The sequence below is a fragment of the Vibrio sp. 1874 genome, from assembly GCF_033344395.1.
GTDB classification, from domain to species: domain Bacteria; phylum Pseudomonadota; class Gammaproteobacteria; order Enterobacterales; family Vibrionaceae; genus Vibrio; species Vibrio alginolyticus.
In genome coordinates this window covers 115,343-173,013 of the sequence record NZ_JAWPOR010000007.1, presented here as the reverse complement: position 1 = coordinate 173,013, position 57,671 = coordinate 115,343, and the positions used below count along the sequence as shown (strand labels likewise).

Genomic DNA, 57,671 nt, shown 5'->3' with positions numbered 1-57,671 from the left:
GTCCCATGTAGTGAGGACCACCCTCGCGGTTCATACCTGTGGTTTCGGTATCGAGAACGACAATGCGGTTATATTCAGAATTGCTGCTGGTATTCATAAGGTTATGTATGTCAGACTATGCTTTATTAAATGTTTCGGCTAATAGTACCAAAAAATATGACCAAACACGTTGAGATTTTCACTGACGGTTCTTGTTTAGGTAACCCAGGACCAGGTGGTTACGGCATAGTATTGCGTTACAAAGACGTAGAAAAGACACTTTCCAAAGGCTATACGTTAACTACCAACAACCGCATGGAAATGTTGGCGGCTGTCGTCGCGCTGCAGACGTTAAAACAACCTTGCAAAGTCACTTTAACGACTGACAGCCAATATGTGCGCCAAGGTATTACTCAGTGGATCCATAACTGGAAGAAGCGTGGTTGGAAAACAGCGGATAAAAAACCCGTGAAGAATGCCGATTTATGGCAAGCTCTAGACAAAGAAACCGCACGCCATCAAGTTGAATGGCATTGGGTAAAAGGCCACGCAGGCCATCGTGAGAACGAAATGTGTGATGAGCTAGCCCGTACTGCTGCAGAAAACCCAACTGAGGAAGATACAGGTTACCAACCCTCTTAGCGAGATTCTTTCCTCATAGTGTTACCCTCTCGATTCATCACCCCAAGTGGTGTGAGCTTTTTCTTCAAGCGCCAATGCGGTTTGATAGGCTTGAGAGGGTATGTCCGTTTCCGCGCGACTATGTAATACAAACTCCCAGCGGGTGATGCCCAATCACCAAGACTATTTTCCAACCATGTCCACATCGTACGGTAACGTTTCATCGGAAACAGCGCATAACGATCACAATGAATCACTTGATAATTAAGTAACCCTAACCAATCTTTGATGCGGTTCGACGTAAACATTCGTCCACTCCAAGGCAAATTATGTTTACGCCATGGAAGCAAACTCGCTAATCCAGTCAAGCTTAATGGGTTGAATCCAGTAATAATTACATAGCCATCATCCATCATCACTCTATCGACTTCACGCAACAAACGGTGTGGATCGCTTGCATAGTCGAGCTGATGAGCGAGTATCACAACATCAAAGCTTTTTTCCAAAAAGGGTAATTCGTAACCATCTGCAATCACATTATGCAACGGGTTCTGGATATCTACGTTGACTTGGTGTTGAATGTTACAATTACAGCTGGTTAGCTCACAGCTCAACCCGCCCAGTTTGAGCATATGGTAGCCGAAGAGTTTCGGGCACCATTCATCAAGTCGGGTCTGGATTGACTCAAGCACCCACGGACCGTTGTTCATTGCTGACCAAGTCGACGGGTGTGGTATAGTTTTGTTGCTGAGTGCTGGTTTCATTAACCACCTGACTAAAATGGGTGACGGAGAACGAATCGTGTTAGAGATCAAAAGCATACCCGCATTTAATGATAATTACATCTGGCTGATACAAAATAGCGATAAGCGCTGCGCAGTCGTTGATCCGGGCGATGCGAAGCCAGTATTAGAATTTCTGCAGGCTAACGAATTAACTTTAGAAGCGATTTTAATTACGCACCACCACAACGATCACATTGGTGGCGTTCCAGACTTAGTGCGTGCATTTCCTAACGTCGCCGTTGTGGGCCCAAAATCAGAGCCAATTCCAACCCTAACGACACCAATGGAAGAAGGCGACAAGCTAGAGTTGTTTGGTGAGATTTTCTTAGTACTTGGGTTACCCGGTCATACTTTGGGCCATATCGGTTACGTTGGGGACGGAAAACTGTTTTGCGGTGATGTGCTCTTTTCTGCTGGCTGCGGTCGTATTTTTGAAGGTACGCCTGAGCAAATGTTTGAATCACTGAGCAAACTAACGTCTCTACCAGAAGAAACTCAAGTCTTCTGCGCACATGAATACACGGCGAGTAACGTGGCGTTTGCTCTAGCGGTTGAACCTGACAATGAGCAACTTCGCCAATATCGCGACGATGTAAACCGACTGCGAGCACTCAACATTCCGACACTTCCAACAACAATACGCAAAGAAAAGTGGATTAATCCGTTCTTGCGAACCTCTAACCCTGACGTGGTTCAATCTGTTGCTAGTCGCATTAAAAATAGCGATCCATGCTCGGTTTTTACTGCTTTACGCGAGTGGAAGAACGAATTTTAACCATTTTCTGCTTGTAAGTTTGCAAGACCCCAGTATTATCAGGGACTGATTTTTCGAGAAGCGCCACTGGCGCTTCTCTTACGTTTGGGGTTGATATAAATCTATTTGAATTTCTCCCCATTGCATAATTAGAAGCTCTTTGCCTCTATAAATTAGTTAGTGTTTAAAAGATGTCTATTATCTTGCGACTGCCACGCACATTACGTTGCGCGACAGGCAGGTGAAGATAAAAAGGCCCTAAATAGGCTGAATCCATGCGTTTGAAGTATACTTGGGCGTTGGCGTTGTTATTATCTGGCTGTCAATTGACTCAGTCAGATTCAACGTCTTCTACACCAGAAACCAATAAATCTGAGCAGACTGCAAAGCAAAATGCAGTAAAAGCTCAACCGGGCAATAAATCGTCACTAGCAAAAAAATCCGCTAACGACGCGCCTAAAGTTCTCTCCCCCCAAGAACAAGAAGATGTGTGGCAACGTATCGCCATGCAGCTGGACATGGATATCCCAAACCACAAGAAAGTGGACTACTACCGTACGTGGTATTTAAAGCACCCAAATCACCTTTACACGGTATCTAAGCGTGCGACTCCTTTTCTATACATGATCACAAAACGTATCGAAGAGCGCGGACTCCCAATGGAGCTTGCATTACTTCCTGTAGTGGAAAGTTCATTCGATGCCTTTGCCTACTCACATGGTAGCGCGGCTGGGTTGTGGCAATTTGTCCCAGGCACCGGAAAAATGATGGGATTAGAGCAAAACTACTGGTATGACGGTCGCAGAGATGTGGCAGCAGCAACGGATGCAGCGCTGGACTACCTAGTACAACTAAACGAGCGTTTTGATGGTAACTGGGAACATGCAATCGCCGCTTATAACAGCGGTGGAGGCCGAGTTTCTAGCGCAATTCGTAAGAATAAAAAGCTCGGTAAACCTATCGATTTCTTCTCATTAGACTTACCAAAAGAGACCAGCAGTTACGTTCCTAAGCTATTGGCCTTGGCTGACGTTATCGCAAACCAAGACAAGTACGGACTTAATATTCCTGCAATTCCAAACAAGCCTGTTCTAACGCTTGTTGATCCAGAAGAGCAGTTAGATCTGGCTATTGCCGCAGATTATGCCGGCATTAGCGTAAAAGAGTTGCAGAGTTACAACCCAGCATACAACCAGTGGTCGACAGCGCCTGAGGGGCCGCACCAACTTTTGATTCCCGTAGAGAAAAAAGAGACTTTTCTCACCAAGGTGGAGAAAAATCGCGGTAAAGGGATGAAGGTCGCTCGCTACAAGGTGAAATCTGGCGACTCTTTAAGCGTGCTAGCTAATAAATACGGCACAACCACGAAAGTCATTCGACGTGCCAACGGCCTATCGAATAACAATATTCGTATTGGTCAATACCTGTTGATTCCGACATCAACAAAAGACGATGCAAAATACGCATTAACGGCACAAAACCGATTAAACAAGACTCAATCTCGTGCTCGTGGTCAACTCAAGCTCACCCATGTCGTTCAGTCTGGAGAAAGTTTGTGGTCAATCGCACGTAACAATAAAGTGTCGTATAAATCGTTAGCTAAATGGAATGGTATGAGCCCTAAAGATCCATTGCGTGTGGGTCAAAAGCTAGTGATATGGAAGGACTCAGACAAAGGTTCTGTGATCCGTACCGTTTTCTACAACGTTCGCTCTGGCGACACCATTAGCGGCATTGCAAGCAAGTTCAAAGTAAAAACAAACGACATCGTGAAATGGAACTCGCTACACAAGAAAAAATACTTACAACCAGGTCAAAAGCTTAAGTTGTACGTTGACGTAACGAAGGTAAGTGTATGAACCCATCAAGCAATCCACTTGTGATGCTGTTGGACATTTTTCGTTCTCCAACATCTTGTTTTCTCGCGCTTTATCAACGCGGTGGATGGGGATGGCAACCGTTCATCTTCCTGATGCTTAGTCCGTTTTTATTCTGGGGTGCTTACTTTTCGAATGTCGATTTCACGTGGCTCAGTGACCAACTTGCTGCGCAATTTCAGCAAATCGACCCGAAGCAGATTGAGCTATTAGAACCAAACACGCTAATGGCAAGCGCGATCATCAATGATGTATTCAACCGCTTTGCCACCTTACTATTGCTCGCGCTTTGGTTCTTTCTTGCAACAAAGGCAAGCAAACAACAATACGGTTACTGGAAATGGTTTGCCGCATCGTGTGCTATCTTATTCCCAGCAGTATTGGGCGATGTAGCAAGCTACGCGAGCTTGCTACTCAAGCATGGTCAGGTAATGACTTACGCTGCCGATTTAAATAGCCTCAATGGTCTATTAAAGCTGCCTCTTACTAACGAATGGTCTCATTTCGCTAGCTCGTTACCTTTGCTTCTGCCTTGGTACATTGTGCTCGGCTACGGCGTTGTACTGACGTGGACGGAGTTTGAACGTGGCCAAGCTTTGGTGATAGCAAGCCTGCCATGGGTATTCTTCTACGTTATTTGGGCACTTTATATTGTGGTAACCTAAGCTAGTTATTTAACGTAAATGACAATAACAATGGGTTATGATCGGAAGCGTCGCTCTGCGGCGCTTTTGCGTACTTAAGCGTCAGACCTCGGTAAAACACATGGTCCAGTGGTAACCCTGTTATAAATTGGACTCGATGATCCGGCAAGAACGTCACCTCTTGTAAGTCCGCAGCCTTTAAGGCCTGCCTCATCGCATTAACGCGAGATTCACTCCAGCTATTGAAGTCTCCAGCAAATAGAATTGGCCCCACATGATGCTTTAAAAGCATTTCAAGCGCCGTTAACTGAGATACATACTCTTTTGTACCCACGGTGAAGTTAATTGCATGTACATTCACCACTGCGAGTTTCTCGCCATTACTCAAGTGATACTGGCTATATAATGCAGACTTAGGTAAGCGAAGCCACGGCTCTTTAGAGGTGTAAGCGCAGGCTTTTTCTGGTTGCCCTTGAGCAATACTAATTACACCGGCACCGCTACCCAGCGCCTTAAAAGCACTCACTTGATTACTAACCCAGCGACCATCCACCAACCACTGTTTAAATGATGGTGTCATGCTGGCTTCTTGCAATAACAGTAACTGCTTATCAGCAGAAAACTCATCGAGTGCACGTTGCCAATTAGCCCGGTTCTGTTTGTAGATATTCCAGACAAGCACATTGATTTTGCCGTCATGATCGAGAGCTTTTGAATCGCTAAATTCGATGCACCTGATATCTTGTGTCAGCTCGGTACCTGTTTGAGTAATAATTTGCGGCTGATCTGGTACGGTGAAAATAACCTGGAAGCCAACCAATACCGCCATTACGAGAAAAGCTAACGCCAGAAAAAAACGCTTAAACATACGACAAACCTGAATGTAGGCACCCGAAATCTAGAACAACAAATCTCGGGTTAAATGATTTCACTAATAAGCAAACAACAAAAAAGGAGCCACTTGGCTCCCTTTTAGCATAATAAATACGAAACAAGTGACAAGAAACCTTAGATCGCGTCTTCGTCTTCTTCACCAGTACGAATACGAACCACACGCTCAATATCAGTGACGAATATTTTACCATCACCAATCTTACCAGTTTGCGCGGTTTCAATGATTGTCTCTACGCATTTATCAGCCACATCTTCCGTTACAACGATTTCGAGCTTCACTTTAGGTAGAAAGTCCACCATGTACTCTGCACCACGGTAAAGCTCGGTGTGACCTTTTTGGCGACCAAAGCCTTTCACTTCAGAGACGGTCATCCCTGTAATGCCAACTTCAGCTAGCGCTTCTCGAACATCATCCAGTTTAAATGGCTTGATAATCGCTTCAATTTTTTTCATGTTCATCCCTTAAGCTTCAATCGATTGCGCTTATTATCGTTTAGCGTTTCGCAACATTCAATGTTTGTCTCTGCTCCACCAGCGAAAATCCAGGCTGAGCAAATTAACATAGCGAATATCGTGAGTTGATAAAACCCAATGAGGACTGCTCAATGCCCAATCGTCCAAGCTTTACTTCAGGCTCACGTTTACTTCAAACTTGCGTAGTAAGCCGCTAGGTTAGCGATGTCTTCATCAGACAACAATGAAGCTTGAGCTTGCATCACAGCAGCAAGTCCACCTGTTCGCTCTTTATTTTTATAAGCTTTAATTGAACTGATAATATATTGCTCATTTTGCCCTTTCAGATTTGGGTAACCCGGAATGACAGCAATACCATCAGCGCCATGACACGCCGCGCATACTCCCGACTTTGCTTGACCTGCTGCAGCATCTCCCGCAGCTAGAGCTTGCCCACTGAACATGGTTAGCGCCACCATTGCGCCCATGATTGTTTTCTTCATTGCTTCACCTAATCAATTATTATTTAAGGATTTTTATATTTTATAATCGACATTGTGGCATGAATTTTCATTACCTGCGCCAAATAAGTTCACAATCTTGACCATTAAACGCCTGATCAACGAACAGATCTGCCACAGCAACGACTCGGTCTTGATACATCAAAATCGGAATTTGACGACGCAGCCAGCTTGGCACATTGTATTCTTGGAACAACTTCTTCAGTTTTCGACTGTGATTACGCGTGGTTGGATGCGCTGATAAGCCTTCCGGATTAAAGGTCACGCGAAGCAATTCTGGCTGACTCGGAAGCGCAATCGTTGCGTTGCTAGAACTCGTCGTTAAGGTCAGCTCCCCTAGCCGCTCTGGCAGCGATAAAACGGTATCGACTTGAATCGTACTTTGCCACTCAGTGACGTCAGCGATTTCCGTTACCCAATAGAGACGATTTCGAAAACGGCGCACTTCACCTTGTTTAAGTTGTAGTTTGGGGTTGGCATCTTGCTGAGCTAATGCCACTTCATTCCAGATAAGATTGAGTTGTACCTGAGTCGGCATACTAGTATTAAGCTTAGCCAGCCACATACGAATCAAGCGCGCACGCGCTAATCCACTGTGCTTAGCCAGTTCTTCAATACTCAAACTTAGATCCGTTTGTAAAGCGCGTTCAAACACCGCGCTCAATAGTTCATCCAATAGCGCTTCTTGTTGAGCACATAAACTTGCACTGCGCTGAACCGCTTGATGGATACTCGGCCAGCGACCAGACAATTCAGGAATAACACAATGACGAAGAAAGTTACGATCATAACGGGTATCTTGATTGCTTTCGTCTTCCACCCACTCCAAGCCTAATTTAGTAGCGGCTTCTTCGATGGTCTTCCGCTTGATAGTAAGCAATGGTCGAACTAGAGATCCGCAAGAAAACGGCATACTCTCCGCCATCGAAGATAACCCTTTAGGCCCGCTGCCGCGCTTAAGCGCAAGGAGAAAAGTCTCTATTTGATCGTCGGCATGTTGACCAGTCAACAGTATATCGCCTTTTTGAATGTACTTAGTTAAGGCTTGGTAGCGAGCTTCACGAGCAAGAAGTTCAATACTTTCACCATTGCTGATGTCTAAGCTCACTCGCTCGATCGAGCACGATATCCCCACTTGTTGTGCCCAAAGTAAGCATTTATCGGCCCAATTATCGGCATTCGAGCTTAAACCATGGTGCACATACACAGCGTGACACTCTACAGAGTGCGCCTGTTGGTAGCGACTGAGTAATTCGAGTAAAAGACGTGAATCCACTCCTCCGCTAAACGCCAAGACAACCTTAGTGCCTAATTGATAGTAGCGGCCGAGAACTTGAGCAAAATGCGGGTAAAGCGATTCCATAAGCGATCCGATAGGTACAAAAAAAGGGCTGGACTCTCATCCAACCCTTTCTATTTTAACTGTTATCACTTGAGATATCAGCTAACGCTTAATAGCAATCACCGAAATTAACAGTAACCGTAGCTCATTAGACGCTGGTAACGACGCTCACGTAGCGTCTCTTCATCCAATTGTTCTAGATCTTTTAGCTGACGAAGTAGTGTCGCTTTCATATTCGCTGCCATTTGAACATGATCGCGATGAGCGCCGCCTAGTGGCTCTTCAATGATTTCGTCGATCAGTTCAAGCTCTTTAAGACGCGGAGCAGTTAGACCCATTGCCTCTGCCGCTTGTGGCGCTTTGTCTGAATCACGCCATAAGATTGAAGCACAACCCTCAGGAGAAATTACTGAGTACGTAGAGTACTGAAGCATGTTCACATAGTCGCCTACACCGATTGCTAGTGCACCACCAGAACCGCCTTCACCAACAACGTTACAGATTACTGGCACTTTAAGACCAGACATCACTTTTAGGTTTTTCGCGATAGCTTCAGATTGACCACGCTCTTCTGCGCCCACACCTGGATACGCGCCAGCCGTGTCGATAAATGTGATGATCGGCATGTTGAAACGCTCTGCCATTTCCATCAAACGTAGCGCTTTACGGTAACCTTCTGGTTTTGGCATACCAAAGTTACGTTTCACTTTCTCTTTGGTTTCACGACCTTTTTGGTGACCAATGATCATCACAGGGCGGCCTTCAAGGCGAGCCATGCCACCCACAATCGCTTTGTCGTCTGCAAACGCGCGGTCACCCGCTAATTCATCAAACTCCTCAAAAGCGTGTTGGATGTAATCCAGCGTGTAAGGACGTAGTGGGTGACGAGCCAGTTGAGCTGTTTCCCATGCGCCTAGGTCGCTGAAGGTTTTTTTCTTCAGCTCTAAGCTTTTCTTCTCAAGCTGTTCGATTTCTTTATCCAGGTCAATCGCAGAATCACCACCGTGACGAGAGACATCACGTAATGCTTCAATTTTCGCTTCTAGTTCTGCAATTGGCTTTTCAAATTCAAGAAAGTTTAGGCTCATCTATGAATCCTTGTTTACTCAGCGTCTAACATATTGCGCTGAATTTTTAGTTAAATTCGAGTTCTACCTGGCTTTTGCCAAGTAACTGTTTTAAATCGTCGAGTAATGTATCACTTGGCGTTACTCGCCACTCGGTGCCCAATGTTAACCGCGCTCTGGCGTCGGCACGCTGGTAGTATACATTGACGGGTACGGTTCCGGCTTTGTGCGGTTCTAAAATACGGCTGAACTGCTCAAAAAACTGATCGTTGATCTGATTTGCATCTATCGATACCGACAAACCACGAGCGTATTTCTCGCGCGCACTGCCGAGATCCATAACTTCACGCGCCGACATTTTAAGGCCACCGTTGAAGTCATCAAAGCTGACCTGTCCAGAAACGACCAAAATTCTGTCTTTTTCGAGAAGTTCAGCGTATCGATCCAACGCATCTGAGAACAACATCACTTCCATGCGACCACTTCGGTCATCCAGTGTCATAATACCAATTCGTGTACCACGCTTGGTCGTCATTACACGAGCGGCAATAACCAGGCCGGCTACCGTGACAGATTGATCGCGGCGAGTGGGCGTTGCGTCTTTTAGTCGACAACTGGTGTATTTGTTTAGTTCCTTTACGTAGGCGTTAATTGGGTGCCCTGTCAAATATAGACCTAGGGTATCACGCTCGCCCTCTAACCACACTTTTTCTGGCCAAGGCGGAACCTGCGTATACTTATGCTCTACTTCTTCAGGCGCATCCGTTAGCACACCAAACATATCCGTTTGACCAAACGCCTCAGCTTGGTGATGTTGACTTGCGGCTTTTACCGCATCATTGAGTGAAGCCATCATCGCAGCGCGGTGTGGGCCAAGTCGATCCAACGCGCCCGCGTAAATCAGCTTCTCTATCACTCGTTTATTGACACGTTTTAGATCAACTCGAGCACAGAAATCAAATAGGTCTTTAAAGTGACCACCTTTATTTCTCGCCTCAAGAATCGCATCGATAGGGCCCTCACCAACCCCTTTTATCGCACCAATACCGTAAACAATTGCGCCATTTTCATCAACATTAAAGCGATATAGGCCAGAGTTGATGTCTGGTGGCAGCACGGTGAGCTTCATACGGAAACACTCATCGACCAAGCCAACGACTTTTTCCGTGTTATCCATATCGGCTGTCATTACCGCAGCCATAAATTCGGCAGGATAATGTGTTTTCAGCCAAAGAGTTTGATAAGAAACCAATGCATAAGCAGCAGAGTGCGATTTGTTAAAACCATAACCGGCGAACTTCTCTACCAAGTCGAAGATTTTCATCGCCAACTCGCCATCGATACCGTTCTTTATCGCACCTTCTTCAAAGATAGCACGTTGTTTTGCCATCTCTTCTGGCTTTTTCTTACCCATTGCACGACGAAGCATATCCGCACCACCTAGCGTGTAACCTGCTAAGATCTGCGCAATCTGCATTACCTGCTCTTGATACAGGATGATGCCGTAGGTTGGATCAAGCGTCTCTTTTAGCGACTCGTGTTGCCACTTTTCATCTGGATAAGAGATCGCTTCTCGACCATGTTTACGGTCGATAAAGTTATCTACCATGCCCGATTGCAAAGGACCCGGACGGAAGAGTGCTACCAATGCGATGATGTCTTCGAAACAGTCTGGCTGAAGTCGTTTGATCAGCTCTTTCATGCCTCGAGATTCAAGCTGGAATACTGCTGTCGTTTCAGAGTTTTGCAACAAACGGAAAGAGGCAGGGTCTTCTAACGGTATGGATTCAATTTGAACCAGCTCCTTACCTTCTCGCTCTAGACGTGGGTTAATCAGCCCTAACGCCCAATCAATAATGGTTAAGGTACGTAGACCCAAGAAGTCAAACTTAACTAGGCCAGCGGTCTCAACATCGTTTTTATCAAATTGAGTAACCGGAAAGTGACCTTCAGCGTCTGCATAAATTGGCGCAAAATCGGTAATTGTTGTAGGTGAAATTACAACACCACCAGCGTGTTTACCGGCGTTTCGCGTACAGCCTTCCAAAATATGACACATGTCGATGAGTTCTTTGACTTCTTCATCGGCCTCATACAATTCAGGTAGTGCAGGTTCCGCTTTAAACGCCTTATCTAGCGTCATGCCCGGATCGGGCGGGATCAGCTTTGAAATACGATCAACAAAACCAAATGGATGACCCAATACGCGGCCAACGTCACGGATTACCGCTTTTGCCGCCATGGTACCAAACGTGATGATCTGAGACACCGCGTCGCGACCGTACATTTCTGCAACGTGGTCAATAACCTGGTCACGTTTATCCATACAGAAATCGACGTCGAAATCGGGCATCGAAACACGTTCTGGGTTCAAGAAACGTTCGAACAGCAAGTCGTATTCTAATGGATCCAGGTCGGTGATTTTTAATGCGTAAGCCACCAAAGAGCCGGCACCGGAACCACGTCCAGGACCTACAGGAATTCCATTATCTTTTGACCACTGGATGAACTCCATTACGATCAAGAAGTAACCAGGGAATCCCATTTGGTTGATAACATCTAGCTCTATCTGAAGACGTTCATCATATTCAGGGCGGCGACGTTTCCTCTCTTCCTCATCTGGAAATAGGAACTCTAAACGCTCTTCCAAGCCCTCTCGGGATTTCATGACTAAGAACTCAGTCTCTTTCATCCCTTCAGTTGGGAAGGCTGGTAGGAAGTACTCCCCTAAGCGTACAGTCACGTTACAACGCTTCGCTATCTCGACACTGTTTTCTAACGCTTCAGGAATATCAGCAAACAGCTCGCACATTTCTTCTTCTGTACGAAGATATTGCTGCGGACTGTAGTTTTTTGGCCTACGCGGATCTTCTAATGTGTAACCATCGTGAATCGCTACGCGTATTTCATGAGCATCAAATAGGTCTGGACTCAGGAATACAACTTCATTGGTCGCCACTACTGGCAAGTCCTGCTGCTCTGCCAATTCAACCGCAAAGTGAAGATAAGTTTCTTCATCTGGACGACCGGTACGAAGTAGCTCAAGATAAAAGCGATCTGGAAAATGCTGTTTATAGAAATCAACACACCCTTGCACTATTTGACGGTTGCCTTTCAAAAGGCCGCGACCAATTTCCCCGCTTTTACCGCCGGATAATACAATCAGGCCTTCAGACATTTCAGCCAACCAGGCTTTGTCAATCACTGGGTGGTGTTGAACATGTCCACGTAAGTACGCTTTTGATATCAATAACGTCAGGTTCTTATAACCTACATTATCCGCCGCAAGCAAAGTCACTTGAGTCAGCTCTTCACCAAACTCGTCCGACTGCATTTTAAAGTCAGCACCAATGATCGGTTTAACACCACTGCCATGTGCTGTACCGTAAAACTTCACCAAACCACATAGGTTGGTAAAGTCGGTCAACGCCATTGCGGGCATACCGAGCTCAGCAACTTTCTTCACGATTGGCGGAACTTTGTTGAGGCCATCCACCATCGAGAAGTCACTATGAACACGCAGGTGGATGAATTTGGGATCTGACATTAACAGGTACCGTGTAACTCTATTTTGTTGGGGATTCTAACCTAAAGAGGTTGGGTTTATAACACCAATTAGATCGTTTGATTATTCTATGCCTAACGCTTTTTTTACTGGCTTGAAACTCTTGCGGTGTTCACTGATCACTCCGTGTTGCTCAATCGCTTCAAAGTGCGCTTTAGTTGGGTAACCTTTGTGCTTCGCGAAGCCAAATTGTGGATGAAGTTTATCCAACTCTTCCATCTCTTGGTCACGCACGACTTTGGCAATAATTGAAGCCGCACTGATTTCGGCAACACGTAGATCGCCTTTTACTACAGCTTGAGCATCCATTGGCAGCTCCGGACAACGGTTACCATCAATCAACACCAAATCAGGTTGAACCTGTAACCCCGCCACTGCACGCTGCATCGCAACCATAGTCGCCTGCAAAATATTCAGTTGATCGATTTCTTCAGGAGAACAACGCCCGACCGCCCACGCCAATGCTTTTTCTTTGATTTCAGGAAGCAACGCCATGCGTTTCTTTTCGGTCAATTTTTTCGAATCGTTCAACCCTTCAATAGGATTGTTAGGATCAAGGATAACCGCAGCGGTGACGACGTCTCCCACCAAAGGGCCACGTCCGACCTCGTCGACTCCGGCCACAAGCTGATAACCTTGCGGATATTCAAACGGAGGGAGTTCAACTTTGGTTTTGGTCGCTTTTGGTTTAACAGCCATGATAAATCTCTATTTTTCAATCAGTTTTAGAACTGCGTTTGCGGCTTGTTGGTCCGCATCTTTACGAATCCAATGATGCATTTCCGTAAACTTATCTAACATCGGTTTATTGTCGCTTTCCAATAAGCGAGAAACCTCAGTAAACAAATTGTCTGGTGTGCACTCATCTTGTAGATATTCTTTGACGAGCTCATCATCCGCCAAGATATTCGGCAATGACACATACTTCGTTTTCAATAGACGTTTAGCTAAGAAAGCAGTAAATGCATTCACACGATAACCCACCACCATTGGACGCTTGAGAAGCATACACTCCAACGCTACGGTACCGGAGGCCAACATCACGGCATCGGATGCGGTGATGACGTTGCGTGCGGTGTCATCAACTAACTTGAAGTCCAACTCTGGCGCTAGCTCTTTCCATGCTTGTTCAAACTGCTCACGGCGTTTTTGATTAACAAGCGCGACAACAAACCCCATTTCTGGAAATTTTTTATGGAGTAACTTGCAGGTTTCAATAAATGGCTCTGAGAGCATTTTTAACTCGCTACCACGACTGCCTGGCAGGACAGCAAGCCACTTTTTATCTTGTTCTAAACCAAGCAACTCACGTGCAGGCGCTTGTTCTGATTCTAGTGGGATGGCATCAGCCAAGGTATGACCAATGAACTCGCAAGGTACATTAAATTTGTCGTAAAACGCTTTCTCAAACGGAAGAAATGCTAGTACCAAGTTCGTTGCCGCTTCTATTTTAAAGATGCGCTTCTGACGCCAAGCCCAAACAGACGGACTCACGTAATGAACGGTTTTAATGCCCGCTTGCTTGAGGTCAAGCTCCAAGCGTAAGTTGAAGTCAGGAGCATCGATCCCGATGAAAACATCAGGCGGATTCTGAGTAAAATACTGAACGAGCTCAGCTTTCACTTTAAGAAGTCTCGGTAAGCGGCCTAAAACCTCGACTAATCCCATCACCGCAAGCTCTTCCATATCAAACAGAGACTCGCAACCTTGGGCTATCATTTTCGGACCACCAATGCCTACGAACTCTGCGTCTGGATATTGTTGCTTTACTGCTTTGATAAAGCCTTCACCTAGCGTATCGCCAGACAATTCTCCGGCAATGATGCCAATACGTAATGGTCTTTCCATATCTACTTCGCTATTTTTCCTGTGCGCTATGGATAACGGTTTGCCTTATCCATAAAACACAAAAAGATCGTAACCTCAAATTTGGTCACGATCTTTTTATTTATTGGTTCATTCGCCAATTAACGAATAATGCCACGTTCCGTCGTTTCCAGAATATCTGAGAAACGCTTCACAGCCGGCCACTCTTGAGCCATTTCAGCCAGAATAGGCTTCACTTCTTCTAGCGTCTTACCTGAACGGTAGATTTCTTTATACGCTTTTTGTAGCGCACGAATCTCTGGTTTCTCAAAGCCATTACGCTTCAAGCCAACAAGGTTCAAGCCGAATGGAGTAGCGTGGTTACCTTGCGCGAGTACATAAGCTGGGACATCTTGCACCACAGCTGAACAGCCGCCAATGTATGCGTAAGCGCCCACTGTACAAAACGGATGAATCGCAGACAGCGCCATCACACCGGCATAGTCATCAACAGTAACGTGACCACCAAGAATCGAGTTATTACCGATATGAGTGTGGTTACCAATAACAACATCATGCGCAACGTGTGCATTCACACACAATAAGTTGTCATCACCAATGATCGTGGTTGCTTTGTCTTGCACTGTGCCGCGGTGAACTTGGACCGCTTCACGAATGACGTTACGGTCACCGATAACCACAGTTGTGTCTTCACCACCGTATTTTTTGTCTTGGTTTTCTTCACCAATGACAGCATGTGGGAAAATACGGTTATCTTTGCCAATAGTTGTGTGACCTTTGATCACAACGTGAGACATCACTTCTGTGCCTTCACCAATTTCAACCGTAGAGGTGATGTACGTAAAAGGACCTACTGTTACGTTAGCACCAATTTTGGCGCCCTCTTCTACCACCGCTGCCGGGTGGATTTTAGCGGTTTCATGAATCATATTAAAACTCTCGACGAGCACACTTCAGTTCTGCAGAACATACCACTTCACCGTCAACTTTTGCTACACCGCTAAATGCAGCAATGCCGCGACGTTCTTTCAGAAATTCTACCTCAATAACCAATTGGTCGCCCGGAGCCACTGGTTTACGGAATTTCGCGCCGTCTACGCTTGCAAAGTAGTACAGTTCATTTTCTGTTGGTGCACCAAATGATTTAAATGCAAGTAAGCCTGTTGCCTGAGCCATTGCTTCTAAAATCAAAACACCTGGGAATACTGGTAGTTGAGGAAAGTGACCTGTGAACTGAGGTTCGTTAACCGACACGTTTTTAATCGCGTGAAGGTACTTCTCTTCTTGGAAGTCTATCACTCGGTCGATCAATAAGAATGGGTAGCGATGAGGTAGTAGCTCTTGAATTTCAGAGATGTTCATCGTTTTCTTTTCAGTAGTCAAAGTCGTCTTCCTATATCAATTTTTTGCCGCCAAGATGGCAAACGTGGCAACAGGTCGTAAAGCCGAATCGCTTTGCAATATACTAGCAAAATACGCACCATCTTGGAGTTAAATCTATTTAGAGCGCGTCATTATAGAAGAAAAAGACCCGCATTTCGCGAGTCTTCTTACAGAATATGGAACTAGAGCTTGTTAGCCTTCATGTTAAATACAGAGCGAAAGATAACTTGTTCTAAATTTCTTCTTTCTGTTCCAGCTGTTTTTCAACCGCTTTTAGGCGCTTATTCATCTCATCAATACGGTGAACTCGAGTCGCGGTCTTACGCCACTCTCTGTTCGTTTGTAGTGGGATACCTGATGAGTAAAGGCCTTTTTCTTCGATACTGCGCATTACCATGCCCATACCTGTAATAGCCACACCATCTGCGATAGTGATATGGCCATTCAGAACAGACGCGCCGCCAATCTGGCAGTACTTACCAATTTTTGTACTGCCCGCGACAATAGTACCACCAGGCATCACGGTACCATATCCGATCTGCACGTTGTGCGCGATTTGAAGTTGGTTATCCAGAATGACATTGTCTTCAATGATAGTATCTTCGAGTGCACCGCGGTCAATCGTAGTACAAGCACCAATCTCAACGCGGTTACCGATACGCACTGAACCAAGCTGAGGAATTTTGATCCACTCGCCTTTGTCATTCGCATAACCGAAGCCATCAGAGCCAATGACGGTACCCGATTGAACGAGACAGTCATCACCCAATGACACTTCATGATAGATAGTGACATTAGCCCAAAGCTTGGTGTTATTCCCTAGCTTGGCGTTCTTACCGATAAAACAACCAGCTCCAACGCTTACGTTATCGCCGAGTTCTACGCCCGTTTCAATCACAGCGTTAGCGCCGATTGTAACGTTCTCACCCATCTTAACGTCAGCGGCAATCACAGCACTTGGTGCAATATCGTTTGCCGGCTTTGGTGTGGTATCCATCGCTTGAACCACACGAGCAAATGCGACATAAGGGTCTGAAACCACTAACGCATTTCCAACGCATTGATCTTTATGCTCAGCCTTTACCATAACAACGGTAGCTTGGCACTCAGAAAGGTGTTTTGCGTATTTTGGGTTAGACAAGAAGGTTACATCACCTTCTTGTGCTTTATCCATTGGGGCAACACGGCTTACAACGAGAGACTCGTCACTAAACAGTTCACCCCCGGTAATTGTCGCCAATTCGGCTAATGTTAATGTCTTCATAACTTCTTATTTTAGAGCTTTAATTACGTCTTCAGAGATATTGTATTCTGGCTTGCCGTACTGCAAAGCAGAGATATCAATCACAAGATCGTAACCATTTTTGTCTGCGACTTTCTTAACTGCATCTTGAATCGTTTTGAAAAGCTTCGCTTTTTCTTCAGCTTCACGACGCGCACTTGCTTTTTCAAGTGCTTGTGCTTTCACTTTGTACTCGCTGTCTAGCTTCGCGATATCGATACGTAGCTTTTCAACTTCGTCTTGACCCAAAAGCTCGCCGTCACGTTGTAGCTTCTCAATCTTTGTTTTAGCTTGTGCTTGGATTGACTTCAGTTCATCAGCTTTGCTTTTGAAGTCTTTCTGCATTTTTTGTAGTACAACTTCACGTTGAGGAAGAGCTTGGAAAACTTGAGCTGTATTTACATAAGCAATTTTTTGTGCAGCTTCTGCCGCATTTGCAAACATTGAAGAGCTCAGTACAAGAAGGCCAATCCCAGCCGCTTTGATCATTTTATTCAAAATATTTTCCTCTTTAGAAAGTTCTACCGATAGTGAATGTGAAGAACTCTTCATCATCGCCATCAAATTTCTTAATTGGTTTCGCTAGTGAGAATACTAGTGGCCCCATTGGAGACATCCACTGCAACGCCGCACCGTAAGAAGAGCGGTAGTTGGTTGGATCTGAGTAATCGTAGTAGTAACGGTCACCATATTCCGCACCTGAATCGCGGTAGTCAAACTCCGTATCCCAAACACTTGCCATATCAAAGAAGATACTGGTACGAATTTGGTTTTGTACTTCTTCTGATGCAAATGGTGTTGGGACAATCAACTCAACACTTGCTAGCGCTACGGCGTTACCACCAACAGAGTCATCTGTTGCTGTATCTGCGCCATTGTTTGAACCAGATGTATCACGGTAAACCGCTTTAGGACCAACAGAGTTTGAGCCAAAGCCACGAAGCGATGTAAAGCCACCTGCGTAGTAGTTTTCGTAGAATGGGAACAAGTTATCGTTGCCATCCGTTTGACCGTAACCATTACCGTAACCTAAGCGGCCACGGAACAAGAGGGTAAACTCGTGCTTTTTAGTCAATGGCACATACTGACGAACATCGTACTGCATTTTGAAGTATTGAACGTCAGAGCCAGGTACGGTCATTTTATAGAATGCACGCTGATGGTTACCTGCCGTAGGGAAGTAGCCACGGTTTAAGTTATTACGTGTCCAAGAGATATTGAAGTCGAAGTCGTTTGTGTTCAACGCTCCACTAGAATCAATGTTGTCTGCTTGTGCTCGTAAGAACTGCTCTACCTGTAAGTAAGGCGATAAGTTACCGATCTTGTTGTGCGTATAACCGACACCGAATTCAAAACGGTTCAACTCATCGAATGGGAAACCCCACGTTAAGCTCGCGCCATAGCTTTCGTTGGTATAGTCAACGATATTGGCTTCTTTCGCTTCAAATTCGTTATAGAAAACCTTACCACCTAAGCTTACACCGTCTAAGTTCCAGTACGGATCACGGTAATCTAGACTGATGTTTTTCTGGTAGTCATTCATCATCGCGTTGATACCAACACGGTTACCACTACCAATGAAGTTATCTTGTTGCAGGCCAACCTGGAAGCTCACACCCGATTCTGTGCCGTAGCCAACACCGAAGTTAACGCTACCAGAGTTCGCTTCTTTGACAGAGTAAACTAGGTCAACTTGATCATCACTACCAGGAACTCGAACCGTCTGTACTTCAACATTTTCAAAGTAGCCCAAACGATTTAGACGAGTTTTACCCGTTTCAATCGATTTCGAGTTCAACCAACTGCCTTCCATCTGACGCATTTCACGACGAAGGACTTCATCTTTGGTTGAGTTATTACCCGTGAAGCGAATATCACGAACATAAATTCGGTTACCCGGGTCTACGTTAACGACCAAAGAAACTTCTTGATTCTCGTCGTCAAACTCAGGAATGGTATTCACTTGAGGATAAGCATAACCGGACTCACCAAGCACACGCTTAATCCCTTCTTCCATTGAAGTAACCAACGAGCCGTTGTATGTCTCATTGTCTTCAAATGGCACAAGTCTTTCGAACGTCGCTTCCTCACCAATCAAATCACCACGGAACTTCACGTCCTTAACGGTGTAAACCTCGCCCTCTTCTAGACCAAGAGTAATGTATACCCCTTTCTTGTCAGGAGAGATTGCAACTTGTGTCGAATCAACGTTAAATTTTAAGTAACCACGATCCAGGTAGAATGATTTGAGTGCTTCAATATCACCTGCAAGGACTTGCTTTTGATACTTTTCATCAGAAAGGAAATTCCACCACGGCACATCAACATTTAAGTTAAAGCGCGAAAGCAGCTCTTCATCACTGAACACTTCATTACCGATAAAGTTGATTTGCTGAATTTTTGCCGACACACCTTCAGTAAAGACAAACTTAAGGTCAGAACGATTACGTGGTAGTGGAGTAACCACCGCTTTTACTGTTGCGTTGTATTTACCTACGCTGTAGTAAAAGTCTTCTAAGCCTTTTTCAATGTTGCTTAGCGTGGTGCGGTCAAGCGCTTCACCTTCACGAACACCAGACGCGTTCAGGTTTTCTTGTAGCTGCTCGTCCTTGATTGCTTTGTTACCTGAAAAAGAGATGCTTGCAATGGTAGGACGTTCTTTGACTTGAACCATCAGAACACCACCGTCACGCAACACTTTCACATCTTCAAAGTTACCAGATGCATACAGGGCGCGGATAATTTCTGCAACATCGCCTTGGCCAATGGTATCACCGACACGTACAGGCATTTTCAACAATGCAGCACCCAGTGCTACACGCTGCAATCCATCGATTTCAATATCTTGAACTACGAAGTTCTCTGCTCCATTTGCAGATACACTGGTCGCCAGTAAACTTGCAAATAGAATTCGCTTAATCGCCATACTTGTTCTAATTATTCCTTGCTACTGCTTTTGTCTCTGAACTATCACAGACGAGTAAAATCATTAAATAGCGCTAACGCCATGAGCGAGAAGATGATCGCACCACCAATTCTAAAGCCCATTTCCTGCACTTTCTCAGGAACAGGGCGTCGAATGACTGCTTCAATTGCAAAAAACAACAAATGACCGCCATCCAACATTGGTAAAGGAACGAGATTAATAATACCTAGGTTAACACTAATTAGAGCGAGAAAACCTAAAAAGTAGACCAAACCATAATCTGCTGTCGCGCCTGCGCCTTTGGCTATTGATATTGGTCCACTCAGATTATTCAGACCAACGTCTCCAACAATCAGCTTCTTAAGCATGCTGATTGTCAAACCAATGACTTGGCCAGTTTTGTCTACTGCTTTACCTATTGACTCGAATACACCAAACTGAAGATCGAAGCGATAACTTTCTGGCCATTCTGCGACTTTAGGTGCAATACCTGCAAAACCAACGACTTCTTTGTTAGCTAGCTCACGGCTACCGGGCGTCAGCGTCAATGTTTGCTCATAACCCTGACGTAACACCGTCAATTCAAGCGGTGTATCAGGATTAGAACGAACCGCTTCAACCACTTGCTTCCATTCGGTCACGCGTTGTTGACCAATTGCGACAACCTCATCACCTGGAAGCACACCGGCTTTTTCCGCCGCTCCACCTTGCGAGACCTGCTCGATAACTCGATACACCTCCGGTGTATACGGAGCAAAACCTAACGACTGCATCGCTGACTGAGTTTCTGGGTCGAACTTCCACTCACGTAAATCGAGCGTTTTCGTTACTTCTGAACCAACTTCATTCGCTGACGTTAGTGTTACCGTCATCAAATCATCGCCAATATGAGAAATCAATCCCATATTTACTGATTCCCAATCCGGAGTTTTGATACCAGATATCGATTTAAGTTCCATTCCAGATTCAATTCCAGCTTCCGCAACAATCGAATTGGGCGTAACTTCACCAATTACAGGCTTAACAGCAGGGATGCCAATTAGAAATACCAGCCAATAGGCAAAAATTGCGAAAAGAAAATTAAAGATGGGGCCAGCCGCAACAATAGAGGTTCGCTTCCATAACGGCTTCTTATCAAACGCTAAGTGCTTCTCATGTTCTGGCACCTCATCGACACGGCTATCAACCATTTTCACATAGCCGCCGAGAGGGATCATTGAGATGCTGTACTCCGTTCCGTCTTTGCCTACTTTACTCCAAATAGACTTGCCGAAACCGATTGAAAACTTTTCAACTTTAACGCCGCAACGGCGAGCAACCCAAAAATGCCCAAATTCGTGCACGGCAACAAGAATGCCCAGTGCGACGATAAAAGAAATGAGATTCCACAATATACCAGTCATCAGCTACGCTCGCGTATGGTTTCTAGGGCAATAGTTCGTGCCATTCTATCTAGCTCGAGCAAGCTTTCCAAGCTATTCGCATTCTCAGCTTTGCAGCTTGCGTTGATTTTATTCAACACAGACTCATTGATGCGAGCAATATCGGTAAAACCTAGTCTGTTATTTAAAAATGCATCAACAGCGACTTCATTAGCTGCATTCAATGCCGTTGTTGCGTGTTGACCTTCATAACAAGCATCAATTGCGAGTTTTAAACATGGGTAACGAGCAAAGTCAGGCTGCAAAAACGTCAGCTCACCAACTTTCGTGAAGTCTAGCGGCTTAACCCCAGCTTCTACTCTTGACGGGTATGACATGGTGAGCGCAATTGGCGTCGCCATATCCGCTTCTCCCATTTGTGCCAAGACCGAACCATCACGATACTGAACCATAGAATGAATCACAGATTGAGGATGAATAACCACCTTCAGTTGTTCGCGAGCAGCATTAAATAGCCACTTAGCTTCGATATACTCAAGGCCTTTGTTCATCATCGTGGCAGAATCAACAGAAATTTTTGGCCCCATCGACCAGTTTGGATGAGCGATCGCCTGAGCGGGTGTCACCTGCTCCAGTTCTGCGATGTCAGTGTAACGGAAAGGACCACCAGATCCAGTCAACAAAATATGAGAAATGCCATGTTCTTGTAAATTGCAACGACCTAGATTGGTTTGTACTTGCTGTGGTAAACATTGGAAAATGGCGTTGTGTTCACTGTCGACGGGAAGTAGCTCTGCGCCAAATTCTTCTACAGCATCAATAAATAGCTGGCCTGACATTACAAGTGCTTCTTTATTTGCCAACAAGACTCGCTTACCTGCTTTCACGGCAGCCATAGTAGGCAATAAGCCGGCTGCTCCTACAATAGCAGCCATTACACTGTCGACCTCGTCCAGCGAAGCAATATGGCATAGCGCATCAACACCACCTAACACTTCGGTACTTGGTGAAACCGAGTGTAGCTCAGCTTGAAGTTGAGATGCCGCAGCTTTATCTGCCATGACCGCATACTTAGGTTGCCACTGACGACATAGACCGATCATCTTTTCAACGTTAGTGCTTGCCGCTAAGGCAACGACAGAAAACAGATCTGGGTTTTGTTCGACCACTTTAAGCGTGCTTGCACCAATTGATCCAGTAGCACCAAGAATCGTTAACTTTTGCATGTTGTAAGACCGTTAGAAAGCTCAGGAGCGACGACGCCGCTCCTGATAAATTAGAATACGTAGTAAAGAAGAGCAAAAACTGGGAATGCTGCGGTTAGGCTGTCGATACGATCTAGCACACCACCGTGCCCTGGGATAATGTTACTGCTGTCTTTAATGCCTGAGACACGTTTGAACATACTTTCAACCAGATCACCAAGCACTGAAATAACGACAGTCACTAGCGTAATCAGCACCATATGGACAGGGCTAGTGAACTGGATGTCGAACCAATCAGCAAATGCCCACGCTACTATTAATGCCGTGATAATGCCACCAATTAGCCCTTCAATGGTTTTATTGGGGCTTACATGAGGAGCCATCTTACGTTTGCCTAAGCTTTTGCCTGCAAAGTAGGCGCCGCTATCTGCAGCCCATACCAAGAAACAAACGTACAATACAAGCTTTGCGCCGTGGTATGGATCTACAGTGATGTCATACGCTCTGAGAATAATCACACTCCAAAGGAATGGGATTAATGTCAGAAAACCAAATACATGACGTAAAACAAAATTACTTTGCCAAGATTTCGTCGTTTTGGGGTAAGTAATCGCCATTAAGCTAGCAATAATCCACCAAACAAAACCAATACCCAAGACGACATAATGAGGTGTCGTTAAGTGATTGAGGCTATATGCATCAGGCGAGATGTATAGAAAACTAAGTCCGGTAATAATGATTGCCGGCACAAGGGCAGCAATGCGAGAGTTGCTTCCTGTAAACTGAGTCCACTCCCAAAAACCTAATAGCGTTATTGCAGTTAAAGCGGCAATAAAGCCCATTAGCGGTAATTTAAAAATGCCTAAAATAACCAGGGGAGCTAAAATTAGTGCTGTTATTATTCTCTGTTTCAAACTAACTAGTCCTTATTGAGCTGCCATCAATGCCTTTATTTGTTCACCTGTACAGCCAAAACGACGTTCTCGGTTGATAAACCAAGTCACAGCTTCTACCAAACTGTCTTCATCGAATTCTGGCCAGTACTCTGGTGTAAAGTACATTTCTGCATAAGCCATTTGCCACAACATAAAGTTGCTGATGCGGCACTCTCCACTGGTGCGAATTAAAAGATCCACTTCCGGTAGGTCTGCCATGGTCAAATGCTCAGTGATTAGCTGCTCATTGATATCCTCTACACGAATTTCACCGTTACGTGCTTTTAGCGCTAACGTTTTAGCAGCTTCTGTGATGTCCCATTTACCGCCATAGTTGGCTGCAATGTTGATCACCATACCCGTGTTATCTGCCGTTAGGTTTTCTGCTTCTACAATTTTCTTTTGTAGACGCTCACTAAATCGACTGGTATCACCGATCACGCGCAACCGTAAGTTATTTTTGTGTAGTTTTTTTACTTCACTAGACAGGACCGTGATAAACAGTTCCATCAAAAGACCCACTTCTTCCTCCGGACGACGCCAGTTTTCACTACTAAAAGCAAACAGCGTCATGGCTCTAATGCCTAGTTTTGAAGCAGCAGCCACGGTCTTACGAACGGCACTAACGCCTTTTTTATGACCAAATACGCGAGGTTTTCCTTTGGACTTAGCCCAACGGCCATTACCGTCCATAATGATGGCAATATGCTTAGGAAGGGAATCAGAGAAGGCTTGAGAATTTTGCATAGGGAGTTAATTGAGTTCCATCAGTTGGATAGACTAACATAAAAAAACGCTGAGCTGTGAGCACAGCGTTTTCCAACAGTGATGTGTGTGGGAGTATTAAACTTCCATCAACTCTTTTTCTTTTGCAGCAAGAACTTCATCGATCTTCTTAACTGCAACGTCAGTTAGCTTTTGAATTTCGTCTTGTGCTTTACGGTCTTCATCTTCAGAGATTTCTTTATCTTTTAGAAGCGCTTTAAGATCGTTGTTTGCGTCACGACGGATGTTACGAACAGCAACACGACCACCTTCAGCTTCACCACGGACGATCTTAACTAGGTCTTTACGACGTTCTTCCGTTAGCGGTGGAAGTGGAACGCGGATGATAGTGCCAGCTGACATAGGGTTTAGACCAAGGTCAGACGTCATGATCGCTTTTTCTACTTTCGGCGTCAGCTCTTTATCAAAAACCGTGATTGCAAGTGTACGTGCATCTTCAGCAATAACGTTTGCTACTTGGTTTAGAGGTGTTGCTGCACCGTAGTATTCTACAGAAATACCAGATAGTAGGCTTGGGTGTGCACGACCTGTACGAATTTTAGAAAGGTTGTTCTTAAGCGCTTCAACGCTTTTATCCATGCGCTCTTGCGCGTCTTTTTTGATTTCGTTAATCACAGTTTCACCTTAAAAATGTCATCTTTCCTGAAGAAAGCCTAAAACGGTTGAGCAAAGCAAGCACCACCCTAACGCTTTGGAGTGGCACCTTAAGCCAAGCTTATTCGTTGATGAGCGTGCCTTCTGCTTCGCCCATAACCACGCGACGTAGTGCGCCTGGCTTGTTCATATTAAATACGCGGATTGGCATTTTGTGGTCACGAGCTAGCGTAAACGCCGCCAAGTCCATAACTTTCAGCTCTTTATCCAGAACTTCCGCATAAGATAGCTTATCATACAGCTCTGCGTCTGGGTTTGCTACAGGGTCAGCAGTAAATACACCATCAACTTTCGTCGCTTTTAGTACGACATCCGCTTCAATTTCGATACCACGTAAACAAGCAGCAGAATCCGTTGTAAAGAACGGGTTACCAGTACCAGCAGAGAAGATGACAACTCGGCCTTGGCGAAGCTCACGGATCGCATCAGCCCAATTATAGTCGTCACATACGCCTTTTAGAGGGATTGCAGACATAACGCGCGCATTTACGTATGCACGGTGAAGAGCATCACGCATCGCTAGGCCATTCATTACTGTAGCAAGCATACCCATGTGGTCACCAACTACGCGGTTCATACCAGCTTCAGCTAGGCCTGCACCACGGAACAAGTTACCGCCACCGATAACTACACCAACCTGAACACCCAGTTCAACCAGTTCTTTAACTTCTTGTGCCATACGATCAAGGACCGCAGGATCAATACCAAAACCGTCTTCACCTTGAAGAGCTTCACCACTCAGTTTTAATAGAATACGTTGATACGCTGGTTTAGGGTTCGTAGTCATGGAGTTTACCTTCCAAAGAGAGTTGTTGATTAACAGTCATGAATAGACACAACTTCAGTTATGGCTATTCATCACGGCTAATCGTTCACTGCTCATAAAAAGACCGCAGCCTTGGCTACGGTCTAATCTTTATACAGTCTCTAAGGATTAACCTTTTTGAGCTGCTGCAACTTCTTCAGCGAAGCTCATTTCTTCTTTCTTCTCGATACCTTCACCTACTTCTAGGCGAACGAACGTAGAAACTGAAGCGCCTTTTTCTTTCAGCATTTCGCCTACAGTTTTCTTAGGCTCCATGATGAAAGCTTGACCTGTTAGAGAGATCTCGCCAGTGAATTTCTTCATGCGGCCAACAACCATCTTCTCAGCGATTTCAGCAGGCTTGCCTTCGTTCATTGCGATTTCAACTTGAACCGCTTTCTCTTTTTCTACTACGTCAGCTGGTACGTCTTCTGGGTTAACGAACTCAGGCTTAGAAGCAGCAACGTGCATTGCAACGTGCTTAAGAGTTTCTGCGTCGCCTTCACCAGCAACAACAACACCGATTTTCTCACCGTGACGGTAAGAAGCGATTGCAGTGCCTTGAACGTATTCTACGCGACGGATAGTGATGTTTTCACCGATTTTAGCTACTAGAGCTACACGTGCGTCTTCGAATTGTGCTTGTAGTTCTTCAACAGAAGCTTTTGAAGCTAGAGCTGCAGCTGCAACTTCTTCTGCGAATGCAGTGAAGTTACCGTCTTTAGCAACGAAGTCAGTTTGGCAGTTAACTTCAAGAAGAACAGCAACGCCGTTTTCTTCTTTGATGATGATTGCGCCTTCAGCTGCAACGTTACCAGCTTTCTTAGCTGCTTTCGCTGCGCCAGATTTACGCATGTTTTCAATTGCTAGTTCGATGTCAGCGTTTGCTTCTACAAGCGCTTTCTTACATTCCATCATGCCAGCGCCAGTACGCTCGCGAAGTTCTTTAACTAGAGCAGCAGTTACAGTTGCCATTCTGTCTTCCTCGTTTGATTCGAAATAAGGTAAAAAACAGGGGCCTAACATTGTCGGCCCCCATTGCTAACTATAACTTAGTTTATGCTACACAAAGGTTTCACATAGACCAAGTGTGACACAGAGCCGCTATTATTCAGCTTCTACGAAACCGTCTTTTTCAGCAACTGCAGCTACGTCTTTGTTACGACCTTCAGATACTGCTGAAGCAGCAGCGTTCAGGTATAGCTGTACAGCGCGGATCGCGTCGTCGTTACCTGGGATTACGTAGTCAACGCCGTCTGGGTTAGAGTTAGTATCTACCACAGCGTATACTGGAATACCTAGGTTGTTAGCTTCTTTAATTGCAATGTGTTCGTGATCAGCGTCGATTACGAATAGAGCGTCTGGTAGGCCGCCCATGTCTTTGATACCACCAAGAGATTTCTCTAGCTTCTCCATTTCGCGAGTACGCATTAGAGCTTCTTTCTTAGTTAGTTTGTCAAAAGTACCGTCTTGAGATTGAGTCTCTAGTTCTTTTAGACGCTTGATAGACTGACGAACTGTTTTGTAGTTTGTAAGCATACCGCCTAACCAGCGGTTGTTTACGTAAAACTGGTTGCTTGCGATTGCAGCTTCTTTAACAGCTTCAGATGCAGCGCGCTTAGTACCTACGAATAGAACCTTACCTTTCTTCTCGCCAACTTTAGCTAGTTCAGCTAGAGCGTCGTTGAACATTGGTACAGTTTTTTCTAGGTTGATGATATGAACTTTGTTACGAGCGCCAAAGATGAATGGCTTCATTTTTGGGTTCCAGTAACGAGTCTGGTGACCGAAGTGAACACCAGCTTTTAGCATATCGCGCATTGATACAGTTGCCATTTTAAAATCCTCTATGGGGTTAGGCCTCCACATTCCCCATAACTCCGACCAAGCTTCTGCTCAGCACCCCGGAATATGTGACGGAATGTGTGTGATTTAAAGATAAAAGGTTATTCGGATGAAGCTTGCTTCGCCGCTTAACTTTGCTAAACGAAGAGAACAGTCCTCTATTCCGGCGCGCTTTATACCATATTTTAGCTCACTGTGGCTAGTAAAAATTATTTCTTCACCGAGCCACTTTCTCCTATTTATAAGCAAAACTTTAAACATATGATCGAATTAAGAATGATGCATATTCCTATCTAACTTGGGTTAACGCCCCGATGTCTGATAGAATGCGGCCATTCGCACGTTTACGTGCTTAGGAATAAGTAGAGAAAGCCAATGTCAATCAAGATTAAAACTGCTGAAGAAATAGAACGCATGCGCATTGCGGGCAAGCTAGCCGCAGAGATTCTAGAAATGATCGAACCACACATCAAAGTTGGTGTGACGACAGAAGAGTTAAACAAAATCTGTCATGAGTACGCTCTAGAAAAAGGCGCATACTCTGCTCCGCTTGATTACCATGGTTTCCCTAAGTCGATCTGTACTTCAATCAACCATATCGTATGCCACGGTATTCCAGCGGAAAAAGACGAAATCGGTAGCAACGGCCAAATGAAGCCGGCGGTACTAAAAGATGGTGACATCTTAAACGTTGATATTACCGTAATCGTTCCAAATGATGAGAATGCCGATCTGAGCGTGCGTCCTCAGGGTTACCATGGTGACACTTCTAAGATGTTCCTAGTCGGTGATGTTTCGCCTGCAAACAAACGTCTGTGCATGGTAGCTCAAGAAGCACTGTACGTTGGTATGCGTACCGTTAAGCCAGGTTCAACGGTTGGTGACATCGGTACAGCTATCGAGAAGTACATCAAAGAGAATAACAAGAACAATCCTCGCAACAAGTTTTCTATTGTGAAAGACTTCTGTGGCCACGGTATCGGCGATGAGTTCCATGAAGAACCACAAGTGGTTCATTACAAGAACAAAGACCGCCGCGTATTAAAAGAAGGCATGTGCTTTACTATTGAGCCGATGATTAACGCAGGTAAATTTGGTTGCTCTGTTGATGCACAAGATGACTGGACTGTTTACACGGGCGACGGCAAGAACTCTGCGCAATGGGAACATACCATTGTTGTAACAAAAGAAGGTTGTGAAGTACTGACGCTTCGTAGCGACGATACGATTCCTCGCCTAATGAAAAACGCGTAAAGCTGACGACCACTCGTTGTTTACTATATCCCTGCTTCGGCGGGGATATTTTTTATCTGCCGCAAATTTGTTAGATTGTTATTAGATTAGCTTGCACGGATGGCAAATATGACACTTCAGTCCCCTCTTACCTTTTCCGATGAACAAATCAATATCGGTGAACTCAAACAAGAATTAGAGAAGTTTAGCTCTAATCAAAACCAAGAGTTTCTCAATCATCATCCGGTAACAAGCTTGGTTTTAGCCAGAGCTGAATATATGGATCTGCTTCTCAATCGTTTGTGGCAACATTTTGGCTTCAAGGATATTTACAACATTTCTCTGGTTGCCGTTGGTGGCTACGGACGCGGCGAGCTGCATCCGCTCTCCGATATCGATATTTTGATTCTGTCGAACAATAAACTGCCAACCGCGTTAGAAGCAAAAATCAGCGAATTCATTACGCTGTTGTGGGATTTAAAACTCGAGGTCGGACACGCTGTTCGCACCGTTACTGAATGTGCTGAAATTGGTAAAGCCGATCTAACGGTCGCGACAAACCTGCAAGAAGCGCGATTGCTGTGTGGAAGCGAGGACACCTTTCAGGCACTGAAGAAAGTCGTGTTATCAGACTCTTTCTGGCCAAGTGAGACGTTTTACCGCGCTAAAATTCAAGAGCAGCGCGAACGCCATGCACGTTACCACGACACGACCTACAACTTAGAACCGGACATTAAATCAACCCCTGGCGGGCTACGCGATATTCATACATTAAGCTGGGTCGCTCGACGTCACTTTGGTGCGACTTCATTGTTAGAAATGAGCCGATACGGATTTTTAACTGACGCAGAATACCGAGAATTGGTTGAATGTCAGGACTTCCTTTGGCGAGTACGTTTCGCTCTGCACATGGAGCTTCGCCGCTATGACAACCGCTTGACCTTTGCCCATCAAGCACAAGTTGCGGAAAATCTAGGCTACGTCGGAGAAGGCAATCGAGGCGTAGAAATGATGATGAAAGAGTTCTACCGCACGCTTCGTCGTGTGGCAGAGCTCAATAAAATGCTACTCAAACTCTTTGACCAAGCGATCATTAATGGTGGGGCGACAGAAAGTGCCGAGATTCTCGATACGGACTTTCAACGTCGCGGTTCTTTAATTGAAGCGCGGAAACCCGCATTGTTCCAAGCTCGCCCAGAAACTATTCTGGATATGTTCTTACATATTGCTAACGACTCAACTATTGAAGGGGTGAGCCCACCAACGCTGCGTCAACTGCGCACCGCTCGCCGTCGGCTCAACAAGTTTTTGCACACCATTCCTGCTGCGCGTGAAAAGTTCATGGCGTTATGTCGTCACCCTAATGCTCTGCACAAAGCATTCAGTCTCATGCACCGATTAGGGGTTATGGCGGCCTATTTACCGCAATGGAGTCAGATTGTTGGTCAAATGCAGTTTGACTTATTCCATGCCTACACAGTTGATGAACACAGTATTCGCTTACTTAAACACATCAACACTTTTAGTGACCCAGAAAATCATGCGAAGCACCCTATTTGCTGTGACGTCTACCCTCGAATGCAAAAGAAAGAGCTGCTGATTATTGCCGCTATTTTCCACGATATCGGGAAAGGTCGTGGCGGCGATCACTCAATTATCGGTGAAGGAGAAGCATACGACTTCTGCATTGAGCATGGCTTATCGAAGCCCGAAGCCAAACTTGTCGCTTGGTTGGTAAGACATCATCTATTAATGTCTGTCACCGCACAGCGCCGAGACATTTATGATCCTGATGTCATTACCGAATTTGCCAAAAAAGTCAGAGACGAAGAATCTCTCGATTATCTTGTATGCCTGACAGTTGCAGATATTTGTGCAACCAACCCAGAACTTTGGAATGCTTGGAAACGAACTTTACTTGCGGAGCTGTATTACTCCACACAACGTGCTTTACGTAGAGGCCTAGAGAACCCTGTCGATGTGCGTGAGCGAATTCGCCACAATCAACAAATGGCCTCCGCAATGCTGCGCAAAGAGGGGTTTGCCGCGCGCGAAATTGAAGTATTGTGGCAACGCTTTAAAGCTGACTACTTCCTTCGTCATACTCATACGCAAATCGCGTGGCACTGTGAACACTTACTTCGCATGGAAGATCCGACTAAGCCTTTGGTATTGATCAGTAAAAAAGCCACTCGTGGCGGCACTGAGGTGTTTGTATATACGAAAGACCAGCCTGCTTTATTTGCGACGGTCGTGGCGGAGTTAGATAGGCGTAATTTTAATGTACACGACGCGCAAATCATGACCAGCAAAGATGGGCACGTGATTGATACCTTTATGGTACTCGATCAACATGGCGAAGCGATCGATGAGTCTCGTCACGCGGCGGTGATTAAACACCTCACCCATGTACTGGAGGCGGGCCGACCAACCAAGATTAAAACGCGCCGTACTCCGAACAAACTTCAGCACTTTAACGTGAAAACAAAAGTCGACTTCTTACCAACCAAAGGTAAAAAACACACTTTAATGGAGTTTGTCGCGCTAGACACACCAGGGCTGTTGGCCAAAGTAGGCCGTACGTTTGCTGATTTAAATATCAACCTTCACGGTGCAAAAATCACCACCATTGGTGAGCGAGCAGAAGACTTGTTTATTTTAACCAGTGATGCTGGGGGGAGGTTAAGTGAAGAACAGCAAGATGAGCTAAGAGAGAGATTGATCGAAAAGTTATCTGATGAGGTCGCAGCTTAGATCAAACCTGCCAACCTTTTCGGTTCAGGGCGAGAGCGATCTTGCCCACAAGTTAAGCATTTTGGCTAAATATCAGCTATCTAGCTCATACATAGGCTGCTACAGTTATATCAATATCAATTCGATGTAATAGAGGTAGCCTATGTATCCCCACCTCACTGGTTTGGGTATTCACGACCCTAAGCAGATTGAACGTTATTCCCTACGCCAAGAAGCACACAAAGACGTACTCAAGATCTATTTCCACAAGCAAAAAGGCGAACTGTTCGCTAAAAGCGTTAAATTCAAATACCCGCGCCAAATCAAAAATGTTCTTGTGGACAGTGGCAGTCACAAATATAAAGAAGTAACGGAAATCAACCGTAACCTCACATTAGTCATTGATGAACTGAATAAAATCACTAAGCCAACGAAACAACCTGAGGTTGATGTAAAAGAGAAAATTCTTTCAGACCTTCGTCATTTAGAAAAAGTCGTTTCGAGCAAGATCGCAGAGATCGAAGCGGATCTTGAAAAACTAAAGTAAAACGTTAAGTCTTAAATATTAAAAAGGGTTAGCATTGATGCTAACCCTTTTTATTTGTACTCAATCATTATCTAGATCTAACTGCGCCGATTATCGGTTCATCCCACTCAAATCGAGTAAACAATTGCTGCCAAGTTTCATCAAGATTGGCCGTCATGACAATCTCTTGATCGGTAAATGGATGGACAAACCGTAACTCTGAAGCATGCAGTAGCAAACGATGAGAATCAAACTCTGTGCGATACAGCTTGTTGTGCTTTCCATCCCCGTGCGTTGTATCACCCACGATCGGATGGCGTAGATGTGCCATATGACGACGAAGTTGGTGCTTACGCCCCGTTTTAGGTTTCATCTCAACTAAGCAATAACGCGTTGTAGGAAATTTACCCGTCGAATAGGGAACCTCCACTTTAGCCAACGGCTTATATTCCGTCACCGCTTCTTGCGCTTCTTTTTCTTGTGAAGCGAACTTATCCGCAATCTTGTCTAACTCGACTTTGAGCGCGTAATCCAAGACGCCCTCTTCCTCAATCCAACCACGTACTATTGCGTGGTATGTCTTTTCCATTTTATGTTCAGCAAACATCGGCATGACTTGTGATGCGACTTCACTCGACAACGCAAACACGAGCACACCAGATGTTGGACGATCCAGACGATGCAATGGGAACACATGCTGACCAATTTGGTCGCGCAAAGTTTGCATGACAAACTGAGTTTCGTGTTTATCTAACCAACTGCGATGCACTAACATGCCTGCAGGCTTGTTGACCGCTACAAAATATTCATCCTGATAAACGATCTCCAGCTCAAGTGGTTCTGAAGATCGCGTTAGTTCTTGTTCTAGCATTCGTTTACTTACACAGTTCGTCAATGGTTCGGATTGTAACGAGCAGCTCTGCGAACTGCGGTTCCTGCTTCCACGCTTCTGAAAAATAGGGCTCGAGAGAAAACCCTCTTGGCAGTGGTTGGTTATTTTTCACTAGTGCGTGCATTCTGGCTATAAAAATCCACTGCAACCATTCATGAGGATGCAACGTATCAATCGCAAATGGCTCCGCACTCTGTAAGGCTTGCTCTGAAGGCATAGTGTATTGCCACAATTTATGCTCTCTAAGCTGCGTTTCAAGTTGGTGAAGTAAGTCGACCAATTGAGTATTTGTTACCATTAATTCTATCTCGAACCTTGAATTAGCCGAGAATGATACCATTTCTTGTGAAAAGAACGTTAGGACGTCGTATTTAATGGAAAACATTCAAACCCTCACTCAACTGTTGAACAACAGCCACTGTGATTATCAAATCTTCGATCTTGGTCGCCGTATCAAAACCATCGCTAAAAAAGAGTTTACCGATGTAGAAAAAGGTCAAGCACCTTACCCATTTCCAATGCAGCGTAAAGCACACCTTGCCATCGCTTATTGGAATGAACAAAAGCAACCTTGGATTTGGTTTCTAAAGTTTGAATTGGACGAGCGTGGTTTGTTAAAGCAAGCGGATATCGGCAATTTCATTAAATACGTTGTAGAGGCTATGGGAACACGCCTCAATGATGATATCACTGAAGAGCAACAACAAAAGCTGTCTAACAACCCATACACTTTCAAACCTTCCGAAGATAAAATGGCCGTGTTTCATAGCCAGGTCCGCGCAAACCTCAATCTTCCTACCAGCCAATATTACGAGCATACCCAGCATTACTTCTCTGGAGGTTTAGGCTGGGATAATTGGCAAACTGTAGGTCTGCAAGGTATCACAGACATAGCCGCTCGCCTGGAAAAAGAGCAAAACGGGGTAATGATACGCAAAGCGTTGAACCACCTACCAAATGAGCCACTTTATGCACTATTAGGTGCGCTTGAGCATGTAGAGCTTCAAGAGCGTTTAGCAGAACGTATCGCGGAAAAGGCACAGCAAGAAATCGCAAGTAGCGAACCTGATCTCTTCCTACTTTCAGCACTTATCCGAGCCCTTGCTGGTGCACCAACAGAAGTCGCCTCTCCAGTATTAGATGCGATATTGCATAGCCCTCGTTTAAGCCATCAGGAGGTATTGATTGGTGTGGCGGGTCGCGCTTGGCACTTACTCGCCAATGAAGAGGTAGCAGAACGGTTTTTGCTGCGTTTAGCTCAAACCGGTAATCAAGCCCTATTTAATCAGTTATTTGCCGATTTAGTGATGCTGCCAGAGTTAAGAATGGTGTTATTGCCTTTGCTGCATTCAAACCCATCAGAGGAACTAGCAAATGCGCTAGTAAGCTTACAACAAACAACAAAAAGCTAAGAAAGGTTCAGGAATGATTGGTGATCTTTTAGCAATTTTAGGGCTCTGCTTTTTCTGTTACCTGTTTTGGCAACAGCGTCGCCAAGCCGAACTCGCAAAAGCGGCCATCACGCGTAAATGTGAGCAATTGGATCTCCAATTAATCAGCATCGCCTTTGGTGCCCATAAACTAAAAACGCCAGACGGAGTCTGGCGTTGGCATACGGTGTATCAATTTGAGTTTTCATCTCTTGGTGACGATTGCTACCAAGGAGAGTTAACCATGGTCGGTTTCAGGCCGCAGAACTTTCACCTACCACCGCATCGCTTGTAAATTCCATTTCAAAGTAAGGACCATATATATCCTTACTTTCTTTTGTTTCAACAAATCCCAGCTTTTTCAGTACTGCCATAGAAGCTTGATGATTGCTATTCACGTTAGCTTTCACCTTATTCAAGCCCAATTCACGGCACGCTTTGGGGAAAAATGCTTTTAGTGCTTCTGTTGCTAACCCTTTACCCCAATATGATTTATCAAAAATAAACCCTAATTCAGGTTCGGAATCGAGATTAGCAATGAACACGTGCCCCATATAGTCACGACTGGTGCTCTCTAGCACTGCCATACTATAAATGTTCTCATCATCCAGTATTTTCTCAAACATCTGTTTGGCAGACGCAACTGTATACGGACCATTCAATTCAGCACGGTTTTTCGCACAGCAATTCAGCATGACGAATTCTAGTTGCAACGACTCATTGTAGGGTAGAAGAAGCATTCTTCTGGTTACTATGGCCACATCTGTTCCTTGATTACAACAAACTTAATCTATCCGCAGATCACAAACTCGATGAGCTGAACATGCTCAATGATTGCGGGCATAACACCTTGTAGAGAAGCCGAAAGTTAAACCAACTGGTTGGAAAGGATATTGATCTGAGTTGTTTTTTATTAAGTGTTATTAGGAGTTTATATATTTTGTGATATTGATATCCCCAAGTAACATCGAGATGCTTAATTCAATGAGAACACTGGATATCGTTTTTATATAAGAAAGACCCCGACACATAAGTATCGGGGTCATGGTCTTACTCGCAGCAGTCCGGCTACTAAAAGTGCTCCATGCATCATCCATAATAGTGGCTGATTCCGTCAGCTTATTCCTTACGTCGCCGTCCTAGCGGTGTCCTTATCATCCTGACTGCTAACATTCCTCGTTAGCACACGTCACTTGTTCCTTGAGCGGTGTCCCTTGCATCTTCCTGATGCTGTCCATAACCTCAATCCTAGAGGGGTCCATTGTCTATCCTTAGTCATCAACATCCTATTGATGATCGTATCCTTACAATGTCCTACGCTCCATGCTTGATTAATCATCCTGACCAACCAAATCGTCTTCCTGACGATAACCAAATCCTTGGTGCTTTCCTGTTCCATGTCTGCTTCCTGCTGACAACTCTCAATTTACGCCTTTTCCAAAAATAGACAATCTATCCAAGATAAATATTTGGCTCTCACATTGGTTAACAAGTTGTTAAATCATTATTTATCATAAACTTAAGCTCTTTATTTTCTCTTTTTCCGCTTACGAAATCGTTTTCTCTCACAACCTATGTAAGAGATCTCTCACACTACACTCTCCAAAATGCCATTCGCCAAATCAGCGCACTCAACGTATGATGATAGATATATCGTTGTTAAGGATTAAAAATGTTAACTCAAGACGTTACTAAAGAATTAGAAACGGCAATGGAACAGTTGCAACAACAAGGAAAAGAGCCAACCGTAGCGTTAGTGAAAGCACGATTGAAAACGCCAGTTCCAATGCCAGCGTTAATCACCGCAATAAAAAGTTGGAAGAGTGCTCAACGCGTACCCAAGGTTGAAATCGCAGCACAGCACCACACCGATAATGATCGTCTTGAAGCCCTAGAACGCACCGTAAAAATGCTAGTCATTCGTATTGAAGAGTTAGAAGCGAAACTCAGTGAGAAATCATCATGAAGTTATGGGTAGATGCAGACGCGTGTCCGAAAGTTATTCGCGAAACCATTGTGCGTGCCGCCGAGCGTACGGGGATTGAATGTACGTTTGTCGCTAACCACGTTGTCCCTGTGCCGAAAAGAGACAACATCCACTCGCTACAAGTCCCTGCGGGATTTGACATCGCAGACAACGAAATCGTCAAGCGTGTAGAAGCCAACGATTTGGTGATCACGTCAGATATTCCGCTTGCAGATGAGGTTATCTCTAAAGGCGCTCAAGCCCTCAGTTCTCGTGGCGAGCTCTATACAAAAGACACCATCAAAGCTCGCCTAAATATCCGCGACTTTATGGAAACCATGCGTTCAAGCGGAATTCAGACAGGTGGGCCCGCCGCGCTTTCTCAAACCGATCGACGCGAATTTGCAAACCATTTGGATCGTATTTTGGCGAAATTTAAGAAGTAACCCTCACTCTATTCATATTGAGCCAGCAAATCAAAGCCTGGCTCATTCCTGAAAATTCATTCTCAGCATTGCACCCAAAGCGTGCTCTTACTCCCATTTGTTTTGTTCTGTTTATTTTTCATCTCGCTCGCCATAGCTTCAATATGCAACGTGGTTTATTTTGAACGACGTTTTTAATAAGTGTATAGAGAATAATGGGCTTTAACATCGTTTCCAGTGGAAGCTACCTGCCAACGAATCAATGGTCTGATCGAGAGATGGATCGCTTCCTAAAATTAGCGCCAGGGACCAGCCGAAATAAATTCGACGTTGAATATCGTCATGTAGCCAATACAAAAGAGACCGCTATTTACATGGCAGTGCAGGCAATAGAGCAGTGTTTAGGAAACACACATACCTTAAGCTCCGTTGATCTTCTTATCTACGCTAGCGGCACACACCACCAGTCTCTACCCTACGACGCCTCAGCGGTTCTCGCCGCGTTAGACGCTCCAACATGGCTAGAAAGCTTTGATTTGAACAGCACCTGTTTATCCTTTCTCTCTGCGCTTGATCTTGCCCAGAGTCTATTCTTAGCAAAACGATACCGTCGGATTCTTATTGTCACCAGCGAACTCGCCACTGGCATCACACTGAATCGAAATTTTACGCTCAAACCAGAAGTTGCAACGCTATTCGCAGACGGTGCCGCCGCATTTTTGCTCGAAGAACACAACGATGATGGATTGCTCACCAGTCACTTTGAAACGCATCATACCGGGTATTCATTTTGTCAAATTAAGGGCGGAGGTAGTCATATCAATCCGCATACCTCCGAGCATCAAGCCTATTTAAAAAGTTGCCAGTTTGAGATGGAGGGCAAAGCACTCTTTAAACATGTGCGTAAAGCCTTACCAGCGTTTCTAAAAAAAGGGTTTGACGCCTCTCCGGTAACACTCGGCGATATTGATTATTTTCTTCCTCATCAAGCCAGCGCGCATGGATTAAAAAAACTGCCTTCACTCACCGGGCTACCAACAGAGAAAACCGTTAATCACTTTTCGACTTTGGGAAACCAAGTCGCCGCCTCACTCCCAATTAACTTACACTGGCTGCGCAATCAGCCAGAAACCGCAGGAAAACATGTGTTATTAGCTGGCACCGCCGCAGGGTTGTCGCTAGGGATGGGAGTGCTAAAACTATGAAGATATTGGTCACTGGTGGCAGCGGGATGTTGGGTAGCGCAATTCTGAGAATGTTTCACCAGCAGCATGAACTGCATTTTATAGCACGAAATACAGTCATCGCTAAACAACTCGCCGAGCAATTCGATGTTATCCCACATATAGTCGATTTAAGAGACCACTCAGCAGTTCATGCGGTATGCCAAGGTATGGATGCAATCATCCATTGTGCCGCTCTCTCAAGCCCATGGGGAAAGTGGCAGGCGTTTTATCAAGCTAATGTAGATGCCACCAAAAACCTCGTCAATGCGGCTAATACCCATCAAATCTCGCGTTTTATCCATATTTCCTCCACCAGCGTCTACTTTGACCATCAAGACCGTTGGAATATTCGAGAAACCGACGCCATAGCTTCATACTGGTGTAATGATTATGCACACACAAAATACCTATCGGAAATTGAAGCCGTAAAAGGCCAAAGCAAAGCGATCATTTTAAGACCGCGTGGCATTTTTGGACCCAATGATCGCGCGATTGTCCCAAGAGTGCTTAAGGCGATAAAAAACAATACTCTGCTTCTGCCATCGGGTAGAAATCCTGTGGTTGATCTGACTTATGTCGATAACGTTGCCCATGCAGCGATGCTCGCTTGCACTCAGGCAGACCGACTTCAGCATGGTGATGTGTTCAACATTTCCAACAACGAACCAATGCCAATTGAGACTGTTCTGCAAGCTTTATGTGAGGGGTTAAACCTAAAAGTAACGTTACAATCATTACCATATGGCGTTGTATCACCATTATTAAAGCTCAGTGAGCAAATACGAAGGCACCTACCACATCAGCCAGAACCAAGGCTCACCTCATACAGCGCAGGATTGTTTAACTATCATCAAACTCTGGATATCAGCAAGGCTAAACAAACACTGAATTATCAACCGCTTTTTTCAATTCAAGAAGGAATACAGCAGTATGCAAACTGGTCTAAAAATAAAAATCTTTGAGGCTGGACACTGCGTACACCCAGGCTTTGTTGTCAAACCAGGTTCTGGTATCAAGCCTAGAGCATTTCCGGCAGCCGTTGCGTTAATTCAGCACCCAACACAAGGCAACATCCTGTTTGACACGGGATATCACGAGCATTTTTTTAGCGCGACTCGTCCCTTCCCTGAACGTTTTTATGCTTGGACAACACCTTGTCGCTATAACAAAGAACACGGAATTGTTGCGCAGTTAGCAAAAGAAAGTCTCAAACCTCATGATATTGAACACTTAGTACTCTCCCACTTCCATGCTGATCACATTGCTGCCGTGTCTGAGTTTTCCCACTCTCAATTGCATTGCCAACAAAAAGGGGTGGATGCAATTACTAAGAGTGGTCGAATTGGAGGCGTAAGAAAAGGATACCTAAAAGCTCTACTTCCTCCACAACTTGAATCTAACTTATTCATTCATAGTGACTTTTCCGTACCAATCAACCAAATTATTCCTCAGTGCCAAGGTGTTAATTTGCTCTGTAAAGACATGTTCGACGACGGATTCATTTATATGGTTAGCTTGCCAGGCCATGCTGCGGGTCAAGTGGGCTTGCTAGTTAAAAGAGACCAAAGTTGGCTGTTCTTACTCGCCGATGCATGCTGGTTAATCGAGAGCTTGAGTGAAAATATCGATCAACATTGGCTGGCGAACATGCTTTGCGATGATACAAAAGCCTATAAAAACACCCTCTCCGAGTTGAGAAGTTGCTACCAACAAACCCACCACTTTGTTCGCTTCGTGCCTTCACATTGTCAGGAAACTATCCAGCAGCTAATCAAAGAAGGATGGATGAAGTGAGAACGCTTATCTCAGAATTCTGGCGAACCCGCTACCGCCCCTTCGGCTCAAGGGAACAAGTCGAAACATGGCAGCAACAACACTTAACGCAACACTTGGATTGGGTATGCCGTCATTCACCGTATTACCGCTCACTTCAAGGTGCACCACTCAGTGATTTCCCTATCATGAATAAGCAAACCATGATGGAGAACCTCTCGGAGTTGAATACGAAAGGCTTAGATGCTGAACAGCTAATGCAACAAGCACTCGACGCAGAACAGTCACGCAACTTCGCCGCTTCGAAAGTTGGCGATGTTACTGTTGGGCTTTCTTCGGGCACATCAGGCATGCGCGGGTTGTTTCTTGCTGACAAACAGGAAACACAACTATGGGCTGGCAATATATTGGCTCGCCTGTTGCCCAACCTATGGCAAAAACACCGAATTGCTCTAGCCTTGCGCGCCAACAGCCCACTGTATAAATCCGTCGCGAAAGGGCCTGTAACATTTTTTTATGCCGATTTAACCAAACCTTACCAAGAATGGATAAAAGAGCTGGATGAGTTCCAACCCACGCTTTTGGTTGGTAGTGCGCAAGCTCTTCAGCTCTGCGCCCAGTTCAGCGGTCAATTTGGTCAACCCGCAATTCAACCACAGCGGATAATTTCTGGTGCAGAAGTCCTAACCGAGAGTGACCGTCACTTTATTTCTCAACGGTTCGACAGCGAACTCCATGAAGTCTATCAATGTACTGAAGGTTTTCTTGCATGTACGGATCAGCATGGACAAATGCGCTGGAATCAAGATGTTGTTTACATCGAAAAACATTGGCTGAATACCGAACGTACTCATTACAGCCCAATCATTACCGATTTTCGTCGTAAAACTCAGCCAATTATTCGTTATCAGCTCGACGATATTATTGAGAATAAACAGGATAATGGCGTATTTGAACCTCTTGGCGCAATTGCCGGACGATGTGGTGATCGCCTCACGCTAAACGCAAACCACGTCCCAGTGACGGTGCTACCAGATCTCATCTACCGCGCTATAACACTATCCGCCCAAGGCCGCGTGGATTACCGAATCACCCAAACAGGGTCACAAGCCATTCAAATTGAAGCGGATGTTCACCACCGTCGGGTTATACACCAAGCCTTGATAAAGTTGTTTGACCAATTGCGGCTTGATCCTGTCAGATTTAGTTACCGCCCTGCGCCTATTTGGACGCCAATGAATAAACAACGACGTGTGGTGAACATATGCGGGTCTTAATCACCGGAGCCCGAGCACCAGTTGCACTAGAGTGGGCAACCATGTGTATGCATCATGGGCATGAAGTAATTCTCACCGATTCGCTAAAAAAGCCTCTGGGATCATTTTTGCGAGGTATCGAGTCTTATATACCCACCGCTTCACCTCGATTTACGTTTCCCACCTATCAACAGCAGATCCTAAAAATCATTACTCAGATGCGTATTGATATAGTGATACCCACTTGTGAAGAAGTTTATTACTTGGCTCATGTTGCCAAACAATGCCCAGAAGTAGATTTTTTTCTGCCCAATGTGGGACTACTCAATGCCCTGCACAACAAGTTGACCGTCTTTGAACAGCTTCAAGGTTTGCCAGAAATCACACTTCCAAAAACTCGTTTGGTCGCTGATAAAAGTGAGATTGAAATTAATAAGAGAACCGTTCTAAAGCCCGTTTACTCTCGGTTTGGCGGGCAAGTCATAAGAGATGTGACGACTCAGTCTATTTCTGCCGCCACGATATCGCCCCTTTTCCCTTGGGTTCAGCAACAAAAAATCCATGGGACTCCGGTGTGTAACTATGCCATTTTTGAACATGGTGACCTTAAAGCACACCAAGCTTATGTGCCGAAATACTGTGTAAACGGCTCGGCCGCCAGTGCTTTTCAGCCGATCTCGTGCGAACGACTAGATAGATTTATCGCAGCTTTTGGTAAACGTCATACTTATCATGGGCAAGTGTCGTTTGACTTCATCAAATCACAAGATCAACTCTACGTGATTGAATGTAACCCAAGAGCCACCAGTGGTTTGCACCTACTCTCGTCTCGATGCAACCAACTGCTTCCTAATATGGAGTTTACCAGTCCTTCCGAGCAGCGATTGCATCATTTAGGTCCAATAACACTCATCGCGGAAGGTGGATTATCCCTATTTAAGGCTCGAACTTGGCAAGATTGGTGGTCTGGAGTGAATGTGATGCAACAGCATAACTTACCGGTCGGGAGCCAAATCCGGAGTATGTTTGAATTACTCCGGTTAGCTAGGCAGAACAAGACGAAGTGGAGCGACGCTTCTACCGTTGATATTGAGTGGAATGGAGAGGCATTGAACCCATGACACTTTCCTCTCAAGAATGGCATCAAACCTTTATCACTCTTATGCAGTCAAATCCTATTGATGAATGCACAGCAAGCTTTGGTTGCTACTATATCGATGATGTTGCCATTCCTTACTCCGTAACACCAAAAATACCAAACAACTGTTATGCAGTCTCCCCTATGACACTGCTTAGTGGCTACGCCGAAGAAGAACTTCACAAAGTCAAAAATATGGCTGTTCGATGGGTATGTAAGCGACTTATTAATATGACTAAACCAGTCTTATCATTGGCTGGATTGGATCAAGTCCAAACGCTCAACAATCAGTGCTTGTCCACCAATATGTATAGCGAACAATGGGAATCCTTAAATCTCGATAAACTGCGCCGCGTCGCACTCGATCAATACCCCACCTTTCCCTTGGTGCTTCGCTCCCTCAACCAGCGTCAGCATTCACACTTAATTCAGCGATTGAAGCAGCCAAAATGGCAAAGCTTGGTAACACGACAAGTGTATTTACTTGATGATTGGCAAGCGTTCAGCTTCAACCGAGATTTAACGAAAGACTTCAAACTGCTTAATGATAAAGATTGGCAGTTTAGGCCACTGACCACTGATGAAGAGTTTCAGCGTGCCAAAGAGTTATATGACATGCTTTACCTTGATAAATACAGCCTCAATAACATCCAGTTTTCAACCCAATATTTAAAACAGGTGAGCCAGAACAAATTAGTACATTTAGTGGGACTGTTTTATCAAGAAGAGATGCTGGCTACGTTAGGCATTGTAGAAATTGATAATGATATGACTTGCCCAATTTTTGGCTACGATACCAATAAGCCACAACGCCTCGCATTGTATCGTCGAATATCGGCCTATACCATCCGCCATGCAATGATATACCAGCGTCGCTTTAATATGAGCTCAGGCGCTCCGGCTTTTAAACGCAACAGAAAAGCCCGGCCAGAAATTGAATTTAGCTATGTTTATATTGCGCACTTACCTTGGTACAAACGCATAATTTGGAAAAGCTTGTGCTGGCTCACTCAGCACTTTTATCGCCCTTTGTTGATGCGTTTTCAGCTATAAACCGACATCTATAATCAGGTAAGCCTGCGTACACAGTCTCAATCGATAAAAAAGCCTGCGACGTTCGCAGGCTTTTTATAATGGAGCTGTGTGAGGTAACCGTTTTCTACGGTGTGTAGTATGTTGCTGCGCCAGGGCCTACTGGTAAACCAAATACGAATACCCATAGGTAGAACAGCACACTCCAACCTACAATGAAGCAGATTGAGTAAGGTAGCATGGTCGCGATCAGCGTACCGATACCTAAGTTCTTCATGTAACGAGTCGCTACGGCAAGAATCAAACCAAAGTAGCTCATCATTGGAGTAATGATGTTTGTCGTCGAGTCACCAATTCGGTAAGCAGCCTGAATCGTTTCCGGTGCATAACCAACAAGCATCAACATAGGAACAAAAATCGGAGCCGTTACTGCCCACTGTGCCGATGCCGAACCAATCATTAGGTTGATAAAGCCACACATCAGGATGAAGGCAAAGAACAACATTGGACCAGTTAAGCCAATTTCTTGCAGGAAGCTAGCGCCAGCAACCGCGAATACCTGACCGAAGTTAGTCCATTTAAAGAAAGCAACGAACTGAGCCGCAAAGAAAACTAATACAATGTACATGCCCATAGAAGACATAGATTTCGCCATTGCATCAATTACATCGCGATCCGTCTTCATCGTGCCAACAACTTTACCAAACACAAAGCCTGGAATAGCAAAGAACACAAAGATGAATGCCACGATACTTTTCAGGAATGGTGAACCTGCAATTGTACCTGCATCAGAACGTAGAATGCCGTCTTCTGGAACAACCGTCCAAGCAAGCAGCGCTGAAACAACCAGTACAGCAACACCTGCTAGTTTTAGGCCTTTCTTCTCAATGTCTGTTAAGCCACCCATTTTGTCGTTCGACAAATCTTCTGAGGCTTCTTCTTCACTGTATTTGCCAAGCTTTGGCTCAACAATTTTTTCAGTAACAAACGCACCTGTGATTGCAATGAAGAATGTCGACACAAACATGAAGTACCAGTTAACTTCTGGACCAACAGTGTAAGTTGGGTCAATCATTTGCGCCGCCGTTTCAGTAATGCCTGACAACAGCGGGTCAACCGTACCAATAAGTAGGTTTGCTGAGTAACCACCAGATACACCAGCGAACGCCGCAGCAAGACCGGCAAGTGGATGACGACCTAAAGAATGGAACAGCATTGCAGCCAGTGGAATAAGTACCACATAGCCAAGCTCTGATGCCGTATTTGAAATGATACCCGCGAAAACGACCGTCACTGTTACCATGCGTTGAGATGCACCCATTACTAAGCCACGCATTGCTGCAGATAGCAAGCCTGAGTATTCAGCAATAGCAACACCCAACATCGCAACCAATACCGTACCCAAAGGTGCAAAGCCGACAAAGTTTTTCACTAGATTGGTAACGATTAGTTCAAGGCCATCAGCGTTAAGCAAGCTAACGACATGAATCATGCCATCCGCGGCACGACCTTTTGCACCCTCAGGACGAGGATCAACTACGGAAACTTCGAAGTATCCTGCAATACCCGACATCACCAGAATGGCTAAACAGAAAATGGCAAATAGTGTGATCGGGTGGGGTAATAAGTTCCCCAAATATTCGACAGTATCCAAAAAGCGCGTAAACAGCGGCTTCTTAGGCGAGTTTTGTTTAATTGAATCAGATGAACTCATCTGTTCCCTCCTTGTTTTTATTCCTATGCAAATGTGACAAAAATGTCAAAAAGCGTGCGAAGGGTACTTGAGTAGAAGGTCAAATAAAAGCCCTAAATGTTACAAACTGTGACGAACAGAGGCATTTATAACCAACATTGAATAAAAATGTAGATATTTCATCCATGTAAAATAATTAACTCAACATTATCAATCAAACAAAACCATAAGTTAGATATATGCAGGTTGATTACTTTTGCACAGCTTTGAATCTCGGGTTCGTTTTACAAATGACATAAAGACGCCCTCTCCGTTTTACAATCTGACAATCCGGATGACGACTTTTTGCACTTTTTAATGATTTTACTACCTTCATGATTTATTCCTTTTCGCTCTTAAATTGACCAAAACGACGGTTGAAGTTCGCAATGCGACCTTCGGTTTGTACAACGCGCTGTTTACCGGTGTAGTACGGGTGAGAAGCTGACGACACATCTAACGTAAAGTAAGGGTAAGTTTTGCCATCTTTCCATTCGATGGTTCTCTCCGTTTTCAACGTAGAACCAACGACAAAGTACTTATCTACACTGGTGTCGTGGAACACCACAGGACGATATTCAGGGTGGATTCCTGGTTTCATAATACTTTTCCTTTCAATTAAATTGTTATGTTATAACATTTTAATTAATAATCATTATCAACAAGAAAAGCAAGAGAAATTTGTGATACTTTTCATCTCAATGAATTCTTAAAGATGTCCATCATGTATTCCATCGAACCCATCGGCGTCATTGAGACACCGTACAAAGAAAAGTTTGCAGTTCCGCGCCAACCACGCTTAGTACCAGAGGCTAAAGCACGCGTAAAACTGTTAGGTGCAGCAAATAGCCCTGAAGCAGTGCGTGGGCTAGAACAGTTCTCTCACGTTTGGTTGTTGTTTCTATTTGATCAGAATCTGGAAGCTGGTTGGAAACCAACTGTACGTCCGCCACGATTAGGCGGCAATGAACGAATTGGTGTCTTTGCCTCGCGCTCGACTTTCCGTCCAAACGGAATCGGAATGTCAGCCGTTGAAGTGAAAGGAGTCACTAAGCAAGGCGATCAAATCTATCTTGATTTAGGCAGTGTAGATCTCGTGGATGGGACACCGATTGTGGATATTAAGCCTTATATTCCCTATTCGGATTCTATTTCGGAAGCACAAGGCGGATACGCAGACCAAGAACCAGAAAAGTCACAAGTCACCTTTTCTGCTCAAGCATTAGCAACGATAGAAAATCGATCCGATACTGACTATGTAAGATCAGTCATTGAACAAGTTCTGGCACAAGATCCTCGCCCTGCATATAAGAAAAACAAGCCGGACGACAAAGAATATGCGGTAAATTTGTTCGACTTGAACGTAAAGTTCACAGCAACAAGCAACTTAATAACGGTTACCGCTATTGAAAGCTTTTGACAAACGCAATTGGCTGATATTATAGACGGCTAACAAATTTCCCTTTAGGGAACTCCCATACTCCTGCTTATTCAAGCTTGAGTATCTAACTTAAATAAACGGATAAATTTAATGCGTACCAGTAATTATCTTCTTTCTACTCTGAAGGAGACTCCAAACGACGCAGAAGTAGTGAGCCACCAGCTCATGCTACGTGCAGGTATGATCCGTAAGCTGGCTTCAGGTTTATACACCTGGCTACCTACTGGTCTACGTGTACTGCGTAAAGTCGAAAACATCGTTCGTCAAGAAATCGACAATGCAGGCGCAGTCGAAACTTTGATGCCCGTTGTTCAGCCGTTTGAACTATGGGAAGAGACAGGCCGCAGCGAAAAGATGGGTCCTGAGCTACTTCGCTTTACTGACCGTCATGTTCGTCCGTTTGTACTTAGCCCAACCGCTGAAGAAGTGATCACTAGCCTTGTTCGCAATGAAGTGAGCTCTTACAAACAGCTTCCGCTAAACCTGTACCAAATCCAAACTAAATTCCGTGACGAACGACGCCCACGTTTTGGCGTAATGCGTTCACGTGAATTCTCAATGATGGATGCGTACAGCTTTGACATTGATAAAGACGGACTACAAAAGTCATACGACGCAATGCATGATGCTTACTGTAAAGCATTCGATCGCATGGGTCTGGATTACCGTCCTGTACTTGCAGATAGCGGTGCTATCGGTGGTAGCGGCTCTCAAGAGTTCCATGTACTGGCTGAAAGCGGCGAAGATATCATCGCATTTTCTAGCGAGTCAGATTACGCGGCAAACATTGAAAAAGCAGAAGCACTAGCTCCAGCCTCTGAGGCTGCGGCACCAACACAAGAAATGACGTTGGTTGATACGCCAAACGCGAAAACAATCGCTGAATTGGTTGAGCAGTTCGAACTACCAATTGAAAAAACAGTGAAAACACTGTTTGTGAAAGCATCTGACGAAGTTGATGCGCCAATCATCGCGCTTATTATTCGTGGTGATCATGAACTGAACGAAGTGAAAGCAGAAAACCTTCCTCAGGTTGCAGCTCCGCTGGAAATGGCATCTGAAGAAGAAATTCGTGCGCTTATCGGTGCAGGCCCTGGTTCACTAGGCCCTGTTGGCCTTAAACTGCCGTTCATTGTTGACCGCAGCGTTGCGGTAATGAGCGACTTCGGTGCGGGCGCGAACATCGATGGCAAACACTACTTCGGTATTAACTGGGGTCGTGATGTAGAGCTTGGTCAAGTTGAAGACCTACGTAACGTTGTGGAAGGTGACCCAAGCCCATGTGGCAAGGGCATTATCCAGCTTAAGCGTGGTATCGAAGTTGGCCATATCTTCCAACTAGGTAACGCTTACTCCGCAGCGATGAACTGTGGTGTACTGGGTCCTGATGGTAAGAACGTCATCCTAGAAATGGGTTGTTACGGTATCGGTATCACTCGCGTAGTAGCGGCTGCTATTGAACAAAACCACGACAAATACGGCATCATCTGGCCAGATGCAATCGCACCATTCCAGGTAGCGATCGTTCCAATGAACATGCACAAGTCAGAAGAAGTGAAAGAAGCCGCTGAGAAATTGTACGCTGAGCTAACAGCAATGGGCATCGAAGTGCTATTTGACGACCGTAAAGAACGCCCAGGCGTAATGTTCTCTGACATGGAGCTTATTGGTGTACCGCATACCATTATTATCGGTGACCGCTCAATGAAAGAAGGCAACTTCGAATACAAGAACCGTGCTACTGGTGAGAAAACAGCAGTCGCAATGACTGACATTGTTGAGCACGTAAAAGCTCAACTAAAGTAAGCACTAGACGAGTTCGCATTTGAAGTAGTTTCAAATAGTTAAAAAGGGTTGGCTTCGGTCAGCCCTTTTTATTACAGTTCAACATCCTCCCTCCACCTTTTTCGAACTATTCACTTTGTTAATCTTTGGTTCAGCTTCTTGCTATTAAACTGATTTCATCATCTAAAGGAGGTCAGTTATGGATTTAAAAAGTCTTCTAAACCAAGCACTCAAATCAGACTTACTTAAGCAAGGTGCAGATGCATTGGGCAAACAAACCAACAACATCAAATCCTCATCAAATTCAAGTAGCCTAAAAACGCTAGGAGCAGGTGCTGTAGGCGGAGGCCTCATCGGTATGCTGATGGGCTCAAAGAAAAGTAAAAAAATGACTAAAAAAATAGGGTCAAGCGCATTAAAAGTCGGTGGCGCAGCTGCGCTTGGAGCCTTGGCCTACAAAGTGTATAACGACTGGCAAGCCAAGCAATCCGGTCAAGGTGTTCAAGAAACCTTTGACCCCGATGACAGTAAACACAGTGTCTTAATTTTAAAAGCAATGATTGGAGCTGCAAAAGCTGATGGTCACGTTGATGAAGAGGAAATGGCTCGCATTGAACAAGCTCTCGCGGATATGGGCGCAGATGAGCACGTTCGTCACCTCGTTCAGCAAGAGTTAAACAAACCGCTTGATCCTGCTGAAATTGCTAATCAGGCGACCTCTCCTCAACAAGCGTCAGAAATTTACCTGGCGTCTTTGATCGTCGCTGATGAACAAAACTTTATGGAAAAAGCGTATCTGCAAGAACTAGCAAAACAACTTCAACTTTCACCAGAAGTCACTCAGCAGTTAGAAGCACAAATGCAGTGATTAAATCTCGCTCAAGCAAACCTTCAACTTGAGCCAAAACAACTCTGTACTTTGAGTTTCAAATCCGCTGTGTGTATATTGAGATAAGTTATCATTTAGTGGAAAGAAAACATGCAAGTATACGGCTGTTGTGAACTGGTTCGTGAGCTTTATGCTCAGATTGGTAGTGGCGATCAAGCTTATATTCCCCAAGCAATTTCATGTGCAGTTAAAGCACTGAACGATGTTGCAGCGGATGAGTCCCTGCCTAAAGAAGTGCGTGAAAAAGCGGCATTTGCTGCGGCAAACCTACTGATTTCAGATTTTGAGGATAAGTAATGAATCTAGCGAACTTTGAATCCATGGACCCTGTCATGCTGATGAGCATTGTGAATATGAAGCTACGCGATGACTTCGGAGGTGATCTGGACAAACTGGTGGCTTTCTTCGATATCGAGCGCACAGCACTGGAGACAAAACTGGCTTCTGCTGGTTTTGACTTTCTTCCAGAAGCAGGACAATTCCGTTAATCCACACCATGCTTGGCGGATAACCGAAACGAGAATAACCAATATGAAAAAGGGCTTGATGAGTTACCATCAAGCCCTTTTCTTTTATTCGATAGACGTCTCGGTTAGCCAAATGAAGCCCAGATGACTGTCGCCACAAGAATTGGACATACAAACTTCACATACGCAGGCCATAACTTACCAAACCAACCTTGCGTAAACTCCGGGCAACCTTGCTCAAGCTCTTTGATTTTTGAGTTGCGATTCCATACCCAACCACCAAATAAGCAGAATAAGAGCGCAGCGGTTGGTTGTAGATACTGAGTAGCAACCGTCGCGACCATACCAAATAGAGCACCAAAATTATAAACAATCACCACACTGAACAAAGCAATGAGACCACCTAAAACCCAGCTCGTTGCGCTGCGCTTAGTATTGAAGCGCTCACTCACTAAAGCCACTGGACACTCTAACATTGAAATGGAAGACGTTAGCGCCGCAATCGTCAACAATAAGAAGAACACAATAGAGAATAATTGACCAAGCAAACCTAAACTATCAAACATTAGTGGCAATACCGTAAACACTAACGTATCTGAGCTTAAGAGAGAGCCATCTTCTGCATAGATTTGAACGCCCTTTTGCATTGCTACAAACATCGCTGGCATCACCACTAACCCTGCAATGAAAGCAACGGCAGTATCTACCATGGTCACGTTCATCGCCATCTTTGGTAGGTTTTCTTTCTTACTCAAGTAAGATCCGTAAATCAGCATTGAACAGCCACCGATCGTAAGCGAGAAGAAGCCCTGTCCCATTGCAGCAAGAATCAACTTGCGGTCCCATACCTTTTCAAAATCCGGCACTAGGTAATGTTTCAGACCTTCCATCGCACCGTTTTGCGTCATGATGTAAGCAAATAGCAGAGCAAACAGAACAAACAATGCTGGCATCAAACGTGTGGACCACTTCTCAATACCTTGTTTTACGCCACCTTGTACGATGAGAATCGTCAGTACATAAAAAGTAATGGTTCCGAACAAGTTACGTTCAACACTAAAGCCCTTTAGCCAATGAGTTGCAGCTTCTAACCCCATTAGATCTGTGATTGCACCCAGTAAAAAGCAGATCAACCAACCACCAACAATTGAATAAAACGCTAAGACAGCGCTTGGTACGCTTAAACCAATCCAACCCACAATGCCGCCGAGCTTTTTACTGGTAGGGTTATCTGTGATTGCACGCATACTGTCTACAGGGTTGGCTTGACCATGGCGACCAATCGCCATTTCAACCACCAGCATCGGAAATGCGACGATAAGAATCATCACCAAATAAACTAATAGGAAAGCACCGCCACCATTACTGGCTGCTTGAGTTGGGAAGCCCCAAATATTGCCAAGGCCAACTGCGGCACCTGCGGCAGCTAAGATGAACCCGAGACGAGAGCCAAAATGCTCGCGAGGCTGAGAAGAGGTTTGCTGTGTCATACTACTCACACAAAAATATCATTGAACTAGCTAACTAGTACACTATAGCAATATTCACTATTCAACAAGAGCACCTCGGTTAAATCCTCGACAGTTGAAACAATTTGTAGTCATTCAGCTTGTAAATTTTAACGTACATCTCATATTCATCGCTCAAAAGCCTCGCGACTGTTGTTCGTTTTACGTGGCTGAATTTTACCAATCCTTCTGCCGTGAAGTGAGCCGAAAAATAATGAGCTCTGGTGTAAGGGACGAACTGTTCCTCGTGATACTGTGTCGAAAAGCAGAATATTGTGCTTCGCTTTTTCCCCCTAATGTCTATTTATCAGCTAGTTATTACTCTGTTCTCATTTATACCCATGATTCAAGGAGAGGAAAATGAAGGTCACCCTACTTCACGGAGCGATGGTTGTAGCACTCAGCGCCAGCTACCAAGCTCAAGCCTATAACTGTCAAAGTCTACCCGACTGGGACAGCACTGCGACTTATACATCGGGCGCTTTAGTAAAAACGCAAGGAGCCGCTTATGAGGCTGCATATTGGACGCAAGGCAATGATCCCGTGACCAACTCAGGATCTTGGGAAGCATGGAAAGCGTTAGGGCAATGTGATGGTGGAAGCAACAATTTATCACCAACGGTGTCGTTCTCCTCTCCAATAAACAACGCACAAATTCCCGAAGGCAGTGCGATCACTTTGTTAGCCAACGCAGCTGACGAAGATGGCCAAATCACACAAATTGAGTTTGTTGCAGGCAACCAAACCGTTGCTGTGGTAACTCAAGCACCATTCGAAGCTTCTTGGACAGCTATTGAAGGGATCTCGCAATTGACCGCAATTGCGACAGATAATGAGGGAGCTGTTAGCACCACGACGATTTCTATCCAAGTTCAACCACAAGTCGAATTACCGCCACCAAGCATTTCATTGACAAGCCCAGTAGGCACAGAAGTGCTTAATGTAGGCGATAACCTAACCGTAGCCGCTCAAGCTGACGATATTGATGGTGTGGTCACACAAGTTGAGTTCTTCGTAAACAATCAATCTGTCGCCATTGATACTAGCGCACCTTACGAATATCAATGGACCGCTAGTCCAGGTACATACTCGTTCAAAGCACAAGCGACTGATGATACAAACCTCGCAACGATGAGCCAAGAAGTAGCGCTGGTTATTAGTAATTCAGAAACCGGAACGGGCGGATGTCCAGATGCAGTACCTTATGTGGCAGGCACAAGTTATCAAGCTGGCGACCTGGTTTCTCACTTCAACCAAAAATATCGTTGTGATGTTGCTGGTTGGTGCTCCTCGGATGCGACATGGGCTTACGAGCCTGGTGAAGGGCTATACTGGCAAGATGCTTGGAGTGGCCTAGGTGCTTGTTCGACACCACCGCAAGTTACCATTACGGCACCAACGGATGGACAAGTCGTGCTCGCTGGCAGCAATAACGAAATCACGGCAAACGCAAGCGATGCTGATGGCACAGTCACGCAAGTTGAGTTTTTTGCGAACAACACCAGCTTAGGGGTCACCACTCAAGCGCCATATTCCGTTACTTGGAACGCCACACTTATTGGCGCTAACCAGCTTAAAGCCGTCGCAACCGATAATGATAACAACACGTCAGAGTCCCTGGTTGGTGTGGAAGTCAGCGATAAAGATTTGGTCGTCTCTCTGACTTCACCAAGCAGCGGTAAGACCACCGGATTAGGCAAAAGCCTCGCATTAAGCGCCGATGCAACGTCTTTAACTTCAGGCATTAAACACGTTGATTTCATGATCAACGGCTCTATTGTTGCAACCGATACCACGGCACCTTACACAGCCAACTGGACACCAACTGCACTTGGTAACTTTACAGTTAGCGCCCAAGCTGTGGATTTGTCAGGAAGCAATGCATTGTCTGACGCCGCAGCAATAACGGTGGTTGAGCAAGTAGATAAACGCCATAAACTCATCGGTTACTGGCACAATTTTGTAAATGGAGCGGGCTGTCCAATTCGTCTAGCAGATATGGCAGATGCTTGGGATGTGATTGATATTGCCTTTGCTGAAAATGATCGCAACAGTGATGGCACCGTGCACTTTAATCTATATTCAGGCGATATTTACAGCGATTGTCCAGCACTCGATCCAACACAATTCAAGCAGGACATGGCAGCGCTTCAAGCTAAAGGTAAGAAGTTTGTTCTCTCTCTTGGCGGCGCAGAAGGCACGATTACGCTGAATACCGACCAAGATGAAGCCAACTTTGTCTCTAGCCTAACAGGTCTTATCGCTGAGTGGGGCTTTGATGGTCTAGATGTGGATTTAGAGAGTGGTTCTAACTTAGTTCATGGCTCGCAAATTCAAGCTCGCCTTGGTCGTGCTTTGCTTCAAATAGAGCAAAACATGGGTGGCGATATGTACCTAACCATGGCGCCTGAGCACCCTTATGTTCAAGGCGGCTATGTGGCTTACAGCGGTATTTGGGGAGCTTACATTCCTGTGATAAACGAGACACGCAGCACGCTCGACTTGCTTCACGTCCAGTTATATAACAACGGCGGTTTGCCAAACCCATACCTGCCAGGCAGTGCACCAGAAGGCTCTGTGGATATGATGGTAGCGCAATCTAAAATGCTTATCGAAGGTTTTGAGTTGGCCGACGGCACTCAATTTGCACCATTGCGCGATGATCAAGTCGCAATCGGTTTACCTTCAGGTCCTAGCTCGGCAAATTCAGGGCAGGCTCCAACACAGAATATTATCAACGCACTAGATTGTTTAACCAAAGGCACTTCATGTGGCACCGTTAAACCAGCGTACCATTACCCGAATTATGCAGGGGTAATGACATGGTCTATCAACTGGGATCAGCATGATGGCTTTAACTTCTCAAAACCTGTCGGCGATAAACTCACCGAGATGAATACGCAATAAGCTATCAAAGAACAAGCGAGTAAAACGCAAATATCGTCTTGTTTCCATTACTTATTCAAGTATGTAAAAACGAAAAGAGAGCACAATCGTGCTCTCTTTCTTTATCTCATTGAGTTTTTTACTTTTTAATGAGTAATTAAATCGTAAATACTCGGTAATCTTTTAGCTCAGGGATTTTCTTCAACAGATCGTCTTCTTGTCCTGCCATGTCATCCAGCGAATCGCACAAGTCTTCTGCTTGTTGTTCTACCTCTTTCGAATGCTCAGCTAAACGCTCTTCTAATTTCGCGCTGAGTTCAGCCATACTCTCCGATAATGCAGTGAGGTTTATTCCCCCCTCTTCCTTCATTTTTTTCGATAAAGCATCCAACGAACTCGCTAAAAACTCTTTATTGAAGATCTCTTGTGCTTTTGCAAAGTCTTCAGTCCACCCTTGTGTCATGGACTCAAAACTTTCCGCTGGTAGAATGAAATCGCCATCTTTGTAGTAACGTGATTCAACATCAGCGAAAAAGTCCTGTACTGCGACTTTGACGTTATCAAACGCGCCAGGTGCGTCTAGGCTTTCCGCGACATCATCGATGATGTCATTTGCAAGCGCTAAACCATCACTCGCCAACTGCTTTGCTTGTGGAATATACGCGTTCATTTTTTCGCGATAGTCTTCAATTGCCGCTTTTTGGTCGGCATTGAGTTCAATTAACTCACCTTTGATGAATAGATTGTTATCTTCATCCACGACAGCTTTATCACCTGTCGTTTGGCGAATTTCCAAGCTTTGCCCATCCATACGGACTTCATTATTGATGTCCACACGACACTGCGCTGCATAACCAGTAGCACTGACCATCAGCAATGAGAGTGTAAAAAGCTTTTTCATGTCATTCTCTTTTATTTAACATTACTCGTGTTAAACATAACACTGAGTGATACATGAGATGTCAGCAAATCGTCACGACTTCGTAACAAGTTGTTTTATCTCCTATTTTTACGTCAACCTCATCACCTTCTTCTTTTCCGAACAACGCTCGACCCAGAGGAGATTTAGCTGTTAAGACAAAGACTTCCTGAGCCTGATATTGAACAGTCAAACCACCAGAGCAAGGGCCTACAAAGAAGTGCTTTTCGATCAAGTTCTCATCTGCGAGAACAACGTAAGCGCCAACACCAACAGGCGCATTCTTAAAGTCGCGAGTCACTAAAGAACGATATTGACGCAATTCCTCTTCACTATCTTGGATTCGCATGGCTTGTCCATGAGCAAGATACGCGGCTTCAAGTGCTAACGTATCGTACTTATGCTCGGGAACAGTTTCTTCATCTGTCGCGGCATCAATGGCTCGCTGAGCCGATGCATGGGCCACTTGAAGTTTTTCTTCCAGATGTTGGATGATAATTTGGACTAAGTCAGCTTTGTTCATACTTTTAGGACGCGCGTTTGGCACTCAGGGTGTGTTAATGTACCTAAGTTTACCATCAAAGAAAGGTTTCCCTATTATGCAAAGTGACTCGCTGCATCAAACACTTCAATCCGTATTTGGTTTTGGCTCATTACGCCAAGGTCAGCAACCCGTTATTGAAGCCGTTATGAATGGTTACTCTGCTGCGGCAATCTTTCCTACAGGCTCGGGGAAGTCACTCTGTTATCAACTACCTGCAACCATATTACCCAACCTTACGTTGGTGATCTCTCCGTTGTTGGCGTTAATGAAAGATCAACTGAGCTTTTTACAAAGTAAAGGAATCGCGGCCGCTTCTATCGATAGCAGTCAAAGTAGAGAAGAAGCACAAAAGGTCATGGCTGGCGTGAAAAATGGACAAATCAAAATCTTGATGATTTCTGTTGAGCGACTAAAAAATGAGCGTTTTCGTGAATTCATTCGCCAAGTACCGATTTCTTTGATGGTCATTGATGAAGCGCACTGTATTTCCGAATGGGGGCATAACTTTCGTCCAGACTATCTCAAACTACCGCAATATCAACGTGAACTGAACATCCCACAGTCTTTACTTCTCACCGCAACGGCAACGCCTGCAGTTATTGAAGACATGCAAAAAAAGTTCGATATTGCCAGTGAACATATTACCGTTACAGGCTTCTACCGCTCTAATCTGGATATCTCGGTCATCCCGTGTGAGGAAACAAAGAAACAAGAACAGCTCAGTGAGATCATCGCCTCTTCACCTAAGCTTCCGACCATCGTATACGTGACGCAGCAGCAAACAGCAGAACGAGTAGCAAAGTCATTAATCCATATTGGCATTAACGCTCACGCATACCACGCTGGCATGAAAAGCGACGTTCGTGAACAAATCCAACAGCAGTTCATGGATGGCCAAATTGACTGTATTGTTGCAACGATTGCATTTGGTATGGGGGTCGATAAATCTGATATTCGCCGCGTCATTCACTTCGACTTACCCAAATCAATCGAGAACTACGCACAAGAGATTGGACGTGCAGGCAGGGACGGGCAACGCTCTGAGTGCATTCTGCTAGGCAATACGTCCGGCTTAACGGTGTTGGAGAACTTTGTCTATGGTGACACACCAGAATTTACGTCAATTAACTATGTAGTCGAGCAAGCGAAAGAACATGCTCCACAATGGGAGGTAGTGCCACTGCGTTTGTCGCGTGAAAGTAATATCCGCCAATTGCCACTCAAAACCTTGTTGGTTTATTTGGAGCTACATAACGTCATTGAAGCAAAGTACAGTTACTTTGCGGAATATCGGTTTAAGTTTTTGCACGATCAGCAATTTATTGTGAATCAATTTCAAGGCGAGCGACGTCAATTTGTGGAGGTTATTTTCTCCTGCTCGCAAAAAGCCAAAGTATGGTGCCAAGTTGACCTAGAAGCGCTATGGATGAACTATCAATCGGAACGCAACCGAGTTGTCGCAGCGCTCGACTATTTTCACCAGAACGGCTGGATAGAACTAGAGAGCAAACAACTGACGGACGTGTACTCAGTTATGCCAACCAAACAGAGCTCGGATGTTTTAATCCAACAACTGTCTGAACTGTTCCAATCCAAAGAAAGCAAAGATATCGAAAGAATCCACACCATGCTGCACTTGTTCCAGTCCGAGCACTGTTTGAGCTCACAATTGGCGAACTACTTTGCGGATCACGATGCACCAAAGCAATGTGGTCACTGCTCCGTGTGTCGTGGTCACGTCGCCACATTCACAGCACCAGAACCTGAAGATATTGAACAATCTCAAGTATCGATATGGGCGCAGGAGTTTATTCAGCTTTCCCCATCGGCCATCAGTAATGATGCCGTTGCTCGCTTCTTGTGCGGAATCAGCACTCCTTTGATTAGCCAGCTAAAAGCCTCAAAGCTAGCAGGTTATGGTGCAATGGCAAACGTAAGTTTTGAGCAGGTATTAACGCAGGTAGAAACGGTAAGGGCCTAAAAAAAGCTCAATTGACGCGCTTGGTCTTCGGGCTTGAGCATCACGTTCAAGCCTAAAAGGCGAATTTCCCGTCCATTTTGGCGTTTAAGAATATCTCTTAGCAAGATCTTGAAGTCCTCAAGCTCTAATTGCGGATGGATGTGCTCAATTGTTGTCAGTTGAAAATCGGCAAATTTGACTTTAATACCTTGTTTAATAATCGACTTATCTGGGCTTGCACGCTCTAAACGTTTCTCGAGTTCAGGATAAAGTTTCTCCTCAATCACTTGCCAACATTCACCATAGGTTGCGATGTTCTGGCTGAATGTCCTTTCCACACCGACGGACTTTCTCTCGCGCTCAACAACGACTTCTCGA

General features: G+C 44.9%; 57 protein-coding genes (2 of these 57 running past the window's edge). 24 read left to right on the top strand and 33 right to left on the bottom strand.

Annotated elements, in window-relative coordinates:
- Positions 1-97, bottom strand: the beginning of a protein-coding gene (gene dnaQ / locus R8N46_RS14890; protein WP_005380385.1) for a DNA polymerase III subunit epsilon. It extends 626 nt beyond the left edge of the window; the window shows 97 of its 723 coding nt (coding positions 1-97); the start codon lies at positions 95-97; its stop codon lies off the left edge, out of view.
- Positions 98-156: 59 nt separating this feature from the next.
- Between dnaQ and rnhA the strand changes: the two genes are divergently transcribed.
- The gene (gene rnhA, locus R8N46_RS14885) at positions 157-621 is read left to right on the top strand and encodes a ribonuclease HI (RefSeq protein WP_005380384.1); all 465 of its coding nucleotides are present in this window, start codon (positions 157-159) and stop codon (positions 619-621) included.
- Here the strand turns inward: rnhA and R8N46_RS14880 are convergent.
- A complete protein-coding gene (locus R8N46_RS14880; protein ID WP_017636046.1) occupies positions 618-1,364 on the bottom strand; it encodes a class I SAM-dependent methyltransferase in 747 nt (248 codons plus the stop codon). The two genes, rnhA and R8N46_RS14880, sit on opposite strands and share 4 nt — an antisense overlap.
- A 37-nt stretch (positions 1,365-1,401) precedes the next feature.
- Here R8N46_RS14880 and gloB point away from each other — a divergent pair, with 37 nt between their 5' ends.
- From gloB to R8N46_RS14865, 3 genes are all read left to right on the top strand, one after another.
- On the top strand, positions 1,402-2,160 hold the full coding sequence (gloB, locus tag R8N46_RS14875; RefSeq protein ID WP_005380380.1) for a hydroxyacylglutathione hydrolase: 759 nt from the start codon (positions 1,402-1,404) through the stop codon (positions 2,158-2,160).
- Positions 2,161-2,414: 254 nt separating this feature from the next.
- Positions 2,415-3,998, top strand: a complete 1,584-nt coding sequence (locus R8N46_RS14870; protein ID WP_005391819.1) for a LysM peptidoglycan-binding domain-containing protein — start codon at positions 2,415-2,417, stop codon at positions 3,996-3,998.
- Positions 3,995-4,681 (top strand): YIP1 family protein, encoded by a 687-nt coding sequence (locus R8N46_RS14865; protein WP_005380375.1) that lies wholly within the window; start codon positions 3,995-3,997, stop codon positions 4,679-4,681. Before R8N46_RS14870 ends, R8N46_RS14865 begins: the two co-directional genes overlap by 4 nt.
- Before the next feature lies 1 nt (position 4,682).
- Here R8N46_RS14865 and R8N46_RS14860 read toward each other — a convergent pair whose 3' ends face one another.
- From R8N46_RS14860 to rpsB, 21 genes are all read right to left on the bottom strand, one after another.
- Positions 4,683-5,528 carry an endonuclease/exonuclease/phosphatase family protein gene (locus R8N46_RS14860; RefSeq protein ID WP_025768251.1) on the bottom strand — a complete coding sequence of 282 codons (846 nt, stop codon included), beginning with the start codon at positions 5,526-5,528 and terminating at the stop codon, positions 4,683-4,685.
- A 140-nt stretch (positions 5,529-5,668) separates the two neighbouring features.
- Complete coding sequence (gene glnB, locus R8N46_RS14855; protein ID WP_005380372.1) at positions 5,669-6,007, bottom strand: nitrogen regulatory protein P-II; 339 nt, start codon at positions 6,005-6,007, stop codon at positions 5,669-5,671.
- Between the two features lie 188 nt (positions 6,008-6,195).
- A complete protein-coding gene (locus R8N46_RS14850) occupies positions 6,196-6,510 on the bottom strand; it encodes a c-type cytochrome (RefSeq protein WP_017636043.1) in 315 nt (104 codons plus the stop codon).
- Positions 6,511-6,580: 70 nt separating this feature from the next.
- Positions 6,581-7,891 (bottom strand): tRNA lysidine(34) synthetase TilS, encoded by a 1,311-nt coding sequence (gene tilS / locus R8N46_RS14845; RefSeq protein WP_171346128.1) that lies wholly within the window; start codon positions 7,889-7,891, stop codon positions 6,581-6,583.
- A 107-nt stretch (positions 7,892-7,998) separates the two neighbouring features.
- Entirely contained in the window at positions 7,999-8,958 is a 960-nt protein-coding gene (gene accA, locus R8N46_RS14840) for an acetyl-CoA carboxylase carboxyl transferase subunit alpha (protein ID WP_104975538.1), read from the bottom strand.
- Positions 8,959-9,004: 46 nt separating this feature from the next.
- Complete coding sequence (dnaE, locus tag R8N46_RS14835) at positions 9,005-12,484, bottom strand: DNA polymerase III subunit alpha (RefSeq protein WP_171346129.1); 3,480 nt, start codon at positions 12,482-12,484, stop codon at positions 9,005-9,007.
- An 81-nt stretch (positions 12,485-12,565) separates the two neighbouring features.
- Positions 12,566-13,201 carry a ribonuclease HII gene (gene rnhB, locus R8N46_RS14830; protein WP_005380361.1) on the bottom strand — a complete coding sequence of 212 codons (636 nt, stop codon included), beginning with the start codon at positions 13,199-13,201 and terminating at the stop codon, positions 12,566-12,568.
- Between the two features lie 9 nt (positions 13,202-13,210).
- Positions 13,211-14,350: a lipid-A-disaccharide synthase gene (gene lpxB, locus R8N46_RS14825; RefSeq protein ID WP_005380359.1), complete on the bottom strand. Its 1,140-nt coding sequence runs from the start codon at positions 14,348-14,350 to the stop codon at positions 13,211-13,213.
- Between the two features lie 119 nt (positions 14,351-14,469).
- Entirely contained in the window at positions 14,470-15,258 is a 789-nt protein-coding gene (lpxA, locus tag R8N46_RS14820; RefSeq protein ID WP_005380357.1) for an acyl-ACP--UDP-N-acetylglucosamine O-acyltransferase, read from the bottom strand.
- A 1-nt stretch (position 15,259) separates the two neighbouring features.
- Positions 15,260-15,712: a 3-hydroxyacyl-ACP dehydratase FabZ gene (gene fabZ, locus R8N46_RS14815; RefSeq protein ID WP_170890487.1), complete on the bottom strand. Its 453-nt coding sequence runs from the start codon at positions 15,710-15,712 to the stop codon at positions 15,260-15,262.
- A 232-nt stretch (positions 15,713-15,944) separates the two neighbouring features.
- Positions 15,945-16,976 (bottom strand): UDP-3-O-(3-hydroxymyristoyl)glucosamine N-acyltransferase, encoded by a 1,032-nt coding sequence (gene lpxD, locus R8N46_RS14810; protein WP_213972452.1) that lies wholly within the window; start codon positions 16,974-16,976, stop codon positions 15,945-15,947.
- Between the two features lie 6 nt (positions 16,977-16,982).
- Positions 16,983-17,492: an OmpH family outer membrane protein gene (locus R8N46_RS14805; protein ID WP_005391804.1), complete on the bottom strand. Its 510-nt coding sequence runs from the start codon at positions 17,490-17,492 to the stop codon at positions 16,983-16,985.
- A 13-nt stretch (positions 17,493-17,505) separates the two neighbouring features.
- Positions 17,506-19,920 (bottom strand): outer membrane protein assembly factor BamA, encoded by a 2,415-nt coding sequence (gene bamA, locus R8N46_RS14800; protein ID WP_005391802.1) that lies wholly within the window; start codon positions 19,918-19,920, stop codon positions 17,506-17,508.
- A gap of 44 nt (positions 19,921-19,964) precedes the next feature.
- Complete coding sequence (gene rseP, locus R8N46_RS14795; RefSeq protein WP_005380334.1) at positions 19,965-21,323, bottom strand: sigma E protease regulator RseP; 1,359 nt, start codon at positions 21,321-21,323, stop codon at positions 19,965-19,967.
- The gene (ispC, locus tag R8N46_RS14790) at positions 21,323-22,528 is read right to left on the bottom strand and encodes a 1-deoxy-D-xylulose-5-phosphate reductoisomerase (protein WP_054574847.1); all 1,206 of its coding nucleotides are present in this window, start codon (positions 22,526-22,528) and stop codon (positions 21,323-21,325) included. Before ispC ends, rseP begins: the two co-directional genes overlap by 1 nt.
- Positions 22,529-22,578: 50 nt before the next feature.
- Positions 22,579-23,421: a phosphatidate cytidylyltransferase gene (locus tag R8N46_RS14785; RefSeq protein ID WP_005385351.1), complete on the bottom strand. Its 843-nt coding sequence runs from the start codon at positions 23,419-23,421 to the stop codon at positions 22,579-22,581.
- A 12-nt stretch (positions 23,422-23,433) separates the two neighbouring features.
- Complete coding sequence (locus tag R8N46_RS14780) at positions 23,434-24,189, bottom strand: isoprenyl transferase (protein WP_005380331.1); 756 nt, start codon at positions 24,187-24,189, stop codon at positions 23,434-23,436.
- A gap of 96 nt (positions 24,190-24,285) precedes the next feature.
- Positions 24,286-24,843: a ribosome recycling factor gene (gene frr / locus R8N46_RS14775; RefSeq protein WP_005380330.1), complete on the bottom strand. Its 558-nt coding sequence runs from the start codon at positions 24,841-24,843 to the stop codon at positions 24,286-24,288.
- 100 nt (positions 24,844-24,943) lie between these two features.
- Positions 24,944-25,669, bottom strand: coding sequence for a UMP kinase (gene pyrH, locus R8N46_RS14770; RefSeq protein WP_005380329.1), 726 nt, complete (start codon positions 25,667-25,669; stop codon positions 24,944-24,946).
- Positions 25,670-25,816: 147 nt separating this feature from the next.
- Entirely contained in the window at positions 25,817-26,662 is an 846-nt protein-coding gene (tsf, locus tag R8N46_RS14765) for a translation elongation factor Ts (protein ID WP_005380328.1), read from the bottom strand.
- 132 nt (positions 26,663-26,794) lie between these two features.
- Entirely contained in the window at positions 26,795-27,523 is a 729-nt protein-coding gene (rpsB, locus tag R8N46_RS14760; protein WP_005380327.1) for a 30S ribosomal protein S2, read from the bottom strand.
- 384 nt (positions 27,524-27,907) lie between these two features.
- On the opposite strand from rpsB, the gene map reads away from it, so the two are divergent.
- From map to R8N46_RS14745, 3 genes are all read left to right on the top strand, one after another.
- Positions 27,908-28,786: a type I methionyl aminopeptidase gene (gene map / locus R8N46_RS14755; RefSeq protein WP_005380326.1), complete on the top strand. Its 879-nt coding sequence runs from the start codon at positions 27,908-27,910 to the stop codon at positions 28,784-28,786.
- 108 nt (positions 28,787-28,894) lie between these two features.
- Positions 28,895-31,519 carry a bifunctional uridylyltransferase/uridylyl-removing protein GlnD gene (gene glnD / locus R8N46_RS14750; protein WP_017636037.1) on the top strand — a complete coding sequence of 875 codons (2,625 nt, stop codon included), beginning with the start codon at positions 28,895-28,897 and terminating at the stop codon, positions 31,517-31,519.
- A gap of 142 nt (positions 31,520-31,661) precedes the next feature.
- Complete coding sequence (locus R8N46_RS14745) at positions 31,662-32,045, top strand: DUF3461 family protein (RefSeq protein WP_005380322.1); 384 nt, start codon at positions 31,662-31,664, stop codon at positions 32,043-32,045.
- 67 nt (positions 32,046-32,112) lie between these two features.
- Here R8N46_RS14745 and truC read toward each other — a convergent pair whose 3' ends face one another.
- Together truC and R8N46_RS14735 are read right to left on the bottom strand one after the other, a co-directional pair.
- Positions 32,113-32,895, bottom strand: coding sequence for a tRNA pseudouridine(65) synthase TruC (truC, locus tag R8N46_RS14740; RefSeq protein WP_115386245.1), 783 nt, complete (start codon positions 32,893-32,895; stop codon positions 32,113-32,115).
- Positions 32,896-32,899: 4 nt separating this feature from the next.
- Positions 32,900-33,214 carry a YqcC family protein gene (locus tag R8N46_RS14735; protein WP_042521408.1) on the bottom strand — a complete coding sequence of 105 codons (315 nt, stop codon included), beginning with the start codon at positions 33,212-33,214 and terminating at the stop codon, positions 32,900-32,902.
- A gap of 76 nt (positions 33,215-33,290) precedes the next feature.
- Here R8N46_RS14735 and R8N46_RS14730 point away from each other — a divergent pair, with 76 nt between their 5' ends.
- Both R8N46_RS14730 and R8N46_RS14725 read left to right on the top strand, forming a co-directional pair.
- Entirely contained in the window at positions 33,291-34,328 is a 1,038-nt protein-coding gene (locus R8N46_RS14730; RefSeq protein WP_115386246.1) for a DUF3549 family protein, read from the top strand.
- Between the two features lie 13 nt (positions 34,329-34,341).
- On the top strand, positions 34,342-34,641 hold the full coding sequence (locus R8N46_RS14725; protein ID WP_005380315.1) for a DUF3301 domain-containing protein: 300 nt from the start codon (positions 34,342-34,344) through the stop codon (positions 34,639-34,641).
- On the opposite strand, the gene R8N46_RS14720 is transcribed toward R8N46_RS14725, so the two are convergent.
- On the bottom strand, positions 34,601-35,086 hold the full coding sequence (locus R8N46_RS14720; protein WP_005380314.1) for a GNAT family N-acetyltransferase: 486 nt from the start codon (positions 35,084-35,086) through the stop codon (positions 34,601-34,603). The genes R8N46_RS14725 and R8N46_RS14720 overlap by 41 nt on opposite strands.
- A 932-nt stretch (positions 35,087-36,018) precedes the next feature.
- Here R8N46_RS14720 and R8N46_RS14715 point away from each other — a divergent pair.
- From R8N46_RS14715 to R8N46_RS14680, 8 genes are all read left to right on the top strand, one after another.
- Entirely contained in the window at positions 36,019-36,312 is a 294-nt protein-coding gene (locus R8N46_RS14715; protein WP_115386247.1) for a hypothetical protein, read from the top strand.
- Positions 36,309-36,758, top strand: coding sequence for a YaiI/YqxD family protein (locus R8N46_RS14710; protein WP_005380310.1), 450 nt, complete (start codon positions 36,309-36,311; stop codon positions 36,756-36,758). Before R8N46_RS14715 ends, R8N46_RS14710 begins: the two co-directional genes overlap by 4 nt.
- 194 nt (positions 36,759-36,952) lie before the next feature.
- Complete coding sequence (locus R8N46_RS14705; protein WP_186436818.1) at positions 36,953-37,942, top strand: ketoacyl-ACP synthase III; 990 nt, start codon at positions 36,953-36,955, stop codon at positions 37,940-37,942.
- Positions 37,939-38,925: an NAD-dependent epimerase/dehydratase family protein gene (locus R8N46_RS14700; protein WP_115386248.1), complete on the top strand. Its 987-nt coding sequence runs from the start codon at positions 37,939-37,941 to the stop codon at positions 38,923-38,925. The genes R8N46_RS14705 and R8N46_RS14700 overlap by 4 nt, the downstream gene beginning before the upstream one ends.
- On the top strand, positions 38,894-39,757 hold the full coding sequence (locus tag R8N46_RS14695) for an MBL fold metallo-hydrolase (RefSeq protein WP_115386249.1): 864 nt from the start codon (positions 38,894-38,896) through the stop codon (positions 39,755-39,757). Before R8N46_RS14700 ends, R8N46_RS14695 begins: the two co-directional genes overlap by 32 nt.
- Positions 39,745-41,013: a F390 synthetase-related protein gene (locus R8N46_RS14690; protein ID WP_171346131.1), complete on the top strand. Its 1,269-nt coding sequence runs from the start codon at positions 39,745-39,747 to the stop codon at positions 41,011-41,013. Before R8N46_RS14695 ends, R8N46_RS14690 begins: the two co-directional genes overlap by 13 nt.
- The gene (locus R8N46_RS14685) at positions 41,001-42,113 is read left to right on the top strand and encodes an ATP-grasp domain-containing protein (protein ID WP_115386250.1); all 1,113 of its coding nucleotides are present in this window, start codon (positions 41,001-41,003) and stop codon (positions 42,111-42,113) included. The genes R8N46_RS14690 and R8N46_RS14685 overlap by 13 nt, the downstream gene beginning before the upstream one ends.
- Positions 42,110-43,183, top strand: coding sequence for a hypothetical protein (locus tag R8N46_RS14680; protein WP_171346132.1), 1,074 nt, complete (start codon positions 42,110-42,112; stop codon positions 43,181-43,183). The genes R8N46_RS14685 and R8N46_RS14680 overlap by 4 nt, the downstream gene beginning before the upstream one ends.
- A gap of 106 nt (positions 43,184-43,289) precedes the next feature.
- Here the strand turns inward: R8N46_RS14680 and R8N46_RS14675 are convergent, their stop codons facing one another.
- From R8N46_RS14675 to R8N46_RS14665, 3 genes are all read right to left on the bottom strand, one after another.
- Entirely contained in the window at positions 43,290-44,876 is a 1,587-nt protein-coding gene (locus R8N46_RS14675) for an AbgT family transporter (protein WP_005380301.1), read from the bottom strand.
- A 229-nt stretch (positions 44,877-45,105) separates the two neighbouring features.
- Positions 45,106-45,231, bottom strand: a complete 126-nt coding sequence (gene ykgO, locus R8N46_RS14670) for a type B 50S ribosomal protein L36 (protein WP_005380299.1) — start codon at positions 45,229-45,231, stop codon at positions 45,106-45,108.
- A gap of 3 nt (positions 45,232-45,234) precedes the next feature.
- Entirely contained in the window at positions 45,235-45,495 is a 261-nt protein-coding gene (locus R8N46_RS14665) for a type B 50S ribosomal protein L31 (RefSeq protein ID WP_005380295.1), read from the bottom strand.
- Between the two features lie 123 nt (positions 45,496-45,618).
- On the opposite strand from R8N46_RS14665, the gene tsaA reads away from it, so the two are divergent.
- The 5 genes from tsaA (at position 45,619) to R8N46_RS14640 (ending at position 49,497) form a co-directional block, all read left to right on the top strand.
- Positions 45,619-46,314, top strand: coding sequence for a tRNA (N6-threonylcarbamoyladenosine(37)-N6)-methyltransferase TrmO (tsaA, locus tag R8N46_RS14660; protein ID WP_005380294.1), 696 nt, complete (start codon positions 45,619-45,621; stop codon positions 46,312-46,314).
- A 111-nt stretch (positions 46,315-46,425) separates the two neighbouring features.
- Positions 46,426-48,141 (top strand): proline--tRNA ligase, encoded by a 1,716-nt coding sequence (locus R8N46_RS14655; protein ID WP_005380292.1) that lies wholly within the window; start codon positions 46,426-46,428, stop codon positions 48,139-48,141.
- Positions 48,142-48,319: 178 nt separating this feature from the next.
- A complete protein-coding gene (locus tag R8N46_RS14650; protein ID WP_005380291.1) occupies positions 48,320-48,988 on the top strand; it encodes a tellurite resistance TerB family protein in 669 nt (222 codons plus the stop codon).
- Positions 48,989-49,099: 111 nt separating this feature from the next.
- Positions 49,100-49,306 (top strand): YaeP family protein, encoded by a 207-nt coding sequence (locus R8N46_RS14645; protein ID WP_005391765.1) that lies wholly within the window; start codon positions 49,100-49,102, stop codon positions 49,304-49,306.
- Complete coding sequence (locus tag R8N46_RS14640) at positions 49,306-49,497, top strand: DUF4250 domain-containing protein (protein ID WP_005380289.1); 192 nt, start codon at positions 49,306-49,308, stop codon at positions 49,495-49,497. Before R8N46_RS14645 ends, R8N46_RS14640 begins: the two co-directional genes overlap by 1 nt.
- A gap of 104 nt (positions 49,498-49,601) precedes the next feature.
- Here R8N46_RS14640 and R8N46_RS14635 read toward each other — a convergent pair whose 3' ends face one another.
- Positions 49,602-50,966 carry a sodium-dependent transporter gene (locus tag R8N46_RS14635; protein WP_171346133.1) on the bottom strand — a complete coding sequence of 455 codons (1,365 nt, stop codon included), beginning with the start codon at positions 50,964-50,966 and terminating at the stop codon, positions 49,602-49,604.
- 378 nt (positions 50,967-51,344) lie between these two features.
- On the opposite strand from R8N46_RS14635, the gene R8N46_RS14630 reads away from it, so the two are divergent.
- Positions 51,345-53,891 carry an Ig-like domain-containing protein gene (locus R8N46_RS14630; protein ID WP_318098471.1) on the top strand — a complete coding sequence of 849 codons (2,547 nt, stop codon included), beginning with the start codon at positions 51,345-51,347 and terminating at the stop codon, positions 53,889-53,891.
- 136 nt (positions 53,892-54,027) lie between these two features.
- Here R8N46_RS14630 and R8N46_RS14625 read toward each other — a convergent pair whose 3' ends face one another.
- Together R8N46_RS14625 and R8N46_RS14620 are read right to left on the bottom strand one after the other, a co-directional pair.
- On the bottom strand, positions 54,028-54,771 hold the full coding sequence (locus tag R8N46_RS14625; RefSeq protein ID WP_171346135.1) for a YggN family protein: 744 nt from the start codon (positions 54,769-54,771) through the stop codon (positions 54,028-54,030).
- 61 nt (positions 54,772-54,832) lie between these two features.
- Positions 54,833-55,312 (bottom strand): GreA/GreB family elongation factor, encoded by a 480-nt coding sequence (locus R8N46_RS14620; RefSeq protein ID WP_053306727.1) that lies wholly within the window; start codon positions 55,310-55,312, stop codon positions 54,833-54,835.
- A 76-nt stretch (positions 55,313-55,388) separates the two neighbouring features.
- Between R8N46_RS14620 and R8N46_RS14615 the strand changes: the two genes are divergently transcribed.
- A complete protein-coding gene (locus R8N46_RS14615) occupies positions 55,389-57,314 on the top strand; it encodes an ATP-dependent DNA helicase RecQ (protein ID WP_171346137.1) in 1,926 nt (641 codons plus the stop codon).
- On the opposite strand, the gene dinB is transcribed toward R8N46_RS14615, so the two are convergent.
- Positions 57,311-57,671, bottom strand: partial view of a DNA polymerase IV gene (gene dinB / locus R8N46_RS14610; RefSeq protein WP_025998728.1) — the end only. The gene runs 704 nt beyond the window's last position; the window shows 361 of its 1,065 coding nt (coding positions 705-1,065); its start codon lies off the right edge, out of view — the gene reads right to left on this strand; its stop codon occupies positions 57,311-57,313. The genes R8N46_RS14615 and dinB overlap by 4 nt on opposite strands.

Coding starts and splice junctions, on each gene's coding strand:
- R8N46_RS14860 (WP_025768251.1), bottom strand. CDS start 5,528: ATGTTTAAGCGTTTTTTTCTGGCGTTAGCTTTTCTCGTAATGGCGGTA.
- R8N46_RS14710 (WP_005380310.1), top strand. CDS start 36,309: ATGAAGTTATGGGTAGATGCAGACGCGTGTCCGAAAGTTATTCGCGAA.
- rseP (WP_005380334.1), bottom strand. CDS start 21,323: ATGACTGGTATATTGTGGAATCTCATTTCTTTTATCGTCGCACTGGGC.
- R8N46_RS14870 (WP_005391819.1), top strand. CDS start 2,415: ATGCGTTTGAAGTATACTTGGGCGTTGGCGTTGTTATTATCTGGCTGT.
- R8N46_RS14865 (WP_005380375.1), top strand. CDS start 3,995: ATGAACCCATCAAGCAATCCACTTGTGATGCTGTTGGACATTTTTCGT.
- map (WP_005380326.1), top strand. CDS start 27,908: ATGTCAATCAAGATTAAAACTGCTGAAGAAATAGAACGCATGCGCATT.
- R8N46_RS14690 (WP_171346131.1), top strand. CDS start 39,745: ATGGATGAAGTGAGAACGCTTATCTCAGAATTCTGGCGAACCCGCTAC.
- pyrH (WP_005380329.1), bottom strand. CDS start 25,669: ATGACTACGAACCCTAAACCAGCGTATCAACGTATTCTATTAAAACTG.
- bamA (WP_005391802.1), bottom strand. CDS start 19,920: ATGGCGATTAAGCGAATTCTATTTGCAAGTTTACTGGCGACCAGTGTA.
- R8N46_RS14720 (WP_005380314.1), bottom strand. CDS start 35,086: ATGCTTCTTCTACCCTACAATGAGTCGTTGCAACTAGAATTCGTCATG.
- rnhA (WP_005380384.1), top strand. CDS start 157: ATGACCAAACACGTTGAGATTTTCACTGACGGTTCTTGTTTAGGTAAC.
- R8N46_RS14620 (WP_053306727.1), bottom strand. CDS start 55,312: ATGAACAAAGCTGACTTAGTCCAAATTATCATCCAACATCTGGAAGAA.
- lpxD (WP_213972452.1), bottom strand. CDS start 16,976: ATGAAGACATTAACATTAGCCGAATTGGCGACAATTACCGGGGGTGAA.
- R8N46_RS14630 (WP_318098471.1), top strand. CDS start 51,345: ATGAAGGTCACCCTACTTCACGGAGCGATGGTTGTAGCACTCAGCGCC.
- R8N46_RS14700 (WP_115386248.1), top strand. CDS start 37,939: ATGAAGATATTGGTCACTGGTGGCAGCGGGATGTTGGGTAGCGCAATT.
- rpsB (WP_005380327.1), bottom strand. CDS start 27,523: ATGGCAACTGTATCAATGCGCGATATGCTAAAAGCTGGTGTTCACTTC.
- R8N46_RS14695 (WP_115386249.1), top strand. CDS start 38,894: ATGCAAACTGGTCTAAAAATAAAAATCTTTGAGGCTGGACACTGCGTA.
- R8N46_RS14735 (WP_042521408.1), bottom strand. CDS start 33,214: ATGGTAACAAATACTCAATTGGTCGACTTACTTCACCAACTTGAAACG.
- tsf (WP_005380328.1), bottom strand. CDS start 26,662: ATGGCAACTGTAACTGCTGCTCTAGTTAAAGAACTTCGCGAGCGTACT.
- R8N46_RS14685 (WP_115386250.1), top strand. CDS start 41,001: ATGCGGGTCTTAATCACCGGAGCCCGAGCACCAGTTGCACTAGAGTGG.
- tilS (WP_171346128.1), bottom strand. CDS start 7,891: ATGGAATCGCTTTACCCGCATTTTGCTCAAGTTCTCGGCCGCTACTAT.
- truC (WP_115386245.1), bottom strand. CDS start 32,895: ATGCTAGAACAAGAACTAACGCGATCTTCAGAACCACTTGAGCTGGAG.
- R8N46_RS14615 (WP_171346137.1), top strand. CDS start 55,389: ATGCAAAGTGACTCGCTGCATCAAACACTTCAATCCGTATTTGGTTTT.
- glnB (WP_005380372.1), bottom strand. CDS start 6,007: ATGAAAAAAATTGAAGCGATTATCAAGCCATTTAAACTGGATGATGTT.
- R8N46_RS14640 (WP_005380289.1), top strand. CDS start 49,306: ATGAATCTAGCGAACTTTGAATCCATGGACCCTGTCATGCTGATGAGC.
- R8N46_RS14880 (WP_017636046.1), bottom strand. CDS start 1,364: ATGAAACCAGCACTCAGCAACAAAACTATACCACACCCGTCGACTTGG.
- R8N46_RS14680 (WP_171346132.1), top strand. CDS start 42,110: ATGACACTTTCCTCTCAAGAATGGCATCAAACCTTTATCACTCTTATG.
- accA (WP_104975538.1), bottom strand. CDS start 8,958: ATGAGCCTAAACTTTCTTGAATTTGAAAAGCCAATTGCAGAACTAGAA.
- R8N46_RS14715 (WP_115386247.1), top strand. CDS start 36,019: ATGTTAACTCAAGACGTTACTAAAGAATTAGAAACGGCAATGGAACAG.
- rnhB (WP_005380361.1), bottom strand. CDS start 13,201: ATGGCTGTTAAACCAAAAGCGACCAAAACCAAAGTTGAACTCCCTCCG.
- ispC (WP_054574847.1), bottom strand. CDS start 22,528: ATGCAAAAGTTAACGATTCTTGGTGCTACTGGATCAATTGGTGCAAGC.
- R8N46_RS14665 (WP_005380295.1), bottom strand. CDS start 45,495: ATGAAACCAGGAATCCACCCTGAATATCGTCCTGTGGTGTTCCACGAC.
- R8N46_RS14655 (WP_005380292.1), top strand. CDS start 46,426: ATGCGTACCAGTAATTATCTTCTTTCTACTCTGAAGGAGACTCCAAAC.
- dnaE (WP_171346129.1), bottom strand. CDS start 12,484: ATGTCAGATCCCAAATTCATCCACCTGCGTGTTCATAGTGACTTCTCG.
- R8N46_RS14705 (WP_186436818.1), top strand. CDS start 36,953: ATGGGCTTTAACATCGTTTCCAGTGGAAGCTACCTGCCAACGAATCAA.
- R8N46_RS14635 (WP_171346133.1), bottom strand. CDS start 50,966: ATGACACAGCAAACCTCTTCTCAGCCTCGCGAGCATTTTGGCTCTCGT.
- R8N46_RS14650 (WP_005380291.1), top strand. CDS start 48,320: ATGGATTTAAAAAGTCTTCTAAACCAAGCACTCAAATCAGACTTACTT.
- R8N46_RS14745 (WP_005380322.1), top strand. CDS start 31,662: ATGTATCCCCACCTCACTGGTTTGGGTATTCACGACCCTAAGCAGATT.
- R8N46_RS14730 (WP_115386246.1), top strand. CDS start 33,291: ATGGAAAACATTCAAACCCTCACTCAACTGTTGAACAACAGCCACTGT.
- R8N46_RS14675 (WP_005380301.1), bottom strand. CDS start 44,876: ATGAGTTCATCTGATTCAATTAAACAAAACTCGCCTAAGAAGCCGCTG.
- lpxA (WP_005380357.1), bottom strand. CDS start 15,258: ATGATTCATGAAACCGCTAAAATCCACCCGGCAGCGGTGGTAGAAGAG.
- tsaA (WP_005380294.1), top strand. CDS start 45,619: ATGTATTCCATCGAACCCATCGGCGTCATTGAGACACCGTACAAAGAA.
- R8N46_RS14780 (WP_005380331.1), bottom strand. CDS start 24,189: ATGCAAAATTCTCAAGCCTTCTCTGATTCCCTTCCTAAGCATATTGCC.
- glnD (WP_017636037.1), top strand. CDS start 28,895: ATGACACTTCAGTCCCCTCTTACCTTTTCCGATGAACAAATCAATATC.
- R8N46_RS14645 (WP_005391765.1), top strand. CDS start 49,100: ATGCAAGTATACGGCTGTTGTGAACTGGTTCGTGAGCTTTATGCTCAG.
- R8N46_RS14850 (WP_017636043.1), bottom strand. CDS start 6,510: ATGAAGAAAACAATCATGGGCGCAATGGTGGCGCTAACCATGTTCAGT.
- R8N46_RS14725 (WP_005380315.1), top strand. CDS start 34,342: ATGATTGGTGATCTTTTAGCAATTTTAGGGCTCTGCTTTTTCTGTTAC.
- R8N46_RS14625 (WP_171346135.1), bottom strand. CDS start 54,771: ATGAAAAAGCTTTTTACACTCTCATTGCTGATGGTCAGTGCTACTGGT.
- lpxB (WP_005380359.1), bottom strand. CDS start 14,350: ATGGAAAGACCATTACGTATTGGCATCATTGCCGGAGAATTGTCTGGC.
- ykgO (WP_005380299.1), bottom strand. CDS start 45,231: ATGAAGGTAGTAAAATCATTAAAAAGTGCAAAAAGTCGTCATCCGGAT.